The sequence below is a fragment of the Thalassolituus sp. genome, from assembly GCF_034111725.1.
Taxonomy (GTDB): domain Bacteria; phylum Pseudomonadota; class Gammaproteobacteria; order Pseudomonadales; family Oceanobacteraceae; genus Thalassolituus.
In genome coordinates, this window is the sequence record NZ_JAWUWR010000033.1 from 57,672 (window position 1) to 115,342 (window position 57,671).

A 57,671-nucleotide genomic window follows, 5' to 3' on the forward strand; every position below is an offset into this window, starting at 1 on the left:
TGAATTGGGAGTGCATCATGATTTCCTTTTTATATTCTTATTTAATCCTAGAAGGGGATCATAGCAGACGCAATTGCAGACCTAAGGGCAATTCGGGCCCATTACCGATACGATTTCCCAGCTTGCCGTGGCCTCATCGCGTTCACGTCGTTATAATCGCCCGCAGAAACTCATCCTCCTATCCTCACGGACTATCTCATGACCTCTAAAACCGTCGTTTCCGAACGCCTGTATGATGGCTACGCCCAATCCTTCACCGTTAGCGAATTGCTGTTTGAAGTGAAAACGGAACACCAACATCTGGAAATCTTCGAAACGCCGTTTCTAGGCCGCGTCATGCTGCTGGATGGTGTGGTACAAACCACCGAAAGAGACGAATTCATCTACCATGAAAGCATGGTGCATGTACCTTTGTTCGCCCACCCAGCACCCAAGCGCGTACTCATTATTGGCGGTGGCGACGGTGGTATCTTGCGTGAAGTATTGCGCCACAAAAACGTAGAACACGTAACCCAAGTTGAGATCGACGGCAGTGTCATCGACATGTGCAAAGAATACTTCCCGCGCCACTCGAATGGTGCCTTCGATGACCCACGCGCCACTATCGTGATCGCCGATGGCAAAGAATTCGTCGCCAACTGCCAAGACAAATACGACGTTATTATTTCCGACTCCACCGACCCTATCGGCCCGGGCGAAGTACTGTTCACCTCAGACTTCTACGCTGATGAGAAAACCTGCCTAAACGAAGGCGGCATCATGGTGGCACAAAACGGCGTACCTTTTATGCAAGGCCAAGAAATCACCAACACCTTCCAACGCCTAAGCAAACTGTACGTAGACAACAGCTTTTACGTTGCCCCCGTGCCAACCTACACCGGTGGTTTTATGACCTTAGCTTGGGCAACCGACGACGCCTCGTTGCGCAAGCAAAGCGTTGAACAGATTCAAGCGCGTTACGACGCAGCGGGTTTTGCCACGCGTTATTACAACCCAGAGATTCATGTTGCGGCGTTTGCGTTGCCGAATTATGTGAAAGCTTTGATGGTGTGATTTGCTTTTTTTGCCGGCTGCTTGCGGATTTCGCTGTCGCGACTACGAACAAAAAGCATTCGTTGAATTGCTCCTACAGGGTCAGCACTTTGAATTAAAGCCTTTGAACGGTGAGGAACAGGACTGTAGAAAGTACTCAGGGAGTTGTAGGAGGTACTCAGAGAGCGCCAGCGAGCAGTGCCGAAACGATGCCAAACCATCGTCGCGACTACGAACAAAAACATTCGTTGACTCCCTCCTACAACCCCATACGAATATCTCCAGTTTAAAGCATATCGTCTCGTGCCTCAGGGCCTGCCCCGTGCGAAAACCCCGCGGCGTCAGCCACAAAAATAACCCCAACCGCGCCAGCAGCGACAAAACCCACCAATAGCTACAAAATCCCACCGTCACTGTTATAATCTCGCGTCTTTAAATTTTCGAACGTTGCATAACGCACGCAAACAGGAATCCTCGCTGTGAGCCAGAGTCGCCATAACGTCAAAACCTTCCAAGGCTTAATTGCTGCCTTGCAGGAATACTGGTCCGAACAGGGCTGTATTATTAACCAGCCACTCGATATGGAAGTCGGTGCCGGTACTTTCCATACCGCGACGTTTTTGCGTGCTATCGGCCCAGAAAACTGGAGCGCTGCTTACGTGCAACCAAGTCGCCGTCCTACTGATGGCCGTTATGGTGAAAACCCGAACCGCTTACAGCATTACTACCAATTTCAGGTGGTGATGAAGCCAAACCCAGTGGATATTCAAGAAAAGTACCTTGAGTCGCTGCGCGTGATGGGCGTTGATCCTTTGGTTCACGATATTCGTTTCGTTGAAGACAACTGGGAATCACCAACGCTTGGCGCTTGGGGTTTGGGCTGGGAAGTTTGGCTAAACGGTATGGAAGTGACTCAGTTCACTTACTTCCAGCAAGTTGGCGGTTTGGAATGTTTCCCAGTAACCGGCGAGATCACTTATGGTCTTGAGCGTATCGCCATGTACCTGCAAGAAGTGGATTCTGTCTACGACCTAGTTTGGACCTACGGCCCAGACGGCAAAGCCGTGACCTACGGCGACGTGTTTCATCAAAACGAAGTGGAGCAATCGGCCTATAACTTCGAACACGCCGATGTCGATTTTTTATTCAAAGCCTTCGATCAATACGAGAAAGACTGCAAACGTCTGATCGAAGTTGGCTTGCCGCTACCCGCTTACGAGCAGGTATTGAAAGGCTCGCATACCTTCAACTTACTCGATGCTCGCGGCGCAATTTCTGTGACTGAGCGTCAGGGCTATATCTTGCGTGTACGTACATTGGCTCGCTCGGTTGCCGAAGCTTACTTCAACAGCCGCGCGGAAAAAGGCTTCCCGCTGGCGACCGAAGCAAACCGCGCCGAAGTATTAGCTAAGTACGAAGCAGCCAAGGCGAAAAAAGCCGATAAAGACGCTGCCCAGCAGGAGAAAAAATAATGAGCACTCGTGATTTCTTAGTAGAGCTAGGTACTGAAGAGCTACCTCCAAAAGCACTTAAAAATCTGTCCAACGCGTTTGCTCAAGGCATTGAACAAGGCTTGAAAGACGCGGGTTTAACCATGGGTGCGATTGAACAATTCGCCGCACCGCGTCGTTTAGCCGTGCGCATTGCTGCGTTACCCGAGCAACAAGCCGATCAAGAAGAAGTTCTGTACGGTCCGCCAGCAAACATCGCTTTTGACGCCGATGGTAAGCCAACCAAAGCCGCATTAGGCTTTGCGGCCCGCGCCGGTACCGACGCGTCTGAATTAAAAACAGCGCCTGATTCTGACAAAAAGAATGCCGGTAAGCTGATGCTCGAACGTACGATCAAAGGCAAGAACACCACTGAGCTGTTAGCCGCAATTGTGCAAAACAGCTTGGATAAACTGCCGATTCCTAAGCGCATGCGCTGGGGTTCGTCGCGTATTGAATTCGTGCGCCCAGTACAGTGGTTAGTCATGCTATTTGGTAACGACGTAGTCGATGCCGAAGTGCTTGGCTTAAAAGCCGGCAACACCAGCCGTGGTCACCGCTTCCATGCACCGGGCGAGATCGTTATCGAACACCCGTCAGAATACCAAGACAAGTTACGCGCCGCCTATGTGATGGCGAGCTTTAGCGAACGCGGCACTTTGATCAAAGAGCAAGTTACGGCCGAAGGTAAAAAACTGGGCGGCGAAGCCGTCATCAGCGACGACTTGTTAGACGAAGTAACGGCCCTAAACGAATGGCCAGTGGCTTTGGCGGGGTCGTTTGATGAAGACTTCCTGCGCGTGCCACCAGAAGCCTTAGTGTCTTCAATGAAAGAACACCAGAAGTACTTCCACGTAATGAAAGACGGCAAACTGCTGCCAAATTTCATCACCATCGCCAACATAGAAAGCAAAGATCCACAGCAAGTGATCTCGGGTAACGAGAAGGTGATTCGTCCGCGTTTATCCGATGCTGCTTTCTTCTGGGATACCGATCGTAAAAACCCATTGGCTAGCCGTTTCCCGAAATTAGAGAACGTGGTCTGGGTGAATGGTCTTGGTTCTACTGCCGACAAAACTCGTCGTATCAGTGCCTTAGCCAGCAAAATTGCCGAGCACATGGGGGCCGATGTGGCGCTGGTGCAACGCGCTGCACACCTATGCAAAAACGATCTTGTTTCGAACATGGTGACTGAGTTTACCGACCTACAAGGTTTGGCCGGTAAGTACTATGCCGAACACGATGGCGAGCCAGCAGACGTTGCGGCCGCTATGGTCGAGCAATACATGCCTGCGTTCGCTGGAGATGCTTTACCGGCAACACAAACCGGTACGCTGATCGCCTTGGCGGATCGTCTCGACAGCCTTGTCGGCTTGTTTGGTACTGGCCAACTGCCAACGGGTTCGAAAGACCCATTTGCACTGCGCCGCGCTTCATTAGGTGTGTTGCGTTTGCTGGTTGAAAAGCAAATCAACATCGACCTTGGCGACTTAATTGATTGGGCGTTGGCGAATGAATGGGCCACGGAACTGCGCGCCGATACCAAAGCAACGCTCACTGAATACCTGTTAGATCGTTTCAGCGCTTGGTATCAAGACGAAAACATCCCAACCGGCGTGTTCCAGTCTGTTCGCGCACTGGGCGTAACCAATGCGTTGGATATTAACCGTCGCGTACAAGCGGTATTTGCCTTCGGTAAATTAGAAGCCGCCCAAGCACTCGCCGCTGCCAACAAACGTGTCTCCAACATTCTAGCTAAGAATGGCGGTGAGAACGTTGAAGCCACAGTGAATGCTGAACTGCTGCAACAAGCCGAAGAAAAAGCGCTAGCTGAACAAGTTGCCGCGAAAAAAGCCGTGGTTGAGCCACTGCTCGCGAATGGCGATTACAGCGCAGCGTTAACCGAATTGGCTGGCCTACGTGAAGTGGTCGATGCCTTCTTCGACAACGTAATGGTCATTGCCGATGATGAAGCCGTTAAGAACAACCGCCTAGCGCTGCTTAAACAGCTCAGTGGCTTGTTTATGGCAATTGCGGATATTTCAGTGCTTTAAGATAATCTCTTAACTAGGATGAAATATTCATAATAAAAAGGAGCCTCGGCTCCTTTTCTATTTAATAGTTCAGACTCAGTAAGATAAAAGGAATTTACTATGCACTATTCAGGCTCATGTCACTGCGGCGCTATTAAGTATGAATTTGAAAGTAACGTGATTGATAGTGGGCTGCGCTGCAATTGTTCAATGTGTCGGAAAAAAGGGGCATTGATGTCGGTATTAACCGTACCGGTTGATGAGCTAACACTTGATGTAAAAGACGATGCCTTGACCACTTACACCTTTAATAGCCATCATGTGAAACATCATTTTTGTAAAGTCTGCGGCATTTATACCTTCCATAAAAGTAAGGTAACAGGCGGCTATCGGTTGAACTTAGGTTGCATCGACAACCTAGATATCGATAATCTCCCTTTCACTTTCTTTAATGGCGCCAACCTGCCGAGCATTACGGAATCCTAATTTTATGAAGCTGATTATCCTCGACCGCGATGGTGTACTAAATTACGACTCCGACAATTACATTCGTTCGGTGGATGAATGGCAGCCAATACCGGGTAGCGCTGAGGCCGTTGGTCGTTTGTGCAACGCAGGCTATACCGTTGCTGTGGCGACGAACCAGTCGGCGATTGGCCGTGGATTTTTCCCTATTGAAGTATTAAACGGCATGCACAACAAAATGGGTTCGTTAACGGCTGAACACGGCGGTGAATTTGCGCATATCGCTTTTTGCCCGCATGTTCCTGATGACCATTGTGATTGCCGTAAGCCAATGCCAGGCTTAATCCACCAAATTGAACAAGCGTTAGGTATTTCTGCTAACGATGCTTGGATGGTAGGTGATTCACTCACAGACTTAAAAGCTGGGGCCAGTGCCGGCTGTAAAACGGCACTAGTAATGACAGGCAAAGGCGAACGCACGCTACCGAAATTACAGGCTGATGCAGAACTCTGTGATCGCCCTGTATTCGACGACTTGTCGGCCTTTGTGGATTGGTTGCTAGGCCAAGCAGAATAAAGCTCACTTCTTATCATCGCCGCTTTATTACCACTGGGTTTCCTCGTACTCTAATTGCATACAGCCTAACTTGAATGCCCAGCTCCGCACCGCGAGATGGGCGTGAATTGGGCGGATCATAAGCCTGCGAGAAGCGATGAGTAAAAAACCAGTATTAACGAGTATTCAACTTGCCTTTTATGGCGCACGCACACTCTTGCTGTACCTATGGCTAAGTGTGTTCACGCTATTTTGGATGCTACCGAGCCTAATATTCATTCCCCTATTGCCGTTAAAGTTACGTCATCGCTGGGTGGCACGCCCGCTGTGTCGCGTGATTCTATGGTCAGCAGAGGCAATCACCGGCATACACTGGCGTGTTGTCGGTGCAGAACATATCCCAAAGGACGAACAGCGTTGCGTTATATTAGCTAAACACCAAAGCAGCTGGGAAACCTTCATGCTACCCGTGTTGCTGTACCCGCAAGTTCAGGTCGCCAAGCAAGAACTGACCAAAGCGCCCCTCTTTGGTTGGCTATTGAAACACATGCACCCGATATTGATTGATCGCACACAGCGCGCCCAAGCGTTAAAACAATTAGTAAAAGACGGCGCGGAACGCTTACATAGCGGCTTTCATATTTTGATATTCCCAGAAGGTAGCCGCGTGCCGCCCGGAACTCGTAAAGCCTTCTCTAAGGGCGCGGCAATGCTTGCAGTAAAAAACAATGCCCCCGTGCTGGCCGTTGCTCATAATGCCGGAGAATTCTGGCCGCATGATCATTGGATAAAACGCCCAGGAACAATTACTGTCGCCATCAGCCCGGCGATTGATACAACAAATTTAAGCACCCAAGAATTACACGATCAGGTTGAACACTGGATCAATTCCACCGTCGAAGAGATATCATCGACAAAGTTCACTGGCACCATAATTACCGACACGACCAGTGGTAAGCGCTTTTAATTTAGATTAACCAAGGACATTAACATGCAGATTCAAATTACCGGTTTGTTTGGGCTTATTATTCTGATTGCAGATATTTACGCTTTGATTAACGTCGTGCAGTCGCGCCGAACGTCAACTGGCGCTAAGGTAGTATGGATTCTTGCGATTCTATTCTTGCCAGTCGCTGGCTTTGTGGCTTGGTTGCTATTTGGTCCACGCGATAAATAGTTAAAACAAGACACCATCGAATACGCTACAAAAAAGCCCCGCTAAATAGCGGGGCTTTTTATTACTTACTAGTTAACTAAGCCTCTTCAGTACTCGGTTTGATATCGGACTTAGTCTCAGCCTTAACTTCTGGTGTAGCCTCTTGGGGTTTATCCAATTCAATTTTTGCACTTGGCGCTCGACCCGATTTATCTTCACCGAAATAGATGGTTTGATGAGGGAAAGGTATTTCAATATTGCGCTCGTCGAACGCTATTTTCATACGACGATTATATTCACGCATAACACTCCAACGGTCGTGAGATTGGGTTTTAATTCGGGCCTTGATCATTACGGCGCTGCCAGCAAATTGATCGAGACCAAATATCTCCATCGGTTCTAATATCTTCTCTTTATAAACATCATCGTTGCGTAAATCTACATCGATTTCTTTTAAACATACCAGTACATCATCAATGTTCTCGCGATACGCCACGCCAATATTAAATAACGCAAAGCTGAAATCTTTGGTTAGATTTTTAACTACCGAAATATCACCAAATGGCACGGTTATTACAGCGCCATCCAGATCTCGTATCTGAATTTTCCGTAAGGAAATTTTTTCGACTACACCAAAGTGATCACCTAGTTGAATGACATCGCCTATTTGCAACAGGTCTTCGAAAATAACCGTAAGCCCGGTCAGAAAATCTTTCACTAAGGTTTGCGCACCAAAACCTACTGCAATACCTAATACACCCGCACCGGCAAGAAGTGGCATGATGTCGATACCTAACTCCGACAGCACCACCATAGTGGAGAGCAGACTGAGGGTGAACATTAAAATATTACGAATGATAGGAGTGATGGTTTGAAAGCGGCTACTCGATAAATGGCTATTTTTATGAACAATAAGTTCTAGTAAGGCATTTACCCCTTCCCAAATGAGCATAAAAACCAAAGCAACGACAATAAGCATAAAGGCCGATGAGAAAACGGATTCAAATGCTAGAAATTCTGCGGCTTTCGGATAGTAATCGGATAGTACGTTGGTGCAGGCATAAAGGCTGACAATAAAACCGAACAAATACCCAGCCCAACGTTGCAACGAGAATAATACTTGGAAGCGATCTCGACCTAACTCTAAACGCTTAGAAATTGTACGCATGCGCTTTTCTAAGCGGACGGCCAACATGCCATTTAAAAAGACAAAAACGCCAATAACAAATAAGGCCACCAATAAAACCAGCAAATCACCGATTAGAGAGTCACTAAACCCGTATGAATTTAAAACTCGCATGAGTTCATTCGCTAAACCGTTACCGGTGCTGTCTAAATCAATCAAGCCATCAACAAGAGAATCGCTAGGGACAGGCTCATTAACTTCCAACAATAGCTTTAGCTTTTCAACCAGTGCGCCTCGATCGGCTTCGCTCTCTAATGTGGATATTAAGTCTTCTATTTTTTGCACTTCCTGCGGCGGTGCCTCTGAAGATGCTTGAACAGTAGAAGATTGATCAGCAGCCACGGCACTCTCGGAAAAGAAAAGGCTAGATAGCAATACAGCGAACATAATACTTAGATAACGCATACAAGCTCCATGCGGCGAAGGTAATATATCGACTAACATCCTCATAAGAGGTTCCTATTGCTCGCGCTGACACGCTAGCCCAAGCGCGACTCAATATCTTTTACATCTTCCATGACTACAAAAGTACTGGTTTGCGTCACGTAAGGCAGCGCTGAGATTTTTTCACCTAGCACAGCACGATAACTTTCCATGTCGGAGGTTCTAACTTTCAATAAGTAATCAAAATTCGCAGCGATCATATGACATTGCTCTACTTCTGGAATTTGTCGCACAGCTTCATTAAAAGCATTTAATGCTCGCGTTTTAGTATCAGACAACGACACCTGTACAAATGCTACGTGACGAGTACCAATTTTCTTCAAATCCAATAATGCGACGTAACCTAAAATAAAGCCCTGATCTTCCAACCGCTTCATTCGTATTTGGCAGGGTGTTTTTGATAATCCTACGCGCGATGCCAATTCCGTTACCGTAATTCGTCCATCCTTTTGCAATTCATGCAGAATAGACATGTCTAATTTATCAAGATTTTCCAAATTATCACCTCTCCAGCACAGACAGTATGAGTGCCCGCTACCCCGTTAATTGTATGTCGTGCATTTTGGTCATTTTTTGCGCACAGCATAGAAAATTGCACCAATATGATGAATCATTAGCAAAACCAGCAAATCTTACATAATTTGGGATATTGCCCTAATAATCTAATGAATTATATTCATTTTCACTGGATATGTTAGTTATTTAGGTCTTTATCCTGCGCCACCTGCTCTACTCTTTAAATGGACTTAAAAAATAAAATACCTCGTTTCGTAAAAATAAATAGCCGTAATCCATCTTAATCCGTAACCACGACTTAGTTTGCACGCTCATATTGTGCCTTTGAGTCAAATTATGGATAGGCATACGACTAGAAACAACGGTTTTAAAAAACAACGATCCCTTGGAGGCCGCTATGGTTACGTTAACCTTTATTCTCTATCTCGCACTGATGATGGTCATCGGTCTGGTTGCATACCGCAGAACGAAAGATCTTTCCGATTACGTGCTGGGTGGGCGTAATTTAGGGCCAGTTCCAAGTGCGCTAAGTGCCGGCGCATCCGACATGAGCGGCTGGCTGTTACTCGGTTTACCGGGGTTTGCCATGAGCGACGGTTATGGCGCTTTCTGGTTGGCAGGTGGCCTACTTGTGGGCACTTGGCTTAATTGGCTCATTGTCGCACAGCGCTTACGCACCTATTCGCACATGGCCGATGATGCTCTGACCCTTCCCGCCTTCTTCGAAAAACGCTTCGGCGATCACTCCCACACCTTGCGAGTTGTTTCCGCCTTTTTCATCCTCGTTTTCTTCCTCTTTTACACCAGTGCTGGCCTCGTCGCTGGCGGTAAGTTGTTTAACACTGTATTTGGCTTAGATTATGAAATCGCCGTGATCGTTGGGGCTGCGGCCGTCATCTCTTATACCTTATTTGGTGGTTTCTTAGCCGTATCGTGGACGGATGTTGTGCAGGGCTTACTCATGGTCGGCGCGCTTGTACTGGTGCCGGTAATCGCATTGAGCGACCTCGGTGGTTTAACCGCAACCTTCGCCGCCATCGAAGCCAAGAATCCTGAATTACTCGATATGTTCACCAATGTCGATGGCTCCAGCATTACCATTATCGGTACTTTGTCCTTGGTGGGTTGGGGTCTTGGTTATTTTGGTCAGCCGCATATTCTTGCCCGCTTCAAAGGTATTAGAAGTAAAGATGACGTACCCGCAGCACGCCGCATTGCAGTGTTATGGACAGGTGTTTCAATGGCAGGCTCGATCATGATTGGCTTATTCGCCATTGCGTATTTAAAAGCGGGTCTTGGTGATAGCGAGACGGTATTTATGGTCATGGTTGATGCCCTCTTCCATCCGGTCGTTGCCGGTATATTGTTGGCGGCTATTTTAGCGGCGGTGATGAGCACGGCAGATTCGCAATTGCTGGTCTCTTCTTCAGCCTTGGCAGAAGACTTCTATAAAGCGCTCTTCCATAAAAACGCCTCACCACAACAGCTCGTTAACGTTGGCCGCATTGCGGTGGTTGTGATTGCGGTGATCGCTACCTCGTTAGCACTGGATGAGAATTCAGGTGTATTGGCACTCGTGTCTTATGCTTGGGCTGGTTTTGGTGCTGCATTTGGTCCTGCTTTAATCTTCAGCCTGTACTGGAAACGCATGAATCGCTGGGGCGCTTTGGCGGGCATTCTTGCCGGTGGCGTTACTGTGGTGGTTTGGAAACAGCTATCCGGTGGTATTTTCGAGCTGTACGAAATCATTCCGGGCATCATCTTCGCCTGCATCGCCATCGTTGTGGCGACCTTAGCGACGCGCCCACCGGAGCAACGACTGCAAACCCAGTTCGACGACGTCGTTACTGCCGTGCGTAGCTAACTTCGACGCAACCTTCGCTGCCTCTTGATCGCGGCAGCGAAGGAATTCGCGCCATAGATAAAACGTCTTTAAATTATTACTTTTTTAGTTTTTATGATTTGAAAATCAAAATATTAAAAGATTTTTACGCATAGAAACCCACAAATATAGAGAAATAGCTTTTAAAAGCATTTGTACAATGAAAGACAATCGATTCCATGTCCGGATTTTAAGTTAGTACCCGTCTCCTAAAAACGCAGACGGTAGATCCGGCCACCGTTTATAGGAGACATGTATGCCATCTACTTCTCAAGCTCTGCGCAACGACATACGCCAGCACTATCTGGCCGATGAAGTTGCCACGCTAACACGCATTATTGCTGCCTCGAACTTCAGCGCCGACGATCGCGCACAAGCCTCGACCTTAGCCGCCGAGCTGGTACGCCAAGTGCGTGCCGCAAGTCGCCCAAGCATGATGGAAAACTTTCTTGCAGAGTATGGTCTATCCACTCGCGAAGGGGTGGCATTGATGTGCTTGGCCGAAGCCTTACTGCGAGTGCCGGATAGCACCACCATTGATGCGCTGATCGAAGACAAAGTAGCCTACGGCGAATGGCGCGAGCATTTAGGTCACTCCGCTTCATCGCTGGTGAACAGCTCCACTTGGGCTTTAATGCTCACGGGCAAATTGATTGTGCCATCCAGCGACAAAGGCATTACTTCAACGTTAAAGTCTTTAGTAAAGCGCTTGGGTGAGCCGGTTATTCGTGTCGCCGTGGGCCAAGCCATGACCGAACTTGGGCGCCAGTTCGTACTCGGGCGCAACATCAAAGAAGCCACCAAACAAGCCGGTAAACTCGAAAGCCAAGGCTATACCTATTCCTACGATATGCTAGGTGAAGCGGCACGCACGCAAGCCGATGCCGACGATTATTTCAAAGACTACAGCAGCGCCATCAAAACCCTAGCCCCTCTGTGTACTCACGATCTTATCGCCGATAACCCTGGGATTTCCGTTAAGCTCTCCGCACTCCATCCACGCTACGAATTCGCCAAGCGCGAGCGCGTGATGGATGAGTTAGTTGAACAAACACGCAAACTCGCGCACCAAGCCGCAGAAGCGAATATGGGCTTCAATATTGATGCCGAAGAAGCGGATCGCCTTGATCTCTCGCTCGATATCATCGAAGCCGTGCTCAGTGACCCTAAGCTCAAAGACTGGAATGGTTTTGGCGTTGTGGTTCAGGCTTTTGGGCAGCGTGCAGGCTTTGTCATTGAATGGCTCTACAAGCTGGCTAAGCGCCTTGATCGTCGCATCATGGTGCGTTTGGTGAAAGGTGCCTACTGGGATGCCGAGATCAAACGCGCACAAACCCTTGGCCTCGATGGCTTTCCGGTTTACACACGCAAAGTACACTCAGATATTTCCTATCTTGCCTGCGCTGAAAAACTACTCGGCATGACCGACCGTATTTATCCGCAATTTGCTACTCACAATGCACACTCCATGGCCGCCGTATTAACCATGGCGCGTGGCGTTAATCGCGATGCCTTTGAGTTCCAGCGCTTACACGGCATGGGGGAATCGCTGCACGACATGGTTCACGCCATGGAGAAAACCCGCTGCCGCATTTATGCACCCGTCGGCGAACACAAAGATTTGCTCGCCTATTTGGTCCGTCGGTTACTCGAAAACGGTGCCAACAGCTCCTTTGTGAATCAGATTGTCGACACCCGTATCGCGCCTGAAACCATCGCCAAAGATCCATTTGGCTTAGTCGCCGAGTTGGGAATAAGCCCAAGTAGCGTTATTACACTACCCAGTGCGCTTTATGGTGCCGGTCGCCCCAATGCGCGTGGCTTTGATATCACTCACCCCGATGTTGTGGCACAACTCAACAAAGAACGTAATGCTTTCCGAGAGCATCAATGGCGTGCACAACCCATGATCGCCGGAGCGGAGAGCCAAGGTAATGAGCGCACAATCATGCGCAATCCCGCAGCGCCCGATGATGTGGTTGGCTATGTTACCAGCGCTGCCCCTGAAGATATCGAACGTGCGATAGCCAGCGCGCGCAAAGGCTTTAGCGCTTGGGCGGCAAACGCACCAGAGGAGCGTGCTGCAATACTCGATCGCGTCGCCGATCTCTATGAAAAACACACACCTGAACTATTTGCCTTAGCCACCCGTGAAGCCGGTAAAACCCTAGCGGACGCCGTGGGGGAAGTGCGCGAAGCCGTCGATTTTGCTCGCTACTACGCGCAACAATTACGGTTACTACAAACCGATGCCACCGCCGCCGAATTAACGCCGCGTGGAGTTATCACCTGTATCTCGCCGTGGAACTTTCCGCTGGCGATTTTTACCGGCCAAATCCTCGCCACGATTGCCGCCGGTAATGCGGTATTGGCGAAACCGGCAGATCAAACTCCGTTGATTGCTGCCCGTGCGGTAGAACTCATGCACGAAGCGGGTGTGCCGAAAGACATAGTACAACTGCTACCCGGCAGCGGCCCTAAGGTCGGCGGGCCTCTCACCAGCGATGCCCGTATCGACGGTGTTTGCTTTACTGGTTCAACCATCACCGCCACCACCATTAATCGTGCAATGGCGAAAACCATGGCGGCAGATGCTCCCTTAGTAGCCGAAACCGGTGGTCTAAACGCCATGGTGGTCGATTCCACCGCGCTGCCAGAGCAGGTCGTGCGCGATGTTTTAGCCTCATCTTTCCAAAGTGCGGGTCAACGCTGTTCAGCCCTACGTATTTTGTACGTACAAGAAGATATCGCCGATAACCTTCTGCACATGTTGTACGGCGCTATGGACGAACTCGAACTGGGTAACCCTTGGGATTTGACCACGGATGTCGGCCCTGTGATTGATGATATCGCCAAGAATCGCATCGAAGCCTACTGCCAAGAACGCTCTAAGAATGGCCAAATATTGAAGAAATTGCGCGTACCAGCACAAGGACGTTTTGTCGCCCCAACGGTTATTCGCGTTAACGGCATTGAAGATATGGAAGAAGAAATCTTTGGTCCTGTACTGCATATCGCCACCTTTAGCGCTAAGAATATCGACAAGGTTATTGATGCGATTAACGACCGTGGCTACGGCCTAACGTTTGGCCTGCAAACCCGTATGGATACACGTGTTGAAGCCATTACCAAACGTATTCGTGTGGGCAATACCTACGTTAACCGCAATCAAATCGGTGCCATTGTTGGCTCACAACCTTTTGGTGGCGAAGGATTATCGGGTACCGGACCAAAAGCCGGCGGCCCCGAATACCTGCGACGCTTTATGGCGCGCAAGCAAGAAGCGCAGGTTAAAACGCCCAAAGGCGCGAAAGTGACCGCCGCTGCGATTAGCCAAGCAATCACGATGGCCAAACAGCTAGCGCAAGAAATTCCCGATAGCGTCAGCGAAGCCAGGGTTAGTGCGTTGTTTCAGTCACTCGGCATGAGTGCCCCGCGCTTACCAGCAAAAGTGAGCGATATGCCGGGACCAACTGGTGAGATGAACCGACTGTCTGTACATGCACGCGGTGTGATCTTGTGCCTTGGCCCAGACGCCAACACCGCACTACGCCAAGCTTCTTGGGCGCTGGCAACCGGCAATGCCGTCGTCGTTATTGCTCCCGATGTCGAGAAAGAACTGGCCAAGACGGGGCATCAACCTTTACCTATCGTTGCGCTCGACGGCATTGCCGAACCAAAAGCTCTTAGCTCATGCGATGGCTTTGCCGCCGTTGCTTGCAATGCTGAAGCGTCGTTGCAGCAGCAATACCGAATCGCGTTATCCGAACGCCAAGGCATTTTGCTACCGCTGATCAACGAGCTCGATCAGCCCGAGCGTTATCAAATTGAACGTCACCTGTGTATCGACACCACCGCAGCTGGCGGCAACGCCAGCCTCATTGCTGCAGCTGAATAAAAGTAACCAACAGACCAAAAAGAAAGAGGGACTTATGAAATATTCAAAACCAAAAGCACCTAGCGTATTGGCTGGTATTAATCCGGTTAAACCATTATTAATCGCCATGCTGGGCGCAAGCCCTATCGTAGCGATGGCATCACCAGCCGTGAGCGGCGGCATATGGTTTAACTATGCCTACGAAACCGACTCTGATCGCGACGAAGAAAGCTTAGGCACCTTAGGTGATGAAGCGGTCATCTTATATTTTGACGACCAGCGTGAAGGATCACCAATATCCCTATCCGCTGAAGTACGTTATGGGCCGGGGTCGTTTACCCGTTCTAGCAGCAACTCAACAAGCGATAACTTCGGCCTACACAAAGCCTGGATTGGTTATCAGCTCAACGAAGAAAGCAGCTTAAAACTTGGTAAAAGCCAAGTACCTTTCGGTTGGAAGAACTCTAACTTTTGGCCTGGGGATGCCCTCATGGGTGGCTATGGCGACCAGATGGATGTAGGTATCAAATACACCGCCATGCGCGATGGTTTGAACTACAACTTAGCCTACTATCATGCCGATGACTGGGGTAAAACCAGCACAGATACCATGGATGACAACGGCCACTGGGGCTCATCTACCACCTATCGCAAAGTGCAAACCCTCGTTGCCGATGCCGCCTTCAACGTCAGCTCAGGGCAACAAGTCGGCGCCTCGGTGCAAGCCGGTAAACTGCAAGACCTGACCGGTGTCGATGTCACCAATCCAGTGGATGGCAATCACTCCGCATTGGCGGTTTATTACAAGGGCGATTTCGATAAGCTCAGCGTTAAAGGGCAGTATACGGTTACTAAGCGCTCACTACCGAACGACTACGCCGCAGCCATTAGTCTTGATGAAGTTAAAAATGACCGCGCCGCGCTAGAGCTATCGTGGACCCAAGGTAACTACTTTTTTTACCTAGATGCCAACTGGGCAATGCCGAATACCGACGGCAATAATGCCGATACCGTGGCCGCCTATTTACCGGGCGTGAGCTACAACTACGGCCCTGGTTGGGTCTATCTCGAATACCTCACCCAAGACGGTGGTATAGATGCCAACGGCATGGTCACAGAAGGTGATTACGAAGCGATTTACGCAACCATTGATTACTACTTCTAAGCGCTGCGCTAAGCAACATTCAGGCAGCTTCGGCTGCCTTTATTATATGGCTACTGTTATTAAGGCTGGCCTCCACAGACCTTGAGTTAGCCCGCCGTTGTCGGTTACAACTATCTGATGTATTCACTCATCTTCTAGTAGGAGCGCTGCCATGGCGACTATCGCCGAATCGGCACATCAAAATATTGAAGTGCGTAAAATGGACTTCGCTTTCGATGCCATCGACAAAATGGATTGGTATCGTAACAACCCCTTTATGACAGCGTTCATGACGGTGCTATCGGGTACCTTTCCATCGGGCGAGCAAATGTTCATTGAATCGGTTAGAGCCTTCAAAGATAAGGTGACCGATCCCCAATTGCTGCAAGATATCCAAGACTTCACTCGCCAAGAAGCGCACCACACCAATCAGCACAAGCTCGCCAACCTAAAGCTACAATCCTTGGGCTGGAATGCACTAGCCATTGAGAAGCGAGTTGAACGAGCCATCGGGTTTCTAAACAGCAAACGCTCAGCTAGAGAGCGCTTAGCGGCAACAGTATGCCTTGAACATATTACTGCCATCGTAGCGGAGTATGTGCTCACTTACCCCGAACAGCTCGACGACATGCATCCAGCGGTGAAAAACCTACTGATCTGGCACGCCATTGAAGAGATAGAACATAAAGCCGTAGCGTTTGACGTATACATGAGCACCGGCGGTAGCCGTAAGATGCTAACGCGGGTTATGCGCACCGTAGCCATCTTCTTTCCTATGCTCAGCTTCGCTCGTACTTTCTATTTATTGTTTAACGCCCGCCGCATGCCGAGCTGGGCACATATAAAAGATGCCTATGCGGCGCTGTTCAGCGAAACCGGTTTATTTACCTGTATCAAAGGCCCGTTTAAAGACTTCTACTGCGAAGACTTCCATCCTAACGACCACGACAACCGAGCGCTGGTTGAAAAGTGGAAGACCGAAATTGAGGCTTATAAGGCCTAAATGAGCCGAATAACGCATTTAATCGGCTCATCTGGTGAGCCGATTAATGGGTAACAATTGATTTAATTATCGCTGCCTAGTCGAACGAACCGACACCAAAGGCGTGAAATACAAAAGATAAATAGTGGCCAATATAGTTATTGAAGAAACACCAGCCACACTAATCTCGCTCGCTATTAAAATAATTAAATAATAAGGGAATATTAGAAGCCCAATATACCAGGGCACGATAATCATAAATGGAAGTCCATTTCCATGCCGATAATGTAGCTTGCAATAAGGGCAGCATGCGCGCTCTAACGAAATAATCCCTAGACGATTTCGCATACTTTTATGGCATCTAACACATTTATTGAAGGTGATTTCCATATACCTTTCCTTGGATATTCCTAAGCAAAAAGCCCCGATTAACGTGAATTAATCGGGGCTTTTTATTCACCAACTCAGATTAGAAATCTAAGTTCGCTACGTTCAACGCATTCGCTTCAATAAAGGCACGACGCGGTTCTACTTCGTCACCCATAAGCGTGGTAAACATCTTATCGGCACCTACGGCGTCGTCGATGGTTACTTGCAGCATGCGGCGTGTTTCTGGGTCCATGGTGGTTTCCCATAGCTGGCTTGGGTTCATTTCGCCCAGTCCTTTATAACGCTGGATGTTGAAGCCTTTTTTCGCTTCAGACAGTAACCATTGCACGGCATCCCAGAAATCGACGATTGGGTGAACACGTTCGCCACGTTGGATGTAGGCAGTGCTATCCAAGGTGTCGCGCAGCATTTCACTCATAGTCGCGAGTTTGTTGTAACCGCTACCGCCGAAGAAGTCTTTATCCAGCAGGTATTCACGCGCCATACCGTGGGTAATGACTTTAATTTCGACGTTGTAGTTATTGCGTTCGCTGTCTTTTAGTACGGCCACTTCGAAGTGGCTACCGCTGCGACCAGCGTCTGGGAGGACAGCTGAGAGCTTTTCGGTCCAATCCTTAACCATCGCCTCACTTTCAAGGTCGGCAGGGCTTAGGCGCGGAAGAGTGACCATCTGGTGCAGCACTTCGCCTGGCACTAGGTTCGACATACGCTTGACGGTTTCTTGCGCGGCACGATACTGAGCAACGATTTCAGCAAAGGCGATATCGGTAATCGCTGGCGCTTCGGCACTTGGGTGCAGCGCTGCTTTTTCCAATGCGATATGAGTTAGGTAGCTCTCCATCGCTTCTTCGTCTTTGATGTACTGCTCTTGCTTGCCGCGTTTGATTTTGTACAACGGCGGCTGAGCAATGTAGATGTGCCCGCGTTCGATGATCTCTGGCATTTGACGGAAGAAGAAGGTCAACAGCAGCGTACGAATGTGCGCACCGTCGACGTCGGCATCGGTCATGATGATGATGCGGTGATAACGCAGTTTGTCAGGGTTAAATTCTTCGCGGCCAATGCCACAACCCAATGCGGTAATCAGGGTGCCTACTTCAGCGGATGAAATCATCTTGTCGAAGCGTGCTTTTTCAACGTTAAGGATCTTACCTTTTAACGGTAGGATCGCTTGGTTCCGGCGGTCACGGCCCTGCTTCGCAGAACCGCCCGCAGAGTCCCCTTCCACTAGGTACACTTCAGATAGGGCTGGGTCTTTCTCTTGGCAATCGGCGAGTTTACCCGGCAAACCAGCGATATCGAGAGCGCCTTTTCGGCGAGTCATTTCGCGAGCTTTACGGGCTGCTTCACGCGCGCGTGCTGCATCGACCATTTTGCCAACCAATTCTTTGGCTTGTTGCGGGAATTCAAGCAAGTATTCTGAGAACAAACGCCCCATTTCTTGCTCTACCGCTGGCTTCACTTCACTGGAGACCAGTTTGTCTTTGGTTTGCGAGCTGAACTTAGGATCAGGTACTTTTACCGAGATAATTGCGGTCAAACCTTCACGAGCGTCATCACCCGTGGTCGCCACTTTGTGTTTCTTGGCTAGGCCTTCTTTCTCGATGTAGGTATTCAAAGTACGCGTAAGTGCGGCACGGAAACCAGCCAAGTGGCTGCCACCGTCGCGCTGCGGAATGTTGTTGGTATAGCAGTAGATGTTTTCTTGGAAGCCATCGTTCCACTGCATCGCCACTTCTACGCCAATGCCATCGTTGGCTTCGTCGCGCTGAACGTTGAAGTGAAACACGTCGTTCACAACGGTTTTGCCTTCGTTCAGGTAGTTAACAAAGGTCGCCAAACCACCTTGGAATTCGAACAAGTCTTCGCGGTCGCTGCGCTCATCTTTCAGGTGAATACGCACACCTGAGTTCAAGAATGACAATTCGCGCAGACGCTTAGCTAGGTAGTCGTAGCTGAATTCAGTTTTAGTGAAGGTCAGCTTGGACGGCAGAAAGGTCACCATGGTGCCTTTCGTTGTACTAACACCGACTTCTTTCAGTGGGTAATCAGGCACGCCGTGCGTATATTCTTGCTCGTATAACTTACCGCCACGACGAATGGTCAGCTTTAGCTTTTCAGACAGTGCGTTTACAACTGAAACACCCACACCGTGCAGACCGCCGGATACTTTGTAGGAGTTATCATCGAACTTACCGCCCGCGTGCAGTACGGTTAAGATAACTTCTGCAGCCGACACGCCTTCTTCTTCGTGCAGCTCAGTAGGAATACCACGGCCGTTATCGGATACCGATACTGAGTTATCCGGATGAATCACAACATCAACGGAATCACAGTGACCAGCCAAGGCTTCATCAATGGAGTTATCCACGACCTCGAACACCATGTGATGCAGGCCTGTGCCATCGTCTGTATCGCCAATGTACATCCCTGGTCTTTTACGTACGGCATCCAACCCTTTTAGGACTTTAATACTCGACGAGTCGTAAATCTGCTCACTCATTCGTGGTGTTCCTCATAATTAATTCGGTGCTCTAGCGTCTATCGTATTGCGCTAGATATCTGCCCGCTTGCGCGTGTTCCTACAAAATGAGCTTTACGCTTCTTCTGTTAAACGTCCGTGTTCCACGTGGAACACTTTACTGGCAACGGGCTGCCATACATCGGTCAGCTTGTCTTTATCGATGCTGGTAATAAAGACCTGACATTTTAAATCTTCTAGCAGTTTGCATAAAGCAAAACGGTGCTTTTCATCCAATTCTGACGCGAGATCATCCACCAGGTAGATGGTGCGTCGATCACTCTCTTGTTGAAACAATGAACCTTGAGCAATCTTAAGAGCCGCCACCACTGTTTTTTGCTGTCCGCGCGATAAGATCTCGGCGGCTGGTTGCTTGTCGCACTTAATGCGCAGCTCCGCTCTGTGTGGCCCTGACTGAGTGTACCCTAAAGCGAGATCTCGTTCTTGCTGACGTGCTAGTACATCGCCCAGTTCCGAATCTTTGTCCCATCCCGGAAAATACGCCAAGGTGACATCTACATCAGGATCAAGAGCGGTGAGAATACGCTCAAATTCGGGTTTAAAACGCTTAAGGTAGTCTCTTCTATGTTTGTCGATGGTAAGGGCGCTCTCAACAAATCCAGCGTTCCAAACGTTCAACCATTCGCTCTCTTTTTGCTTGAGAACGGCATTGCGTTGTTTCAGCTGTTTGCGGAAGGTCTTCCATTGATCCATGAAGCCGTGTTCCCCGTGGAACACTCCCCAATCAATAAACTGTCGGCGCTCTTCTGGAGAGCCAGCCAGTAACTTGAATGTATTTGGCTCTATGATCTGAACCGGTAACCAATGTGCCGCTTCGGCCTGAGACGTGAGAACAGAACCATTTTGCTTCAACAAATGATCCCCTCCCTTTAAGCGCAAACTATCTAGCTCGCACTCGCCGCGATGCAGGTCTTCAACACTCATGCGCAATTCCATGCGATCAGCATCGTGACTCATAACATGTTTAAGCTGAGAGGTACGAAATGACTTACCAGCGGCCATAACAGCAATGGCTTCGAGTATGCTCGTCTTGCCAGAACCGTTCTCGCCATAAATGAAATTAACCCCGCTATGCGGGGTTATGGTCAGCGGCTGTAAGTTTCGCACGCCGCTGATTTGAAGTTGCCGAATAGGCATATCAGGAAGTAATACTACAGACGCATCGGCATAACCACATACATGGCATCGCCGCCTTCTGGCTCTTCTAAAAGTGCGCTGCTATTGGCATCGGACAAGGTCAGCTTAACTTGCTGAGTATCCAGTACGCCCATAACGTCTTGTAAGTAAGATACGTTGAAGCCCATTTCTAAGGCGTCGCCTTTGTATTCTACGGCTACCGATTCTTCTGCTTCTTCTTGCTCTGGGTTGTTAGCAAAAACCTGCAAAACATCCGTTGCTAGCACTAAACGCACACCACGGTATTTTTCGTTAGAAAGAATCGCAGTACGGTTAAATACTTGGCGCAATTCCAAACGATCAGCCAACATAACGTTGTTGCCGCCTTTAGGAATAACACGACCATAATCTGGGAACTTGCCGTCCACCAACTTAGAGGTGAAGGTGAAATTCTCGGTATGGGTACGCAAGTGGTTAGTGCTTAACGAAACGCTAACAGTGGCTTCTGGATCCGTCAGCAACTTAGCCAACTCCAGCACGCCTTTGCGTGGCAGAATAATTTGCTGGGCGACTTCTGGGCCGCTAACCGCAACATGGCATGTGGCTAGACGGTGACCATCGGTTGCAACTGCGCGCAAACCGTTAGCACTCACTTCTATCAACATGCCATTTAAGTAGTAGCGAACATCTTGCTGTGCCATGGCAAAGCTGGTGCGGTCGATAATACGACGCAGGCTGCCTTGAGCCAGAGTAAACGACTGTTCGCCAGCTATGTTGTCGACATTTGGAAATTCAGTTGCAGGCAAAGTAGACAGCGTAAAACGCGAACGACCAGAGCGTACGTTAACGCGCTGGTCATCTTGTTCCACTTCAATCTGTGCGCCATCTGGCAACGAACGACAAATATCCATCAGCTTTTTAGCAGGCACTGTAATTGCGCCTTCTTGGCCGACTTCATCAAGCGTCACTCGTCCGACCAGTTCAACTTCAAGATCTGTACCCGTCAAAGACAGTTGCTGACCTTCTACTTCCAGCAGTACGTTAGACAGTACTGGTAGCGTCTGACGTTTTTCCACAACGCCTGCCACCAATTGCAAAGGCCGCAGAAGGGCTTCCCTAGAGATAACGAATTTCATGATTCTCCACTCAGATCTAGGTTGTCAGTGATCGCAGTAAGTTCTTATAGTCTTCCCGAACGTCTGCACTGGTTTCCTGTAATTCTTTAATTTTACGGCACGCGTGTAACACTGTGGTGTGATCTCGCCCGCCAAACAGCTCGCCAATTTCTGGCAAGCTGTGGTTGGTAAGTTCTTTACTCAGTGCCATCGCTACTTGTCTAGGACGAGCGATAGAACGGGTGCGGCGCTTAGATAATAAATCAGACATCTTGATTTTGTAATACTCAGCAACCGTTCGCTGGATATTTTCAACGCTGACCTGTTTGTCTTGTAAAGCGAGCAAATCTTTTAACGATTCTTTAATAAACGGCAGCGTAATTTCACTTCCGGTGAAGTGCGAATTCGCAACCACACGTTTTAACGCGCCCTCCAGTTCCCGTACGTTGGAACGGATCTTCTGGGCAATAAAGAATGCCGCATCGTCGGGCAGATTAACACCAGTTTGTTCTGCCTTTTTCATCAAAATGGCCACTCGTGTTTCCAGCTCTGGCGGTTCAACAGCAACTGTTAAGCCCCAACCGAAACGTGACTTTAAGCGTTCTTCTAATCCATTGATCTCTTTAGGGTAGCGATCGCAGGTTAAAATCATTTGCTGTCCACCCTCTAACAAAGCGTTAAAGGTATGGAAAAACTCTTCTTGCGAACGTTCTTTGCCCGCAAAAAATTGAATATCGTCGATTAATAAAGCATCTAAACCACGATAAAAACGCTTAAATTCGTTAATCGCATTTAGCTGTAATGCTTTTACCATGTCTTGCACAAAGCGTTCTGAATGCACATAAAGTACTTTTGCATTCGGATTTTTACTTTGTAGATGATTACCTACCGCATGCATTAAGTGGGTTTTACCTAAACCAACACCACCATATATAAATAGAGGGTTGTAAGAACCACCGGCATTCTCAGCAATCTGTTTGGCTGCGGCATGGGCTAACTGGTTTGATTTACCTTCAACAAACGTTTTAAAGGTAAATGTCGAATTCAAGAAACTCTGATGCTGAATACCACCTTCAACCTGCACATTACGTTTCGGTTTATTAGAAACCGGAGCCGACGGCATAGGATCAGTATTAAAAGAAGCCTGACCAGGCAAAATGAGATTAGAAGAAGACTGACGTCCAAACTCATTGTTGTTGCTAACAGAAGGTGATTCTTTTAACGGTGAAGATGCAATCGGTGAAAAAGTGCTAGTTGGTTCTTCAGCTTCTACTCGAGGCGCGGCAAAAGCAAAACCTTCAACCGATGACGCCGCAGGCCGTGGTTCTGGTCTTGGCGCAGCCTGAGGACTAAACATAGGGCGTGACTCACCCGCAGTCACATCGACATGAGTGATACGACCGCCGTTAAGTTCGGATAAGATTTCTTGAATACGCTGCAGATACTTGTCTTTAACCCAATCTTTGACAAAGCGGTTAGGGGCGCTCAGAACTAACTGACCGTTTTCCGTACTCGCGATCAAAGGTCTGATCCATGTGTTGTATTGCTGCGCAGGCAACTCATGCTGTAAATGCCCAAGGCAGTCTTGCCACAAACCCGTCACGGTTACCCCTGTTACTAGCGTCATCAAAGATTTCAATCGAGCCAGCCATTCTACCCAAGAGGCGACGGGTTATCCACAGCTATTACCGCTATTATTAAGAAAGAAATGGCCCTGTGGATAACAGACCTGACAACTGGGGGACGAACTTGGGTACAGAATCGTGAGAATTTCTAACAAGAATTCACCTTGTGCATAAACTAGCATTCTGTACACCGCTTTTACCCAGCTCGTACATACGTTAAACGCACGTAGTACCGAACTTATCATTGCTGTATCTTATTGATTTATATAGGAAATTATCGGTTATTCACAGAAAAGTAGCTCTATAAGAATAATAAATACAAACTATCTCCTCTTTCTTTAAACATCATTTCATACATATTCTTTAGTAAACAAAATTCAAAATTACGGTCAGCAAAATTGAATAGAAATTAGCCATTGCTATTACCCTTTGATTTTCATACAATTGCCGCCCTTAAAAATTAGACCCTTTTCACTTAACGGGTGACAGTGTTATGAAACGTACTTTCCAACCAAGCGTATTAAAACGTAAGCGTACTCACGGTTTTCGTGCTCGTATGGCTACTAAAAACGGCCGATTAGTTTTGGCTCGTCGTCGTGCAAAAGGCCGTCATAGCCTGACAGCATAATTGTTCGTTGAATCCCATCGAACGTCTGTGCATGCCGGATTTAGCATTTCGCCGTCAATCGCGATTGTTAAAACCTGCTGAGTTTAAGCGAGTCTTCGACAACACAGCGTTGCGTGGGAGTACGGCTGACCTCTTGGTGTTAGCCGCTCCTAATGAGCAAGATCAGCCACGAATCGGATTCGTGCTGGCGAAAAAACAGATTAAGCGAGCTGTAGACCGTAATCGTGTCAAACGGCTTATCCGCGAGTCATTTCGTGCTCACCAGCACGATATTGCGGCGCTTGATCTGGTTATTCTTGCCCGATCTGGTATTACCGGACTGGACAACCAGCAAATTCGTGAGATGATCGACGCCCTCTGGTTCAGACTGAAGCAACCTCATGGCCGACAAGCAAACGGAAACCGCAACAAGCGGCGTCAAACCGGGCGCTAAGGTCTTGCTGTCTTTGATAGCTGTCTATCGCTACGCCATCAGTCCTCTTTTCCCCAGCCGTTGTCGCTATTATCCTACGTGTTCTTCTTACGCTGCCGAAGCAATTCAGCGGTATGGAGCGCTTCGTGGTGGTATGCTTGCCGCGAAACGGATAGGTCGGTGTCATCCATGGGGTTCCCATGGTGTTGATCCCGTCCCCGATTTACCCACCCATTCACCTACTTGTTGTCAACGGAAACCCTGATCATGGATATCCGCAGATTGGCCATATTTATTGGCCTGGCCGTTAGTACTTACTTTCTGATTTATACCTGGAATCAGGATTATGGACAGAAGAACCTGAATAACGCGCCGATTGCTAGCGCAGAAGTTACCCAAGCATCGGATGCTCCACAAACCACGGACGTTAATGAAACACCCGTTGTAGGTACAGGCGATCAACCGATTGTTGATGCACCCGTAACAGATGTTTCTGTATCAGCTGAACCAACCGGTGAGCTGATTACGGTTACTACCGATGTTCTGCAAGTCAAAATTGATCCACGCGGTGGTGAAGTAGCCGAGGTTTTATTACCGGCTTACCCACTTTCGATTGATCAACAAGACGTACCCTTCGTATTGCTAGAAAAAAACCAGCGTCGCACTTATGTTGCGCAGAGCGGTTTAGTCGGCAAAGACGGTATTGATAAGGCAGGTCCTGCGTTATATAGCGCTGCTCAAACTACCTATACTCTGTCTGACGATCAGCAAACGGTTACCGTTGTTCTAACTCACGTTAGTGACAAAGCTAAGATTGAGAAGATCTATACTTTCCGCCGTGGTGATTATCTATTGGATATGAACTACCGCATCACCAACACTTCCAACAGCGAATGGCAGGGTGCGTTTTATGCCCAACTAAAGCGTGATGGCTCGGAAGATCCGTCAACAGCGTCTGGCATGGGTATGAAAGCGTATCTAGGTGCGGCATTAACGACTAAAGAAGATCGCTACAAAAAAGTAAGCTTTGGTGATTTGGAAGATGATTCTTATAAATCGGTAGAAGAAGGTGGTTGGGCAGCAATGCTTCAGCACTATTTCTTATCAGCTTGGGTGCCATCGCAAGAAACTCAACACACCTACAATGGCCGTTTTGTTAAAGGTAACTATGTATTTGGTTTCTATGATGCGCCATTTACTGTAGCGGCTGGTGATACTGCCAATGTTGGTGCTCAGTTGTATGTCGGTCCTAAAGACCAAGAGCGCTTAGAGACCATAGCTCCGAACCTAAATTTAACCGTTGATTACGGTATTTTGTGGTTTATCGCTCAGCCTTTGTTCTGGTTGCTTGAGTTTATTCATGGCTTCGTCGGCAACTGGGGTGTGGCTATTATCTTGCTGACCGTGGTCATTAAAGCGGCCTTCTTTAAGCTGTCAGCGACTAGCTATCGTTCAATGGCGAATATGCGCAAAGTTGCTCCTAAGATGGCCGAAATCAAAGAAAAATTCGGCGATAACCGCGAGAAGCTTGGTCAGGAAATGATGAAGCTTTATAAAGAGGAGAAGATCAATCCACTGGGTGGCTGCTTACCTATTTTGGTACAGATGCCAGTGTTCATCTCTTTGTATTGGGTATTGATGGAATCCGTTGAACTGCGTCAAGCGCCGTTCTTCTTATGGATTCGTGATATGTCAGTGATGGATCCGTATTTCATCCTGCCGTTGATCATGGGTGCTTCTATGTTTATTCAAATGAAGCTTAACCCAACGCCGCCAGATCCGATGCAAGCGCGTGTTATGCAATTTATGCCGGTGATTTTCACAGTGTTCTTCCTCTGGTTCCCTGCTGGTCTAGTACTGTACTGGGTTGTGAACAACGTGCTGTCGATTGCTCAGCAGTATGTGATTACTAAACAGATAGAAAATTCGTAAGCACTGAGTGCTGATGAGAAAATGAGAGGGCGCTTCGGCGCCCTTTTTTATGGCTGTTCGTCGGGCTCATGTACAATGCCGTTTTACGACTTCTGTTTTTAAGGTACCGATATGACCAATGCCGTTCACCAAGATACCATTGCTGCAGTGGCTACGGCTCCCGGTCGTGGTGGCGTCGGTATTATTCGTGTATCAGGCGACAAGGCGCAGGCGGTGGCACTAGCAGTGCTCGGACATCTACCGAAACCGCGCTACGCCCATTACGGGCCGTTTAAAGCGCAAGATGGCAGCGTACTCGACGAAGGCATCGCCCTCTTCTTTCCGAATCCCAATTCCTTTACTGGTGAAGACGTATTAGAGCTGCAAGGCCACGGTGGCCCAGTGGTATTGGATATTTTATTGAAAGAAGTGATAGCCCAAGGTTGTCGCTTGGCGCGTCCAGGCGAATTCTCCGAGCGCGCCGTCTTAAACGACAAAATGGCCTTAGCCCCAGCTGAAGCCCTTGCTGATTTGATCGACTCTGCATCAGAACAAGCAGCACGCTGCGCATTACGCTCACTGCAAGGCGAGTTCTCCCGCCGAGTGCATAGCCTGCTCGATCAACTGATTCAATTGCGCATCTACGTTGAAGCCGCTATCGACTTTCCGGAAGAAGAAATCGACTTCCTTAACGACGGCAAGGTCAGTGCCATGCTGGCCGAAGTCGAAGCCGAGCTGGCCGCCGTTATGCGCGAAGCTAACCAAGGTGCGATTTTACGCGAAGGCATGAACGTGGTGATTGCTGGACGCCCTAACGCGGGTAAGTCTTCACTATTGAACGCCTTGGCTGGCCAAGAGCGCGCCATCGTTACCGACATAGCCGGCACAACCCGCGACGTACTGAAAGAACACATCCACATCGACGGCATGCCGCTGCACATTATCGACACCGCTGGCTTGCGAGATGCGCCCGATGAAGTCGAAAAAATTGGGATTCAGCGCGCTTGGGACGAAATTAGCAAAGCCGATCGCGTGCTTTTGATGGTGGATAGCACCACAACAGAGACAGATCCGGAGAAATTACTGCACGCTTTATACGACGAAAGAGGTTTAAAAGAGCAAGCAGACGATTTTTTGCAGTCAAAACGCATAACCGTGATTCGCAACAAAGCAGACTTATCCACAGAGGTAATCGGTTTAGATATACATAAGCGCTACCCCACCATCACCTTATCGGCTAAACAAAACGCCGGTGTTGATGTATTGCGCGAACATCTAAAAGACATCATGGGCTATAACGCCGCCAACGAAGGTGGCTTCCTCGCTCGCCGCCGTCATATCGACGCACTGAACCGCGCCAACGACGCCGTCGCCTTTGGTCGCCAGCAATTGGATGGTATGGGCGCAGGCGAACTGCTGGCCGAAGACCTACGGATGGCGCAACAAGCATTGAACGAAATTACCGGCGCGTTTACTGCAGATGATTTGCTTGGGGAGATCTTTGGGTCGTTTTGTATTGGGAAGTAGTGGAATAGTTTTAGCTAGTTACTAAATCCTCTTTCTCCGGATTCTTAGCAATTTTCATGTGTGACTCATAGTCCGTAGACTTATAGTCAACTAAACAGTGAAGTTCAAGTTCGACATTATTTGTGGAACTAAGAATGGAACAGCGGTTATTAGAGCAATTTGGGGCTCGGGTTAGAGATGCGCGTTTAGCAAAGGCGTTAAGTCAAGAGCAACTCGGAAGCTTAGCAGATCTCGATCGTACCTACGTTAGTGGTGTGGAGAGAGGTAAGAGAAACGTCTCTCTAGTTAATATCGCGAAATTAGCCAAAGCATTAGATCTACAAATGTCGCTGCTACTCGATTTTGAGGTGGCAGATGACTAGAGCTTATTATTTTTCTGGTGTCAGTACTTTTATTCAAGAGTCTGATGATTCTATTATCGGTAAAATTACGCAAAAACATTCTCAAGATATTGTCAACCAACAAACCTTTGCTTGGACTGAGCAGATCAGAGTTCTTAAACAGCAATTAGTTAATTTTTCTGATGCTTACGTCGCCTTTGAAGTGTTGATTCCACGAATGGGACGAAGAGCAGATGTTGTTGTTTTGTATAAAGGAATAATTTTTGTTCTTGAATTTAAAGTAGGCTCAAGTCTCTTTAATTCTTCTGATCAGGAGCAAACTTATAGTTACTGTTTGGATTTTCAAAGTTTTCATGAAGGTAGTGATAACAAGCTTATTGTTCCAATATTGGTAGCAACCCGGGCAACAGAAATATATGAAAAAGAACTACATTCCGATCGAAATATAGCATCTATTCAAAAAACTAATGGCAGTTCGATAGCAATTATTCTTAAGGATTTTACGGAAAAATATCCTAATTATTCTTCAATTGATTTTAATATATGGATTAATTCAGCCTATAAACCTACGCCTACTATTATCGAAGCTGCTCGGGCGCTTTATGCAAATCACAATGTGGCCGATATAATGCGCCACGATGCTACAGCAAAAAACCTGACAGAAACGACAACAGCAATTAAGGATGTTATCTCGCAATGTCATAGAGATAAAAAGAAAGCAATTTGTTTTATAACAGGCGTTCCAGGTGCTGGAAAAACCTTGGTGGGGTTGAATGTCGCGACTCAGCCTACAACCGACAAGTTGGAATCTGCAGTATATCTATCAGGCAATGGACCCTTGGTTAACGTGTTGAGAGAAGCCTTGATTCAAGATCGGGTAGTTCGAGGTGAGCGACGAGTAACAGTGACTCCTGAAGTCAAAGCTAGTATTCAGAATGTCCATCATTTTAGAGACCAGTATTCCTTAGTCGAAACTGTACCTCATGAGCATGTGGTAATTTTTGATGAGGCTCAACGCGCATGGACGGAAGAGCACCTTGTCAGGAATAAGCCGGAGTATTCAGGTCTGGGATCTGAGCCAGATCTTCTACTAAGTAGTATGGATAGGCATGGAGACTGGTGTGTCGTTGTGGCGCTAGTTGGTACAGGTCAGGAAATTAATACTGGCGAGGCTGGAATTTCTTCATGGACTGATTCAATCAAGACTAATTTTCAGGAGTGGGATGTTTATTATTCAAACGTTCTAGATAAAAATTATTTTAGTACTGAAAATCCTCGATATCATCAAAAGTCAGGTTTTCATTTACCTAGCTCACAGCGATCCTATAGAGCATCCAATCTATCTAATTTCATAGATGCAATTTTGAAAGGGGACGCTCAGCTTGCTAAAGAAGATTACAGAAAAGTTTCTGATAAATACCCTATCCGAATTACTCGATCTTTAGTAGATGCAAAAAATTGGATAAAAAAACAATGCCGTGGATTAGAAAGAATGGGAGTGCTGTCTAGTTCTTCTGCTAGACGACTGCGAGCGGAAGGTATATTTAATAGTAAAGAAACAGATGAAGCTCATTGGTTTTTAAAGCCGAGCCAAGATGTTCGAAGCTCGAACATGTTAGAGGAAGCAATGAGTGAGTTTAAAGTGCAGGGCTTGGAACTCGATTGGTCTTTGATTGGTTGGGATGCCGATTTTCGATACGTTGATGGAAGTTTTGAGCACTATAAATTTTCAGGAACAAAGTGGCAAAATCGAGGGACTAATGATTCGAAGAGGTATCTTGAAAATACCTACCGTGTACTTTTAACAAGAGCGCGTCAAGGTTTCATAATATATATTCCTATTGGTGATAAAGAGGATATGACTCGTTTGCCTGAATACTATGATTCGACGTATGATTTTTTTAAAGATTGCGGTATAGAAGAGTTAAGGTAGTTAATAAAAACTAGCTTAGCGTGATTTTATAATAGCCCTATTTATTACAGTAAATATTTTCTTATATGAGTTTCCTCTGTAACAAGTCCATCTAACGGGATTGATTGGAGTTTGTAATGATCGGAGATAAGCGAGATTAAGCTGTCGCGTGATTGCTAGGACGATGTTGAGAGACGGCGAAAAAAGATACGTAGCCGCTTTTCAGCGGCTTTATTTTTAGTGACGATTCGTAGAATTTTAAACCACTTTATAATTCTCGTGCCCTGCTTGCCATTTACCAAGCTCTTCACGATTGTCATGATCCCATGGATGAAAATCGCGACGATAGTAGTCTTTATAATCATTCCAAACGCTACGGATCAAGCCCGGTTTTTTCCAATAAAAACTAAAGCCTGATTTCCATACTGATGGGCTAAATAATTTCCCATCTTTCCATAAGAAAATGCATTGCACGATGGTCGCACGCAGTAAAAACATCCAAGTGACGTTGAACATAGCGAATACGCGCATAAAGTATTTACCGCCGGTAGCTTCATACGCATCAAAACATACGGCTTTGTGTTCAGTTTCTTCAATTGCGTGCCACGTCCACATTTCTTTAAAACGTGGGTCCATGCCTTCAGTTGCTTCTGGATTGGTAAGCACTTGGTGGGCAAGAATAGCGGTAAAGTGTTCTACCGCGCAGGTAATAGCCAAGCGTCGGCGTGCGGGCATCCACTTTTTCATCCACACTTTTTCTTTGCGCTCGAAGGCTTCTACTTTTGTAGCGGGATATCCCAAGCTATCCAGATACTTACTGAACTGATGATGTTCGTGGCCATGGATAGCTTCTTGTTTAATAAAGCTTTTTATCTGTTCTTGCAGGCGCGGATCGGTAATTAAATGCTGATGATCGCGCACGGCGTCGATGAACATGCGCTCGCCTTCAAGAAATAGGCACGACAAAGCATTCATAAAATGAGTTTTGAAGGGGTCGTTATCATTCCAATAACGCGGAAGATCTTTAAATTCAAAGCCAAAGTCCATTTTACGACCTGGAAAAGTAACTTCAGCGCTGATTTCTCTTGCTGACTTTTTCATAACCTTGCCTACTTCTTATAAGTGTTTAAACAACGATAGAACCGGTAGGTTAAATGTGACAGGTTAACTAAGGACAAAGTGTGGCTTGAAATCACAATATGAGTATCTGGCGGGTGCTTACAGGCCTATACGCGTGAGGAATAGGCCTGATTTGACTCCGTAACAGCTTACAAACTGGATAAGGTGCAGATCCAATCTTTGGTGGCCTGCAAATGTCTTGGCTCGCTATGAAGGCGATCAAATAGTAATGAGCCTTCAAGGCTGCTGACTAAAACACGCGCGAGCTGTTCTCGCGGGATAGGTAATAAGCGTGCATTGGCGAGAGTATCTGTCACCCATTCTTCTAAACGACTTAAAAAGTGATCCACGGCCTCTAAACTGGCGGGACTAAGCTCATGCTGTGAAGCGGCATAAGCCAAACTCATGCATTGCAGTTGATGGGTGTGGCTGTCTTCAAAAATGCTGAACAGGGCAAGTAAACGCTGGCGCGGCTTCGTCATGCCTTCGGTCATAAGATCTAGGCGATCAAAAAAGTCGGTATCGTAATCTTGCAGCAGTTCTGTCAGTAGCTTATCGCGGCTTTGAAAGTGGTAGTGCACTGAGCTGGATTTAATACCCGCGGCCTTTCCAAGTTCACGAAAGCTTGCTGCGGCTAAATTAGCATGGCGTATTTGATCGGTAGCGAGTGCTTTTAGGTGCGTTCGAGTTTCAGACATAACGATTCCTCCCTGTGAGGACTTATCTAAGTCTACCAAGCGTTAGAAGTGCAATGACTTAGTGCTAATTAGTGCAAAACGTCTGAAATGGCAGACTGCTTTTTGCGTCACTGACCTAAGTTGGTCTGATTTTTCACATAAGTGTCATGACTAAAGCCAACGAAAAGCCTGCCGTTAACTAAGCTATAGGTTCATTCGTTTTTATGTTTTGTTGGGAGCTCCACTGTGCGAAGTTTATTTTTAGGGTTAATGGCAGCCTTGTTGGTTGGATGCATCGCCGAAGAAGCGCCGAAGGACATCGTTAACGAGCAAGGTGAGGTTGTGGATGATCCTACCTTGCTGCTCAATGGTTTATGGGATGGTCAATTTGATCAAGCAGGAACGCTTAGAGTATTGATTTATAACGGAAATCTGTTTGCGTTTGATGAAGCAACGGGCTATTACGGTACGGTCGATCTCGATAATAAAACCAATCTCGCGGATATCACGCTTGAGGGTTATGACTTTATAGATGCAGATACCAGTGCAGAACAGTACGTTGCCGGTGGTTTAGCCGACGACTATTTATTAAGCGGCTTGTTGTTTAGTAGCAGCGCTGAAAATGACACTTTAGTAGGAGATTACGAAACATCCGCGGTTGGCGGCAGCTTCTCGTTAACCAACGATGGTACTTGGGAGGATAATTCCGCGCTCAACGCGATTGATGGGCAGTGGTTATCCACAGGCTATGAGCTTTATCTAACCGCGCTTTCGGATCGCGTTACGTTTAAAGGCATTAGCACCGATGCCTCCGGCTGCACATTTAACGGGGCTATTCGACTTTTAGATAAGAACCAAACCTTGTATCAGGTTGAAATGACAGAGCGTAAAAATTGTACTGAATTCAACGTGGTCAACGCCCCGGGCTACGCAGCCGTGAATGTCGATGGTGACTTAGAGTTTTTTATTCGCAAGAGTGATGAGCTGCTGTTCATGAGCTTCACCCCAGCGGCGACGGATACACCGACAGATACGACAACCGACACGACGACGGATACCACCACCGATACAACGACAGACACGGCCATTTAGCTGTGGGTAAGTCTGTTGATTAGTAGGGAAAAACCTAAGATTAAGGTGTGATTAGCGCTCGAATAACTTTTCAGAAGGTTAGCTAAGAAATACTTATCCACATTAGTGAACAGGTTTATCAACAGCCCTAACGCCTTGAAATTTCAGGGTTTCAGTTTGATTACTAACATTGTGGATAACTAGTATTCACATGTCTCATTACCTCAATTGATAGTGTTAATAATTCTTCTGGTTAAAAACTGTTCAAACGCTATGGGGTTTTTCTACAGCGCTGTTATAATACGCGCCCTTTTCTGCACGAACGAATATTGAGGTGGCTTGTGGATTATCCCGTTCGCTATGACGTCATTGTGATTGGTGGTGGTCATGCTGGTACTGAGGCTGCATTAGCAGCGGCTCGCACCGGTTGTAAGACCCTATTGCTCACGCACAACACCGATACGGTCGGTGTGATGTCCTGTAACCCAGCGATTGGTGGTATCGGCAAAAGCCATTTGGTGAAAGAGATCGATGCGCTTGGCGGCGCAATGGCGCGGGCAACTGACTTGGCCGGTATTCAATTCCGTATTTTGAATAGCCGTAAAGGCCCTGCTGTGCGCGCTACTCGTGCCCAAGCCGACCGTGCTTTGTATCGTTCTGCGATCCGCAATATTGTTGAAAACCAGCCTAACCTCGATATTTTCCAAGCCGCTTGCGACGATCTGATTGTGCAAGGCGATGGCGTGGGCAGCACGGTTTGCGGTGTCGTCACCAATACCAATATGCGCATTCACGCGACCAGCGTGGTGTTAACCGCCGGTACGTTCTTGGGCGGACTTATCCACATCGGTATGGAAAACCACAGCGGTGGCCGTGCGGGAGATCCCCCATCGAATGCCTTATCCAAGCGTTTGCGCGAAATGCCTTTTAACGTTGGCCGCTTAAAAACCGGAACGCCTGCACGTATTGACCGTCGCAGCGTCGATTTTTCCGTGATGCTTGAGCAGCCGGGCGATACGCCGCTGCCTGTGATGTCGTTTATGGGCTCGGTCTCTCAGCACCCAGAGCAAGTTAGCTGTTATGTCACGCACACCAACGAGCGTACTCACGAGATTATTCGCAATAACCTCGATCGCTCGCCTATGTATGCTGGGGTAATTGAAGGTATTGGCCCGCGTTATTGCCCGTCGATTGAAGATAAAGTCACGCGCTTTGCCGATAAAACCAGTCATCAAATTTTTGTTGAGCCAGAAGGCTTAAACAGCAACGAGCTGTACCCGAATGGCATCTCAACCAGCTTGCCGTTTGATGTGCAGTTGGATCTTATTCACAGCATGGTCGGCTTCGAGAACGCGCACATTACGCGCCCCGGTTATGCCATCGAATACGATTACTTTGATCCGCAAGATTTGAAGCACAGCCTAGAAACCAAGTTTGTGAATAACTTGTTCTTTGCTGGCCAGATCAACGGTACAACAGGCTATGAAGAAGCTGGCGCGCAAGGCCTTTTGGCGGGTATAAACGCCGCCATGCGTGCGCTAGAAAAAGACGCTTGGGTACCGCGCCGCGATCAATCCTATATTGGTGTGTTGGTCGACGATCTAATCACTATGGGCACTAAAGAACCGTATCGCATGTTCACTAGCCGTGCGGAATACCGTTTGGTATTGCGTGAAGACAACGCTGATTTGCGCTTAACCGAAGTGGGCCGCGATTTAGGCTTAGTCGATGACGAACGCTGGGCGGCATTTACGTCTAAGCGCGAAGCCATTGAGCAAGAAGTGACGCGTCTTAAAACCACTTGGTTGCAACCGAATACCCCAGAAGCCGCAACGCTACTAGAGATGGGTGAAGCCGCAATTAACCACGAATACAGCTTGCACGAATTGCTTAAACGCCCGGGTTTGGACTACGCCAAAGTCGCGCAGTTTAAAGGCGAGCCAGTAGCTGATCCGCAAGTGGCCGAGCAGGTTGAAATTCAAGCCAAGTACGATGGTTACATCGCACGTCAGCTAGAAGAAATCGAACAATCGCGTCGCTATGAAAGCACTAAATTGCCGATTGATTTGGATTACGATGCCATCGGCGGTTTATCGAACGAAGTGAAGCAAAAACTGCGTACTTTACAGCCAGAAACACTGGGCGTTGCTTCACGTTTATCGGGTATTACACCAGCGGCGATTAGCCAGATTTTGATCCACCTGAAAAAACGAAATATGGCGACCAAGATGAGTGCTTAATCGTTTTTGCCGCTAGATAGGCACAAACAACACCCAGCGGGCTTGATGCGAATCAAGCCCGTTTTTTTATTCCTAGCTTATGTGCTCTTGTATTAAGAATGCTGTTACTAAAAGTGCAATAAATTACACTGAAATTCAATATTTTGAGGATTTAGTGCTTTTTATTGCACTTATTTCGACTTGAGAGTAATAATAGTGCATTAAAATGCATTATCGAGTGAGCCGATGGAAACCTTAACACTTCAGACTTATCTCGATGGCCAGTGGCAGGATGCCTGTGAACTTTCGTTCTACGAGCCTGAAAAAGGCCGCCATGGACGTGTGAGGTTGGAATACAGCGCTTCTTACGTGGCAAAAAACCAAAGTCGTTTAGCGGCTCGCGTTAGCATGCGTTACCCCATCGATTTCTTTTCGCATGAATGTGATGTGTGGCCTGCCTTCTTATTCGATGTTATGCCGATGGGCGCAGGTCGACGTTACTGGCTACAGCGAGAAAATCTTACTGATAGCGCTCAGCAGGATCTGCATTTATTGCGGCTGGGATCGCGTTCGCCTATCGGTAATATGCGAGTGAAAGAGAGTTGCTCAGATAGCGATATAATTCCTGTGGGATTTTCGATGGCGGATGTCCTTTCGCGCGATATTCGTTTTCTAGATTACGCCCGTGAAAATGGTGCTGCCGTCGGTGGTGCATCGGGTGCAGGCGGTGACGCGCCTAAGTTTCAGCTTATTCGCGGGCAAGATGGCCTGTTTTATCCTGAAGCATCCCTGTCTGATGGCGATGCATCCGAGTTTTTTCTGGTTAAATTTCCGCGTCAAAGTTCTAGCCAAGGTCGCCCTTTAGCATCGGATATTTTAGTACTAGAAACTGAGGCGGCCTATTATCGAATGGCTAAACGACTTGGGTTAAATGTTGTCGGTCATACTTGTTATTCAACTAATCAAACTGATTCAGAAAAGGTGGATTACTTTGGCGCCAATGAAGAAAAGCGCATCACTACTCCTAGCCTTTGGTTGCCTCGCTTTGACAGGCTGAAAAATTCGGGCGGAATAACTCGTTGTGCCATCGAGTCACTCTACTCGCTGGTTGGTAACTCGGAGCCGGGCGCAACCGTGCCGCATCGCGTTTATTTAAAACAGCTCGCGGATGATTGGCGAGATGCCGGCCAAGAAGATGGCGTCGAAGAAATGGCCATAGAGTATTTACGCCGTGATCTTCTTAACATTGTGTTAGGTAATAGCGATAACCATGGTCGTAATACCTCAATTATTCGCAGGGATGGAGGCTTGGCATTAGCGCCTATTTACGATTTAGCACCGATGGTTTTAGATGATTCTGGCATTACCCGCACCAGTCGTTGGAGTAATGAGAATGAACTGGGGGGTACATATAATTGGCGTGGGATCTGTGCGGAAGCCAGTGCGGCAACCAAAGTTAATAGCGACACTTTATGGGAGGGTCTTTGCGATTTCGCCAAAAAATTGGCCCCATTAAAGCGCCTTGCTGATGAATGTGGCGTTCCAGAAGAAGTGCTTAACAGCAAAGTACACAGCCTAAATTTAGCGGGAACAGAACAGCGTCTTAAAGCATGGGGCTTGTTGCCATGAGCACGCCAGCAGATAAAGACCTAGCGCAAATGTCGCGAGCTGAGTTGTTGGTTTTGGTCGAGCAATCTATCGCGTCGGGCCAGTTAACGTTGGGTGGTGCTACCCGTATTTTACGCAAACATATTGCGCGTTTAAATCAGCATGAATTTGCGGAATTATGTGGCGTATCACGCCGCACTTTGGCAGCCATTGAAATGGACGAAGGCAACCCGACGGTCAATTCTTTAAATCAAGTGTTTAAGTTGTTTGGTTTAGAGCTTGGCCTACAGCGGATTTATCGTAAGGGATGATTTAAGCTCGTTACGCGAGATTTTAATCGTTTTTGCCGCTAGATAGGCACGAACAACACCCAGCGGGCTTGATGCGAATCAAGCCCGTTTTTTTTGTCTGTTGCACAATGGAAGCTAATTCGTTGTGTTAGGGCAATGTCATGAGTGGTGAACAGCAGATTGTGAATAGTCTTCTTCAGCAAATGGATGACGCGGTTGTGGCTGGGGTGAAAACCAACGCGGCTTATGTCGAAGATTTACTTTTCACTGAGTTATTGGCGCGCATGCAGTTACGGCGTTCGAGCGCGGATATTTTGCATCAGGTGAATTATCAGCTGACGTTTACGCAAAAGAACCTAGGTGACGATGAGTTTGTGGTGACGCGCGGCTGTTAATTCCGAGAAAAATCAATTGTTAGCCACTATGCTGCGCGAGTAATTCAGTGACTATTGGCGATATAAATTGGCGCTTAACGGTTACCGCGTAAAAGCTTTCGTACACATTTGGCAGGGTCATAAATTCTTGTAATGTGCCTCGGGCTATTTCATCTTTTACCACCACTGGCGGCAGTACCGTCAATGCGCCAGTGTCTCGTGCCAGCAGACGCAACATTGCCATGTCATCGGCTTCTGCTTGTACATCAGGTTCGTAATTCCAGCGGCTACAGAAGCCATCGAAAGCGGTACGTAATTCCGTTCGCGTGGTCGGTAGTACCCAGCGCTTTCCCGCAAAACCTTCCGGAAAGCTAGTCGTCGGCTTTTGCCCTTTAGGCCCAACCACGGCGAGTGGTTGGCGAGCCAATAATTGGCTTTGCCATAGCGTATCTTGATCATCAGCAGTGACGTTGCTGTTGGTGAGAATCAGATCAAATTGATGATTCGCCAAGCCATTCAATAAATTGGCCATGCCGCGCGCATGCAGACTAAAGCGAACCTTAGGTTGATTGATTAACGGCGCTATAAATCCCTCGATGAAGTTACGCGACATAGTAGATAACACACCAATACGCAGTTGCTGATATTCCGGTTCTACGCCATGGCGCAGTAATGATTCGAGTTCTTCACCGCGGCTAAAAATGTCGTTGGCATAGCCTAGCACTCGCTGGCCTGTGGCCGTCAGAACCAGTCGGCGTCCGCTGCGCTCAAACAATTTCGTCTCCATGCTCTCTTCTAACGCGCGGATTTGTGCCGACAGAGCTGACTGCGACACATGCAGCTGGCGCGCGGCTTCCGTCAGGTTGCCTAGGGTGGCGACGCGCCAGAAGTAATGAAGATGATGATAATTTAGGCGGCTCACTCAATCGTTCTCTAAAAGTGAATGATCTATTAGTTTATATCTATTTTACTTGCAATGACCAGCACGGAGATACTGAACGCACACCTAATCCCATAACCAGAGGTTGCGTACCATGAGTATTTCCTCTCTGCTGATGGCCACGGTGTTGGCGGCGATCCCGCTAACACTGATATTGGCTGCCATGCCTGCCGGTTTGCAGACCCGGCGCTTTGCTTTAAACGATCACCAGCGTTGGCGTTTTGCTTGGCGTGCGGTGCAACTCGTTGCCGTATTCACGCTCACCGCTGTTGCCTCATCCTTTATGCTTCCTGACGCGGATCTGCACTGGTTCAGTGACTCTCCTCTGCGGCTAACCTTGCTGGTGCTGTTAAGTGTAATGGCATTGGTCGTGGTTAAGTTCTCATACCGCTATCTTGCAGCCGAGCCGGGTTTTGGCCGCTATCTGCGCTGGTTGTTGCTCACACTCGCGGCGGTTGCGCTGGTATTTATCAGTAATCATCTTCTACTGTTCGTGCTGGGTTGGATTGCCATTAGCCTAGCCTTACATCAGTTATTGATGTTTTACCCCGACCGCCCGCGAGCAGCGCTGGCGGCGCACAAGAAATTTCTTCTTGCGCGATTGGCTGAAGCTTCGTTATTGACCGCCTTCTACTTGCTCTGGCAACAGCATGGCAGTGCCCATATCGATACGATTTTGGCCGCCTATCAGGCTCCGGCTCAACTCAGTTTGAGCGAACAGATTGCCGCTGTACTGATTGCGCTAACAGCTCTTATTAAGTGTGCCCAATTACCCGTTCACGGCTGGTTGATTCAAGTTGTTGAAGCGCCTACCCCAGTGTCTGCTCTGCTACATGCTGGTGTGATCAACTTGGGTGGTTTCTTATTGATTCTTTTTGCTCCACTGTTTTTACAGGTGGCTGCGGCGCAATGGTTAGTGCTGGTCGTTGCAGGTTTAACCACAGTACTAGCGGCCTTGATCATGACCACCCGTATCAGTGTCAAAGTACGGCTAGCTTGGTCGACGAGTGCGCAAATGGGACTGATGTTACTTGAGTGTGCACTGGGTTTGGTTGAGCTAGCGTTACTGCATCTACTCGCTCATTCGGCCTATAAGGCTTGGGCATTTCTCAGTTCCGGCTCGGCCGTGCAGCAACATATTCAGCAATCGTTACTCACATCACCACCACCAAGCGTGCGCCAGTGGTTTGTGGTGGTGGTACCGGCAATGACCGTCGTCGCTGGCGCTGCTTGGTTTTCGGCCTATTTACATCCTGTCTCGCAGTTACTCAGCAGCTGGTTACTCTTGGCACTGGCGTTGACGGCATTTCTGGCACAGAGCGGTCAGGGATCGATCTTTTCCGCTGTTTGGTTGCGGTCGCTCATTCTGGCCGTTTTATTAGCACTGGCTTATAGCCTGCTTAAAGTCTTCATGCAGCCGTTGGCGGGCAATTTAACGGCTGTTTTGCGACCCGAACTTTTCAGTGCTGCAGATTGGTGGGCGTCTGGGTTGTTCTTAGCCTTATTTGTACTTTGGTGGCTGCTGCGTTGGCGTTCGCATTGGTTACCGATGCAGCGGCTATCGGTCGCCTTGTTCGCTGGCTTCTATTTGGATGAATGGTTTACCCGCATCACCTTGCGCTTGTGGCCTACACGTTTACCTGTGCGTGCCAATCCTAAAATGGCGCCAACGCAAAATTCCGAACAATTAGCACAACCACTACTGGCGGCTAAGGGTCGCACGGAGCAATTGTTATGAAAGCACAGACGGTTTCTACAGAATATACAGCGCGTTTGGCAGCGGTAAGCGCAGCGGGACAGCGTATAGCGCCAACATGGCCGCTGGATCAGTTGATTGCAGTGAATCCTCTTTGGGAGATGCGCGATCAGCCATTCCCTGCCGTAGCCGCTCGGCTTGAAGCGCTGGGCCGTATCCGTTGTCTGATGCCAGCAGAGTACTATGCGCGTTTATGGCAGCGCAGCCAGATTCGTGAGGTAGATTTGTTGTGTGCTGCGGCTGAGGCTAACGCGCCTGAAGATATCAATGCTTTATTGCGGGCGTTGAATCACTCGAATAAGCAAGCGCATTGGCACAACGTATCCGACTGGCTCGATAGTACCCGCGATAGCCAGCACAAGATGGCTTGGCGTGATGAAATTACTCATCAAATTAGCCAGTTCTGTGCGGCCTTTTGTCAGCAGCCAGGTCATCAATTACAGGACTCTTTATACCTAAGCTGGGTAAGGCAGATCCGCGTGGATCAAGGTATTGCCATTCTGATGGGGGAGCCGGGTTTGACGAAGGCATTTCGCGAGTTGCCAGATGACCCTCAAGCGTTGATTTTGATTGCTTTGGAGGAACTCGGTTTTTCAACACCCGCGCAGATCGAAGCCTATACCCATGCGTTGCTACTCGACATCAATGGTTGGGCGTCTTGGTTAGCTTATGAGCGTTGGCAAGCTCGTTTGGATGGAGGTAGCGACGATGCGTTGCCGCAGCTCATTGCTATCCGGTTGGGCTGGGAATTAGCGCTTTGGCGTCACTGGCAATGGCGGCATCACCAGGCAGCGCAACTATTGCAACAGCAGTGGTATGGCCAGCTTCCACAAATTGATTCGCTGATCGAATCACAGCAGCAGTTACAGAAACCCTTGTGGATATGGCAGCGGGCGGCAGAACTGGCGCGCCAGCGCGAGGAACAGCAGATACTCCTGCAAAAACCGCTGATGGCATCGCCACAACCTAAATTGCAGGCGGTGTTTTGTATCGATGTGCGCTCCGAGGTCATGCGTCGAGCATTCGAAGCGCAGAGTAGCAAGATTCAGACATTCGGTTTTGCCGGTTTTTTTGGCATCCCATTAGCCTATACCCCCGTAGGGACTGATCTGAAACGACCTCAGCTACCGGGATTACTAGCGCCCGGTTTACGGGTAAGCGAGGGAGGATCCACAGCGCAAGCCTTGGAGTTAAGCCGTCGAGCGCAGCAAGAGAGCAATGCGGCGTGGTCTGACTTTAGCCGTGGGGCAGTGACGTCATTTAGCATGGTTGAAGCCGCGGGCTTGAGTTATGTCGCGAAATTGCTGCGTAAAACCTTTGGTCTGAGTGCGGAGGCGCATCCGGTGAATGATATGCCGGTGACTGGAGAGTGGACTTTGTGGAAGGGCGAGCCCAGCTTAACTCTGGTGGAAAAAACGGATTTGGTCGAAGGCATTCTGAAAGCCATGAGCATCAAACGGTTCGCTTCCGAGGTGTTGCTCGTTGGTCATGGGAGTCACACCACCAACAATCCTCATGCCGCAGGGTTGGATTGCGGTGCTTGTGGGGGCCAGACCGGAGCGGTGAATGTTCAGGTTCTAGCACAGCTGTTGAACAACCAAGGTGTGCGCGCCGCATTGGCTGACCGTGGCTGGGTTATTCCGACAAGTACTCGTTTTATCGCTGCGTTGCACAATACTACAACGGATCATATCCAATGTTTTGGCGAAGTATCCGAGTTGGCTACGCAATGGTTCAAGGATTCGACTGTGTTAGCGCAGCGCGAGCGTGCTGTTGGTTTAGGTTTGGCCGATGAAGCCTTCTTTAATCAACCAGAAAAACTGGATGCGGCCATCCAACGTCGCGCGCTCGATTGGTCGGAAGTTCGGCCTGAATGGGGGCTCGCCGGCAACAGTGCCTTTGTTGTGGCGCCGCGCCAGCGCACGCGTGGTTTGAACTTTAATGGCCGTGCATTTTTGCATGACTATGACAGTAACGACGATGAAGGCTTCGGTGTACTGGAACAGATTATGACCGCGCCTATGATCGTTACCCATTGGATCAATATGCAATACAACGCATCGGTTACCGATCCACTGAAATTCGGTAGTGGCAACAAGGTGTTGCACAACGTCGTGGGTGGCAATCTTGGAGTGTTCGAAGGTAACGGTGGTGACTTGCGCATTGGCCTTTCTCAACAGTCACTGCACGATGGGCAGCAGTGGGTGCACGACCCCTTGCGCTTGAGTGTTTATATTCAGGCCCCGCAAGACGCCATCGCTAGCATTATTAGTAAGCATGACAACGTCCGGCAGTTGGTCGATAACCAGTGGCTTTATATTTTCCATCTGACCGATGAGGGTGTCAGCAAACAATACACAGCCAGCGGCTGGCAGGAGGTTCGGAATGCTTGATGTTATTGAGAGACGCATGACGCATTTGCAGTGGCTTGAAGCAGAAGCCATTCACATTATTCGTGAGGTCGCAGCCGCGTTTGATAACCCCTGTATGTTCTACTCCATCGGTAAAGATTCTACCGTGATGCTGCATCTGGCGCGTAAGGCATTTTATCCCGGTCGAGTGCCGTTTCCTTTACTGCATATTGATACCACTTGGGAGTTTGCTGAAATGGCACGCTTCCGTGATCGACTAGCGGCAGAGCAAGATTTGCAGGTGCATGTTCATATAAATGAGGCGGCGTTAGCGGAGGGCGTTCATCCGATTGAATCTGGGTCGGTTAAGTACAACGATCAAATGAAAACGATGGCATTAAAGCAGGCGGTGGACCATTACGGTTTTGATGCGGCGTTGGGCGGCGCACGGCGCGATGAAGAAAAGTCTCGCGCCAAAGAGCGGGTATTTTCTGTACGCAGTGAAAACCATATTTGGGACCCTAAAGCACAGCGCCCGGAGCTTTGGTCGATCTACAACAGTAAGATCAAAAAAGGCGAGTCGGTGCGCGTATTCCCGCTGTCGAACTGGACTGAGCTGGATATCTGGTTGTATATCCTCAAGGAGAAGATCGACATTGTACCGCTCTATTTTGCCGCTGAGCGCCTCAGTTGGGTGGACGACGGTAGCGGCCAAATTCTAGCCCTTGATGATGAACGCATGCGTCCATATTTATCGGCTAAGGAGCTGGAATCTTTGCAGATGCGCTGGATTCGCTTCCGCACCTTGGGTTGTTATCCACAAACCGGCGCAGTGGAAAGTCGTGCGACAACGCTTGAAGGCATTGTCGCTGAAATGCTGACCGCGCGCACCAGTGAGCGTCAGGGGCGGCTATTAGATGCTGACCAAGCGGGCTCTATGGAAAAGAAAAAGCGTGAGGGGTATTTTTAACCGACAGCGATCAGCGACCGGTTGCGGTGGGTAATGTCACAACAACGCTAAGCCCATGCGGCCGGTTTGCAGCAAGCTCAAGGTTGCCGTGATAACTGTCGACGATATCGCTGACGATGGCTAAACCAAGCCCATCGCCTTGAGCGCTGTGCTCGTCCAGACGGATTCCGCGCTGTAGTAAGTGCTTACATTGATTCGGTTCAATGCCCGGCCCTTGGTCGCGTACCTGTATTCGCCAACCTGCTTGGTCGTCCTGGTCTTGGTGTTGATACGCTTCGATACTGAGCTGAATCTCTCCACCGGCGTATTTGCAGGCGTTGTCGAGTAAATTGCCGAGTAGTTCGAGTAGGTCGTCATGATCTTGCGGTAGCACGGCATCTTGGTCGTAGGCCGCATGTATACGCGCCTGTGGATACAGTTGCCCAAGTATTTGCAGCAGTGGTGGTAGATCTTCGGCCAGTTTGAGCTGGCGTCCGGGGGATGACATACCAACAATACGCGCACGTTTTAGCTCGCGCTCTACTAATCGACTTAGGCGTGATAGTGCGTCGCGTTGCTCGATTTGATGTGAAGAATCCAGTTGTTCGGCCAGCAGTTGCAGTTGTTGCAGTGGTCGCTTCATTTCGTGGGCGAGATTACCCAAGGCATTACGCGAACGACCCACGCGTTGCTGCAGCAAGCTGAGCAAACGGTCGATTTCTTCGGCCAGTGGTTGTACCTCCTGTGGGTACAATCCAGAAGCGGCGTTTAAGTCATCTCTTTCACCAAAGCGCAGCTCGCGTAGTTGCTGTTTCAATGGCTCCAGACGCGCAAAGGCTCGGCTTAACTGATAACGTTGAATCAGCATTAAAGTCACTAAGGCAATTGCCAGTAGAGCGATGGCGGTAAGGCGATAGCGGTTAAGCTCGCTTTTGAGCGGGGTGATATCTTCGGCTACCCAGACAGTGAAATCGTGATTTTGTACCCTCACACCTTTGGCCCAGTTGAGCCATTGTTCGGCGAGCTGATCGCCTTGAATACCAAGTTGTTGCCACTTTTGTTGCTCACCAAAAGTGAGGGGAATAACGGGCGCTTGTTTGTCCCAGAGCGAGCGGCTACGCAAATCCGTGCCGTGCTCATCGCGAATGGCAAAATAGTGGCCGGAATACACGCGTTGATACAAGGTACCGAGATGGCTGTCGTCGAGTTGCCATTGTCCATTCTCATTTTGGCTTAATGCCGCGATAAGACTGTCGGCATCATGCTGTAAGCGGCTCATGACGGTATCGGTGACGAGCTGACGCACGCCGAAATCGGCTAGCAAGAGCAGCGGCAGCATGATGAGCAAAATAGTGATCAACCATTGGCGTCTTAGCTGCTGCTGTAACGAAATCATGGCGTTAACTCAGGTGCTAGCTGATAGCCTTGGCCGCGTCGGGTTTCGATAAAATCTTTTCCAAAGTACTGGCGCAACCGATTAATGTAGACCTCCATCACGTTGCTGTCTTTTAACTGGTCTTCTTCGTAAACATGTTCGCTTAGGCGGGTTTTCGAGTGCACGTCATTGGGATGCTGCATCAGGTAGCGCAGCAAGCGAAATTCAATCCCCGTGAGTTCGATAACGCGGCCGTCGGTGGTGGTTGCGTGCTGGCGTTCGGAATCTAAACTGACTCCGCGCCAGCTGATTTGATTGCTGGCTTGCCCCACTTGGCGACGACTAATGGCCTCTAAGCGTGCCAGTAATTCTTGGCTGTGAAAGGGTTTGCCGAGGTAATCATCGGCACCGGCTTTTAGCCCTTGCACTCGTTCATGCCAAGAGTCGCGGGCGGTTAAAATTAGCACCGGCGTTTTATTTCCTGACGCTCGCCAGTTAGCGAGTACTTCTAAACCACCTCGATTTGGCAAGCCTAGGTCCAACACGATGAGATCAGGCTGTAGCTCATTACCAAGAAATTCACCTTCGATGCCGTCGTGAGCAATCTCGACGGCATAGCCGGCTTGGCGCAGTATGGGCTGCAAGGAATCGGTCAGTTGTGTGTCATCTTCAATTAGCAGGAGCTTCACGTTTTGCCGACCTCAATTTTGCTAACCTCAATGGTGCTCGGACTCATCTTTAATAACTTCTCCGGTACGCGCATCGACATAAGCTTCGTGCCTTTGTCCTTGTGCATCCAGCCACTTTAACTCGTACGTTAGCATGCCTTCTTCCCATTCGACTTCGGCATCCAGCAGTTCGCCACCGAGCGGGGTAAGTTGCAGAATAGATTCAAGTGATAGTATCTCACCCTGCTCTACCCATGCCCTGACCTGTGCCGCGTTCGGGTGCTTTTCTGCAAATGCGGGATTAATCGTCCCAACGGCCATAGCCAGGAATAACCACGTTATCTTCATCGAATTTTCCTTTTGCGGCGTTTTTGTGGCAGCTATCACACTGACTGAACGATCTGACTTCTGGGTTACCTTGTACTAAACGCTCTGGCACTTCGCGGTGTTTGCGCTTGTAGTATGGCAGTTCTGTAATGCGCATGGGAGTTACACTGTCGCGAATACTGGCCATCATACGGCTATGGTTACTCGCGCTGTGAGCGCTGAGATACGCCAAAATATTTGCCTGAGCTGTATCACTAACCGTGGCATCGTCGCCATAGTGATCATCCAGTGTTGTCATAATGGCGTGCCAACTACGAGCTGGGAGGAAGTGTGCTGGATAGGCAATGTGGCAGCTGCCGCATTCCGCTTTATAAGCCGCAGCATCAGCAGTCGTCGTGCCTGGCGTTGGCGTCGGTTCTATATTTTTACTGCTTCCCTCCTTTTTGTAACTGCCCTCTTGGTTATAACGTTTCTCGCTTGTTTCGCTGTAGCGATTACTGCGCTCGTGGTCATCATCGTCTTCATCCGCAAACGACAGATTATTGATGGAACTGAGTCCATACAGCCCTAGGGTTAAAGCACCGCCGAGCATCAAGATGCCAGTGGTATAGCGCAGTGTGTTGAGTATTGGTTTCATGATTCTCTCTCGATTAATACTGATTTAGCCAAGTGATGACATCGCCTTTTTCTTGGGCCGTGCATTCTCGCCCTAGCGTCCATTTGCAGTTGCGTAAGAACCACTTTTCGGTTTTGGCGCGATCGGTGAAGCGTTCTGGGTTCGCACTCACCGCCATAGGAGCAATGCTTCGGCCTGTTTTTTGGTGCTTGCCCGATTGCGCAGGGTCTTTGCCGTGGCAGGTGGTACAACTGCGCTGTTCGCCACCATTGGAGAAGGATTGATTCCAAAACGCTTCTCCGGCAATGGCGCTGAAGGGGCCTGCACCCGTTGCCGCGAGTGTTTGCAATTGCGTTGTCGCATCCGCTAGTACGTGATGACTTGCTAGTGGGCTAATCATTAGCCCGACGAGTGCTGCGATGTGAATTAACGGTTTCATCATGTTTCCCTTATGAGTCATGGGCTTAGTGCGAAGTATCAACATCATCGGAGCGAGACTCTTTGCGGCCCGTAACCATAGAGCGGGGCAAGTTTTCGCGATGATGAAAGCTACTGAAAATCACACCGGCAACGTGTAAGCCGACCAAGGCTAGGGTGAAGTTGGCGAAGAATTCATGGATTTCTTTTAGCGTGTGTTCGTCGAACGTTGCGATCCAAGTGCCTGCTAATGGCCCTGCTTGTTCATCGGCTCCGTATAGCGCCATGCCAAAGATGGTTGTGCCTGCTAAGGACAGAATCAGGGCGATGACCATAGCGCCACCGGCAGGGTTATGACCGATGTAGCGTTTTGCTTTGCCTGCGGGGATGGCAACGACATAGCGCCAAATGGTACTTGGCGACGCAACGAAATCGCTGAACCGCGCATGATGAGTGCCGATTAGCCCCCAAACAATGCGGAAGCCGATCAGAGCTGCCACGGTATAGCCAGACCAGGTGTGAATGGTTTCTAAATCGTCTTCGGTGAAATACGCGAGAAAGAAAAAGAAAACCAGCGACCAGTGAAAGATACGGACCAAAGGGTCCCAAACTTTAACGGTTGGATTGTTTGCTATGGGATTGTTCACAATGTGCGCTCCAGTAATTCTGCTGTAGGTTTGCAGAATAACGGGCGCTTACTTAAACGAAGCTTAAAGGCTGATTTATATAAGGATACCGTTTAAGAAATAGAGTGCGGACTAGTGTGTCCGCTTGGTTGGCACCCAAAACATTAACACCATTCCCCAGATACAGGCGCCTAAGCCCCAAATAAAGGTTGCCGCCAGTGTCGCGCCCATATTAATGCCCACTTCGGCCAAAATTGGTCCGACTAATTGCGCGACACCATAGAGTGCGATCAAGGCTGCGCTTAATCGCGGTCCTTGATGCGGGTGCAGTGTTCTTGCGAGGCGTTGGGTCAGGAATACTGCACCAAGGAAGCTACCGCCCATGAATATGGCGCATATCCATAAACCCAGTACTGCTTCAGGTATGACGAGAATCGCAGCGACGGCGACGGCTTGCACGGCATAATTGATGATTAACGCATTACGATCGCCAAGGCGAGTGCCGAGTGAATTCCAAATAATGGTGGATGGTATTGAGGCGATGGCAACAAGGAGCCAAGCACTTGGGTTGAGCTGTAAATTCCAATCATGGGCGACAGCGGGTAAAAACGTCATGGGCAAAATATAGCCGAGGCCTGCCCCCGTATAGGCGAGAAATAGCGGCGTGCTGGCCCGATCCCAAAGTGGGGTATTGTCGTCGCGGCTTTGCGCCGGCGTACCTTTTGATAAATGTGATAAATACCACGCACTCCACAATGCCAATGGCATTGAAATAAGCGCCGCAGGGAACCAGCGTTGATTACCCGTAAGCCAAATTTCGGTGGCATCGACAATAGCATTGCTGCTGAGCAAACCAACGCCAACGCCTAAATACATTAAGCCGCTAAGGTGTGCCTTATTGTTGGCGACGAGCCACTCCAGCACTAACGCGGGTGCTAATACGAACACCACGCCATTGGAGATGCCATTGAGCAAGCGCAGCAGGGCTAGTGATTCATATTGAGCGGAAAATATTTGGCCAAAGGTAATAACGGCATTGCCAATAAGCGCCAGAGTCAGCGCCATCTTGCCTAGCCCGCGTTGATAGCAGAATAAGGCCAGCATGGCGCCAGTTAAATAGCCGACGTAATTCCAAGTGGCAAGCTGCGCGGCTTGGGCCAAGGTCAGAATGCCATCCTGCACAAACAGTGGAATCAGCGGTGTATAAATAAAGCGCCCAAAGCCGTGCACCACGACTAAGGCAATAGCAGCTGCGAGTAATGGAACTAGGGCAGATTTGGGCGCAGTCATTAGATTCATAATGGTGTCTTAGTAAAAAGTGCGTGCAGTATAGAGGGTGACGTTTGCTAGATCACGATATGGCTTTGGTTAAGACTGTTCTGTGCAGCGAACCGAGGAGCGGTGCTAGTGGCGATTTGTGATAAACTGCGCCGCTCGACAACCAAACGATAGATCCCATGAGCACATCGACTAAATCCTATGCCACGAATATCACCCAAGGCGCTGACGCTATGGGTATCGCTCTCAGTGAAGAGCAATTGTACGCACTGCAAGAATATTTAGCGCTGCTACAAAAGTGGAACAAGGCTTATAACCTGACGGCGATTCGCGATCCCAAGGATATGGTGAACTTACATTTACTCGATAGTCTTGCGGTCAACCCTTATGTGTTGGGCGCTAAGCGCGTTATTGATGTGGGCACTGGTCCTGGTTTGCCGGGCATTATTTTGGCCATCATGAATCCCGATATCGCCTTTACCTTGCTAGACAGTAACGGCAAAAAGACGCGATTTTTGTTTCAAGCGGTGACACATTTAGATTTAAAGAATGTCACCATAGTGAACGATCGAGTAGAGGCATATCATCCCTCGGAGCCTTTCGATATTATTGTCAGCCGCGCATTTGCATCACTAGCGGATATGACCTTTTGGTGTAAGCATTTACGGGCCGAGCATGGGCACTTTCTGGCGATGAAAGGCCAATATCCACAGCAAGAAATCGACGATTTGCGCAGTGAATTTGCAGTAACCGAGAGTTTTGAATTACAAGTTCCCGGAGTAGAGGGCGAGCGCCATATTTTGCGTTTGATTCCTGACTCCAGTGTTTAACGGTCCACTTAACAATGTCCAGCCAAGTAAAAGGAAAGCTGATCTGTGAGTAAAATTATTGCTATCGCGAATCAGAAAGGCGGAGTGGGTAAAACCACCACGGCTGTAAACTTGGCTGCGTCTTTGGTTGCGACCAAGCGCCGAGTGCTGTTGATCGATCTTGATCCTCAAGGTAACGCCACTATGGGGAGCGGCGTCGATAAGCATGACTTAGAGCGTTCGTTATATGACGTTTTAACAGGTCGCTGTCGCACCGCTGAAGCTATGCAACACAGCGAAGAAGGTGGCTTTGATGTTTTACCTTCTAATGGCGACCTTACCGCAGCTGAAGTCGAACTGATGGAGTTGCCGCGTCGAGAGCAGCGCTTACGCGAAGCTTTGGCTGAAGTTCGTCCTGATTACGATTACATCCTGATCGACTGTCCGCCGTCACTCAACATGTTAACCGTAAACGCGCTTGTTGCTGCGCATAGCGTGTTAATTCCAATGCAGTGTGAATATTACGCATTGGAAGGTTTGAGCGCCTTGATGCAAACGATTGAGTCAATTCAATCTGGGCCGAATACCGCTCTGCAAATTGAAGGCTTAGTGCGCACTATGTATGACCCGCGTAATAGCCTTACGGTTGATGTATCGAACCAATTGACCGAGCATTTTGGCGATCGAGTTTACAGTACAGTCATACCGCGTAATGTCCGTTTGGCTGAAGCGCCAAGCTTTGGTTTGCCAGCATTGAAATACGATAAAACCTCTCGTGGCGCGATGGCATATTTGGCCTTGGCCGGAGAAATGAATCGCCGCACTAATGCGGCACAGAAGACAGCTGCCGCCTCCGTTTGAGCGGCAAAGAAAGGATTAGGTAATACGCATGACGACGACAAAACGTAAACGCGGCTTAGGGCGCGGCCTCGATGCCCTTTTGGCCAGTTCGCGCGCTGCAGCGGTTCCGACTGAGCCGTTGGCCGAAGGCGAAGAAAGCCAGCCGGTAAAGCTACCAGAAGGTGAGTTGCGTCATTTACCCATCGAATTTGTGCAGCCCGGCCGTTATCAGCCACGTCACGATATTCAGCCAGAAGCGCTAGAAGAATTGGCCGCTTCTATCCGCGCCCAGGGGTTGATGCAACCGATTGTTGTACGTCCATTACCCGGCCAAGATGATCGTTTTGAGATCATTGCGGGTGAGCGTCGCTGGCGTGCTTGCCAGTTAGCCGGTATGGATCGTGTGCCGGCATTGGTTCGTGACGTGCCTGATTCTGCCGCCATTGCGATGGCTCTCATTGAGAACATTCAGCGCGAAAACCTCAATCCGATGGAAGAGGCTATGGCGCTGCATCGGTTGCAGCACGAATTTGAGCTGACGCAAATGGAAGTAGCGGAAGCCGTAGGTAAAAACCGTGCGACCGTGGCGAACCTATTGCGTTTGATGAATCTGAATGAAGACGTTAAACGTTTACTTGAACATGGCGATATCGAAATGGGTCATGCCCGTGCGTTACTTGGTCTTGATGGTCAAGCGCAAAGCGATGCCGGTATTCAAGTCGTTAGTCGTGCTTTAACGGTGCGCCAGACTGAAGCTTTGGTTCGTCACATTCAATCAGGTGCCGGCAGTGAGAACAAATCAATTGAAAAACCAAACCCTGATGTGCAGCGTTTAGAACGTATGTTAGGGGATCGATTGGGGGCAAAGGTCGCCATTCAGCATACCGCTAAGGGCAAAGGTAAGTTGGTGATTAGCTATACCAATTTGGATGAACTCGACGGCATTCTTGAGCACATTAAGTAAGCCTTTCTTTTTTCGCCCGCTCGATAGTTTCATGCCTTTGCATGAAGCTGTTGCCCTCTTTTTTCATATTTGACTCGTTTAGCCTCCATCTTACGCATTCCTGACTATCATTAAGGTTATTAAGTCGCGCATTGCGCTACCGAATGATCCAAACTTATAGCTCAGTAATTTACGAGGCAGAAGTTATGCGTTCTTTACTCTTCCTGTTTATAGCCTCAGCGCTAAGCGCTACCGTTTTCGCTGATAAACGTTTCATGCCGTTAGTGCCTGACGACGAGCTGACTGAAATACGCTTGGATAGCCATACCGAAGTAGTGATTGATGACAACAAAGAGCCGACAACCGCTGCCACGATGGAGCGTAATCAATTAGATCAGGCGTCGACACCGCGAGAGCTGAATAATACCCCTGCTCCGGCAGTAGCCCCAACCCCTCCTGTCGCTCCTCCAATGGTTACGATTAGTCCGCGTCCTTAAAGAACACTTCATTACTTTGCCGAAACATCCAAAAATTCTTCTCTAAGCATCGGAAATACCGAGCGAATGCGCGGTATTCAGGCTTTATTCCTGCCTTTTTTCCACAAATACGCATTTATTGCATGATAAAGCTCCACAGCGGTTGAAGCCGACAGGCCTTGCCAATATAATCACCGCGCCTTGAACTTGGGTGTTGCAGAAATCTGACTAAAAGGTGGAGCACAGGTTGTCATCGATACCGCGTCCACCGGTTTATAGAATTGTGTTGTTACAACTGATTCTGACCGTTCTTTCTGCTTCGTTGGCTTGGTTGTATAGCGATGTCGCTGCCTACTCGGCGCTATTAGGAGGGTTAACATGTGCCCTGCCCAATGCGTACTTCGTATGGCGAGCATTCCGCTACAGCGGAGCAAGATCCACTGTGCAAGTTGTACAGTCGTTTTACCAGGGTGAATCCTGGAAGTTTGTGCTGACAGCGTTGAGTTTTGCGGTAATTTTTCAACGGGTCGAGCCTTTGAATGTTCTGGCACTGTTTGCAGGCTTCATAACAGTGCAGCTGGGGCACGTAGCTTCAGCAAAGATCGCCAATTTATAAACCTTTGAATTGAGAGTGAACAATGGCTGGTAACTCCCAAGAGTATATCTCGCACCATTTGACTAACTTAACCTACGGCAAATTGCCAGCAGGCTACGTTCGTCATAACGAAGATGGCACGACCACTGAACTAACCAGTTCAACTTGGACTATGGCTCATGGCGGCGAAGAAGCTGCTGCAATGGGTTTCAATGCGGTTCACGTTGATTCACTGGGCTGGTCTTTTGGTTTGGGCGCTCTGATTATGTTTTTGTTCTGGCGCGCAGCGCGTAACGCCACCTCTGGTGTTCCGACTGGTTTTCAGAACTTTATCGAAATGGTTGTTGAGTTTATCGACAACACTGTTAAAGAGGGCTTTCACGGCGCAAACAAAGTCGTAGCTCCTCTTTCTCTGACCGTATTTACCTGGGTTTTCATGATGAACTTCATGGATTTGATCCCAGTTGACATATTGCCTTCTATTTTCGGTGCCTTCGGTGTGCATTATATGAAGGTTGTGCCTTCTACTGACGTGAACGTGACGTTGGGGATGTCGCTGTTTGTATTCGCTTTGATGATTTTTTATTCGATCAAGATCAAAGGTATTGGTGGTTTCGTGGGTGAGTTGACCCTGCATCCATTCAATGCGAAAAACCCTATCGTTCAAGCGCTATTCATTCCTGTGAACTTCTTCTTGGAATCAATTGCGTTGCTGGCCAAGCCTATCTCTTTAGCGCTTCGTCTATTCGGTAACATGTATGCAGGTGAGATGATCTTCATCTTGATCGCATTGATGTTCTCCGCTGGCGTTGGCATGGCATTACTTGGTGGTGTCCTGCAATGGGCTTGGGCGGTATTCCATATTCTAGTGATCACACTGCAAGCGTTCATTTTCATGATGTTAACCATCGTGTATTTGAGCATGGCGCACGAAGATCACTAATTTTTAACCCTTAACTTTAACTAACTTAACTTCTATTTGGAGATAATTATGGAACAAGGTCTGGTATTCCTGGCTGCAGCTCTGATGATCGGTCTTGGTGCCCTAGGTACTGCAATCGGTTTTGGTCTGTTGGGTGGTCGTCTGCTTGAAGGCACTGCTCGTCAACCTGAACTAGGTCCAATGTTACAAGGTAAAATGTTCTTGATCGCAGGTCTATTGGACGCAGTTCCAATGATCGGTGTTGGTCTGGGCTTGTACCTGATGTTTGCTGCCTAAGGGTTCTTTGGTAACAACGAACTTCCTTAATCAACGAACATGAGGGCTCTGGCGTGAACATAAACGCGACTCTGATCGGCCAGATCATTACTTTCGCGATCTTCGTGCTTTTTTGCATGAAGTTTGTGTGGCCTCACCTGCTCAATGCGATGCAGGAACGCGAAAAGAAAATTGCCGATGGTCTAGACGCAGCAAACCGCGCTGCACGCGACTTGGAACTGGCTCAAGAAAACGCCGTTGCCCAAATCCGAGAAAGCAAACAAAAAGCAGCTGAAATCATCGAATTAGCTAACAAACGTGCTAGCCAAATCGTCGACGAAGCCAAAGAAGCGGCTCGTAGCGAAGGCGATCGTTTGGTAGCTGCTGCTCAAGCTGAAGTTGAGCAAGAAGTGAATCGCGCTAAAGAAGTTCTGCGCAAGCAGGTCTCTGAGCTAGCAGTAGCTGGCGCAGCGAAAATTCTTGGCAAGTCAGTCGACGCTTCAGCTCAAAATGAGCTGTTGAATAAATTAGCTGACGAGCTTTAAGCGAGGTTTACATGGCTGAATTAACAACTCTCGCTCGGCCATACGCCAAAGCGGTGTTTGCTGAAGCAAGTGAGAAGAAAGCTCTAGATGTATGGTCTGAGGACCTTGCATTGTTGTCTGCGGTATCTGCTGATGCAGGTATGCTGAAGGTAACTGGGCACCCTTCTCTATCGTCAAAACAGCAAGCACAAGCGCTTATTGACGTATGTGGCGACAAGCTGAATGAAGCAGCCAAAAACCTGGTAGCAGTCCTTTCTGAGAACAAGCGTTTGGCTTTATTGCCTGAAATCGCCGCTCTTTATGAAGAGATGAAAGCTCAGTTACAGAACACCGTAGACGTAGTCGTCACATCGGCGTTCGAACTGACGAGCGAGCAGGCGGAAAAGCTGACGCAGTCGCTTAAGGCGAGACTGCAGTGTGATGTACGTATGACAAGTGAAATCGACGAGACTCTCGTTGGTGGCGCCATAATACGTGCCGGGGACTTGGTAATTGATGGCTCCGTAAAGGGCAAGCTGTCCAAATTAGCCGAAGCGATGAAATCCTAGTTTGAGGGACGATGCATGCAGCAACTGAATCCATCCGAGATCAGTGAAGTCATCAAAAAACGCATCGAAAATCTCGATGTGACTTCACAGGCCCAGAATGAGGGCACCGTCGTATCAGTATCCGACGGTATCGTTCGTATCCATGGTCTTGCCGACGCTATGTACGGTGAGATGATTGAATTTGAAGGCGGCGTATACGGCCTAGCAATGAACCTTGAGCGTGACTCAGTAGGTTCAGTGATTTTAGGTGATTACAAAGGTTTGGCCGAAGGTCAAACTGCCAAATGTACTGGCCGCATTCTTGAAGTGCCGGTTGGCGAAGCTCTATTGGGTCGCGTTGTCGACACTCTGGGTAACCCAATCGACGGTAAAGGTCCGATTGAAACGACATTGACTGCACCTGTTGAGCGCGTAGCGCCCGGCGTAATTGCACGTCAATCCGTTGATCAACCATTACCAACTGGTTATAAAGCAGTGGATTCCATGGTGCCGGTAGGCCGTGGTCAGCGCGAGTTGATCATTGGTGACCGTCAGACTGGTAAAACTGCGATGGCGATCGATGCCATCATCAACCAGAAAGGCACTGGTATTAAATGTATTTACGTAGCCATTGGCCAGAAGCAATCTTCTATCGCCAACGTGGTACGTAAGCTTGAAGAACACGGCGCGATGGATCACACCATCATCGTCGCAGCTGGCGCGGCCGATCCTGCAGCAATGCAGTTCTTGGCTCCGTATTCTGGTTGTGCGATGGGTGAATACTTCCTAGACCGCGGTGAAGACGCTCTGATCATCTATGATGATTTGACTAAACAAGCATGGGCATATCGTCAGATTTCCCTATTGTTGAAGCGTCCTCCAGGTCGTGAAGCATACCCAGGTGACGTATTCTATTTGCACTCACGTTTGTTAGAGCGCGCATGTCGCGTAAACCCTAACTACGTAGAGCAAATGACTAATGGTGAAGTGAAAGGTAAAACCGGTTCTTTGACCGCTCTACCTATCATTGAAACCCAAGGTGGTGACGTATCGGCTTTCGTACCGACTAACGTGATCTCCATTACTGACGGTCAGATCTTCTTAGAAACCAACCTATTCAACGCGGGTATTCGCCCAGCAATGAACGCGGGTATTTCGGTATCTCGTGTAGGTGGTGCTGCTCAGACTAAGATCATCAAGAAGCTTGGCGGTGGTATCCGTATGGCTCTAGCTCAGTATCGTGAATTGGCGGCTTTCGCTCAGTTCGCATCTGACTTAGACGAAGCTACCCGTAAGCAGTTAGAACATGGTCGCGCTGTTACCGAGCTGATGAAGCAAGGTCAATACGCACCAATGTCAGCTGCTGAAATGGGCTTGGTGATTTTTGCTGTCAACGAAGGCTACCTGAACGACGTTGAAGTGGCTAAGATTCTTGCATTTGAAGCTGCCCTGCTGAGCTTTGCTAACAGTGAATACGCTTCACTGATGGCGAGCATTGGCGAAAAAGGCAATTACAATGACGAGATCGCGGCTGGTCTAAAAGAGTGTATTGAAGCATTCAAGAACACTCAGACCTGGTAAGTCCAACGCTGGCGGTGATAAGCCGTCAGCAGGATTCACTCAATGAGAAGGCAGCTTAAGTATGGCAGTCGGTAAAGAAATTAAAGGTCAGATTTCGAGTGTGAAGAGCACGCAGAAAATTACCTCAGCAATGGAAAAAGTTGCTGTAAGTAAGATGCGTCGTGCTCAGATGCGCATGGAACAAAGCCGTCCATATGCGGATAAAATCCGTAACGTGGTTGGCCATTTGGCGAATGCGACGTCTGAATATCGTCACCGTTATCTGCAAGACCGCGAAATCAAGCGAGTTGGTTATATCGTGGTGTCTTCCGACCGTGGCCTGTGTGGTGGCTTAAACAACAACTTGTTTAAGCAATTGGCACAGAATGCTAAAGATTGGAAAAGCAAAGGCGTAGAAGTCGATTATTGTTCAATCGGTTCTAAGGCTAATTTGTTCTTCGCTAACTTTGGTGGCAACGTGGTCGCTTCTAAGTCTCACCTTGGTGATGCTCCAGAACTGGCCAGCCTGATCGGAGCGGTTAAAGTGATGTTGGAGGCATTCGACAGTGGTCGAATCGATCGCCTGTACATCATGCATAACCGTTTTGTGAATACGATGACCCAATCGCCTCAAGCGGTGCAGTTATTGCCCCTTAAGGCAGAAAAAGATGACGCACTGAAGCATCATTGGGATTACATCTACGAGCCAGATGCTAAGGAGATCTTAGAAGGTCTGTTAGTACGCTACGTAGAATCTCAGGTGTACCAGGGTGTAGTTGAGAATAATGCCTGTGAGCAGGCTGCACGTATGTTGGCAATGAAGAATGCCACCGATAACGCCGGTGACATGATCAAAGAGCTGCAGTTGTTGTATAACAAAGCTCGCCAGGCAGCTATTACCCAGGAAATTTCAGAAATCGTCAGCGGTGCTGCGGCTGTATAAGCCCAGTAACGAAGGTTTTTAGATTAAGAGGAACCGAATATGAGCGGATGTATCGTACAGATCATCGGTGCCGTAATCGACGTGGAATTTCCGCGTGATGTGGTACCTAAGGTCTACGACGCCCTTACTGTTGATGGTACAGAAACCACCCTCGAAGTTCAGCAACAGCTGGGCGATGGCGTAGTTCGTACTATTGCGATGGGCTCGACAGAAGGTCTGAAGCGTGGGCTTCAAGTAACAAACACGAACGGTCCTATTTCTGTACCTGTGGGTATCGAAACTTTAGGTCGTA

General features: G+C 48.6%; 54 protein-coding genes and 1 pseudogene (2 of these 55 cut by a window edge). 38 read left to right on the forward strand and 17 right to left on the reverse strand.

Features of this window, described 5'->3' with window-relative positions; genetic code table 11:
• Window positions 1-19: the 5' portion of a hypothetical protein gene (locus UXZ23_RS04765; protein ID WP_320819495.1), read on the reverse strand. It extends 998 nt beyond the left edge of the window; only the first 19 of its 1,017 coding nucleotides appear in the window; the start codon lies at window positions 17-19; its stop codon lies off the left edge, out of view.
• A 179-nt stretch (window positions 20-198) separates the two neighbouring features.
• On the opposite strand from UXZ23_RS04765, the gene speE reads away from it, so the two are divergent.
• The 7 genes from speE (at window position 199) to UXZ23_RS04800 (ending at window position 6,753) form a co-directional block, all read left to right on the forward strand.
• On the forward strand, window positions 199-1,053 hold the full coding sequence (gene speE / locus UXZ23_RS04770; protein WP_320819496.1) for a polyamine aminopropyltransferase: 855 nt from the start codon (window positions 199-201) through the stop codon (window positions 1,051-1,053).
• Window positions 1,054-1,511: 458 nt separating this feature from the next.
• Entirely contained in the window at window positions 1,512-2,504 is a 993-nt protein-coding gene (glyQ, locus tag UXZ23_RS04775) for a glycine--tRNA ligase subunit alpha (protein WP_320819497.1), read from the forward strand.
• Entirely contained in the window at window positions 2,504-4,576 is a 2,073-nt protein-coding gene (gene glyS / locus UXZ23_RS04780) for a glycine--tRNA ligase subunit beta (RefSeq protein WP_320819498.1), read from the forward strand. The genes glyQ and glyS overlap by 1 nt, the downstream gene beginning before the upstream one ends.
• 99 nt (window positions 4,577-4,675) lie before the next feature.
• Complete coding sequence (locus UXZ23_RS04785; RefSeq protein WP_320819499.1) at window positions 4,676-5,041, forward strand: GFA family protein; 366 nt, start codon at window positions 4,676-4,678, stop codon at window positions 5,039-5,041.
• A gap of 4 nt (window positions 5,042-5,045) precedes the next feature.
• The gene (gene gmhB / locus UXZ23_RS04790) at window positions 5,046-5,597 is read left to right on the forward strand and encodes a D-glycero-beta-D-manno-heptose 1,7-bisphosphate 7-phosphatase (RefSeq protein ID WP_320819500.1); all 552 of its coding nucleotides are present in this window, start codon (window positions 5,046-5,048) and stop codon (window positions 5,595-5,597) included.
• A 136-nt stretch (window positions 5,598-5,733) separates the two neighbouring features.
• Window positions 5,734-6,543, forward strand: coding sequence for a lysophospholipid acyltransferase family protein (locus UXZ23_RS04795; protein WP_320819501.1), 810 nt, complete (start codon window positions 5,734-5,736; stop codon window positions 6,541-6,543).
• Window positions 6,544-6,567: 24 nt separating this feature from the next.
• Window positions 6,568-6,753 carry a PLDc N-terminal domain-containing protein gene (locus UXZ23_RS04800; protein WP_015485210.1) on the forward strand — a complete coding sequence of 62 codons (186 nt, stop codon included), beginning with the start codon at window positions 6,568-6,570 and terminating at the stop codon, window positions 6,751-6,753.
• Window positions 6,754-6,829: 76 nt separating this feature from the next.
• On the opposite strand, the gene UXZ23_RS04805 is transcribed toward UXZ23_RS04800, so the two are convergent.
• Both UXZ23_RS04805 and UXZ23_RS04810 read right to left on the reverse strand, forming a co-directional pair.
• Window positions 6,830-8,323 (reverse strand): mechanosensitive ion channel family protein, encoded by a 1,494-nt coding sequence (locus UXZ23_RS04805; protein ID WP_320819502.1) that lies wholly within the window; start codon window positions 8,321-8,323, stop codon window positions 6,830-6,832.
• 74 nt (window positions 8,324-8,397) lie between these two features.
• Window positions 8,398-8,859, reverse strand: a complete 462-nt coding sequence (locus UXZ23_RS04810; RefSeq protein WP_277288733.1) for an Lrp/AsnC family transcriptional regulator — start codon at window positions 8,857-8,859, stop codon at window positions 8,398-8,400.
• A 416-nt stretch (window positions 8,860-9,275) separates the two neighbouring features.
• On the opposite strand from UXZ23_RS04810, the gene putP reads away from it, so the two are divergent.
• The 4 genes from putP (at window position 9,276) to UXZ23_RS04830 (ending at window position 16,784) form a co-directional block, all read left to right on the forward strand.
• Window positions 9,276-10,742, forward strand: coding sequence for a sodium/proline symporter PutP (gene putP / locus UXZ23_RS04815; RefSeq protein ID WP_320819503.1), 1,467 nt, complete (start codon window positions 9,276-9,278; stop codon window positions 10,740-10,742).
• Between the two features lie 274 nt (window positions 10,743-11,016).
• On the forward strand, window positions 11,017-14,658 hold the full coding sequence (gene putA / locus UXZ23_RS04820) for a bifunctional proline dehydrogenase/L-glutamate gamma-semialdehyde dehydrogenase PutA (protein ID WP_320819504.1): 3,642 nt from the start codon (window positions 11,017-11,019) through the stop codon (window positions 14,656-14,658).
• A 34-nt stretch (window positions 14,659-14,692) separates the two neighbouring features.
• Entirely contained in the window at window positions 14,693-15,802 is a 1,110-nt protein-coding gene (locus tag UXZ23_RS04825; protein ID WP_320819505.1) for a hypothetical protein, read from the forward strand.
• A 151-nt stretch (window positions 15,803-15,953) separates the two neighbouring features.
• Entirely contained in the window at window positions 15,954-16,784 is an 831-nt protein-coding gene (locus tag UXZ23_RS04830) for a metal-dependent hydrolase (RefSeq protein ID WP_320819506.1), read from the forward strand.
• Window positions 16,785-17,232: 448 nt separating this feature from the next.
• On the opposite strand, the gene gyrB is transcribed toward UXZ23_RS04830, so the two are convergent.
• The 4 genes from gyrB to dnaA all read right to left on the reverse strand — a co-directional run bounded on the left by gyrB (window position 17,233) and on the right by dnaA (window position 23,553).
• Window positions 17,233-19,656 (reverse strand): DNA topoisomerase (ATP-hydrolyzing) subunit B, encoded by a 2,424-nt coding sequence (gene gyrB / locus UXZ23_RS04835; protein ID WP_320819507.1) that lies wholly within the window; start codon window positions 19,654-19,656, stop codon window positions 17,233-17,235.
• A 93-nt stretch (window positions 19,657-19,749) separates the two neighbouring features.
• The gene (gene recF, locus UXZ23_RS04840; RefSeq protein WP_320819508.1) at window positions 19,750-20,832 is read right to left on the reverse strand and encodes a DNA replication/repair protein RecF; all 1,083 of its coding nucleotides are present in this window, start codon (window positions 20,830-20,832) and stop codon (window positions 19,750-19,752) included.
• Window positions 20,833-20,846: 14 nt separating this feature from the next.
• Window positions 20,847-21,947, reverse strand: coding sequence for a DNA polymerase III subunit beta (gene dnaN, locus UXZ23_RS04845; protein WP_320819509.1), 1,101 nt, complete (start codon window positions 21,945-21,947; stop codon window positions 20,847-20,849).
• Window positions 21,948-21,963: 16 nt separating this feature from the next.
• The gene (gene dnaA / locus UXZ23_RS04850; RefSeq protein WP_320819510.1) at window positions 21,964-23,553 is read right to left on the reverse strand and encodes a chromosomal replication initiator protein DnaA; all 1,590 of its coding nucleotides are present in this window, start codon (window positions 23,551-23,553) and stop codon (window positions 21,964-21,966) included.
• Between the two features lie 491 nt (window positions 23,554-24,044).
• Here dnaA and rpmH point away from each other — a divergent pair, with 491 nt between their 5' ends.
• From rpmH to UXZ23_RS04885, 7 genes are all read left to right on the forward strand, one after another.
• On the forward strand, window positions 24,045-24,179 hold the full coding sequence (gene rpmH / locus UXZ23_RS04855; RefSeq protein WP_015488814.1) for a 50S ribosomal protein L34: 135 nt from the start codon (window positions 24,045-24,047) through the stop codon (window positions 24,177-24,179).
• A gap of 31 nt (window positions 24,180-24,210) precedes the next feature.
• A complete protein-coding gene (gene rnpA, locus UXZ23_RS04860) occupies window positions 24,211-24,612 on the forward strand; it encodes a ribonuclease P protein component (RefSeq protein WP_015488813.1) in 402 nt (133 codons plus the stop codon).
• Complete coding sequence (yidD, locus tag UXZ23_RS04865; RefSeq protein WP_075272566.1) at window positions 24,560-24,856, forward strand: membrane protein insertion efficiency factor YidD; 297 nt, start codon at window positions 24,560-24,562, stop codon at window positions 24,854-24,856. The genes rnpA and yidD overlap by 53 nt, the downstream gene beginning before the upstream one ends.
• A gap of 2 nt (window positions 24,857-24,858) precedes the next feature.
• Window positions 24,859-26,523, forward strand: coding sequence for a membrane protein insertase YidC (gene yidC, locus UXZ23_RS04870; protein WP_320819511.1), 1,665 nt, complete (start codon window positions 24,859-24,861; stop codon window positions 26,521-26,523).
• A 111-nt stretch (window positions 26,524-26,634) separates the two neighbouring features.
• Window positions 26,635-28,029 (forward strand): tRNA uridine-5-carboxymethylaminomethyl(34) synthesis GTPase MnmE, encoded by a 1,395-nt coding sequence (mnmE, locus tag UXZ23_RS04875; RefSeq protein ID WP_320819512.1) that lies wholly within the window; start codon window positions 26,635-26,637, stop codon window positions 28,027-28,029.
• A 134-nt stretch (window positions 28,030-28,163) separates the two neighbouring features.
• Complete coding sequence (locus UXZ23_RS04880) at window positions 28,164-28,391, forward strand: helix-turn-helix transcriptional regulator (RefSeq protein WP_320819513.1); 228 nt, start codon at window positions 28,164-28,166, stop codon at window positions 28,389-28,391.
• Window positions 28,384-30,303 (forward strand): DUF2075 domain-containing protein, encoded by a 1,920-nt coding sequence (locus UXZ23_RS04885; protein WP_320819514.1) that lies wholly within the window; start codon window positions 28,384-28,386, stop codon window positions 30,301-30,303. The genes UXZ23_RS04880 and UXZ23_RS04885 overlap by 8 nt, the downstream gene beginning before the upstream one ends.
• A 237-nt stretch (window positions 30,304-30,540) precedes the next feature.
• Here UXZ23_RS04885 and UXZ23_RS04890 read toward each other — a convergent pair whose 3' ends face one another.
• Window positions 30,541-31,383: a metal-dependent hydrolase gene (locus UXZ23_RS04890; protein WP_320819515.1), complete on the reverse strand. Its 843-nt coding sequence runs from the start codon at window positions 31,381-31,383 to the stop codon at window positions 30,541-30,543.
• Window positions 31,384-31,550: 167 nt separating this feature from the next.
• The gene (locus UXZ23_RS04895) at window positions 31,551-32,099 is read right to left on the reverse strand and encodes a TetR/AcrR family transcriptional regulator (RefSeq protein ID WP_320819516.1); all 549 of its coding nucleotides are present in this window, start codon (window positions 32,097-32,099) and stop codon (window positions 31,551-31,553) included.
• A gap of 225 nt (window positions 32,100-32,324) precedes the next feature.
• On the opposite strand from UXZ23_RS04895, the gene UXZ23_RS04900 reads away from it, so the two are divergent.
• The 5 genes from UXZ23_RS04900 to UXZ23_RS04920 all read left to right on the forward strand — a co-directional run bounded on the left by UXZ23_RS04900 (window position 32,325) and on the right by UXZ23_RS04920 (window position 37,661).
• A complete protein-coding gene (locus tag UXZ23_RS04900; RefSeq protein WP_320819517.1) occupies window positions 32,325-33,170 on the forward strand; it encodes a hypothetical protein in 846 nt (281 codons plus the stop codon).
• Between the two features lie 320 nt (window positions 33,171-33,490).
• Window positions 33,491-35,389, forward strand: a complete 1,899-nt coding sequence (gene mnmG, locus UXZ23_RS04905; protein ID WP_320819518.1) for a tRNA uridine-5-carboxymethylaminomethyl(34) synthesis enzyme MnmG — start codon at window positions 33,491-33,493, stop codon at window positions 35,387-35,389.
• A gap of 225 nt (window positions 35,390-35,614) precedes the next feature.
• The gene (locus UXZ23_RS04910) at window positions 35,615-36,997 is read left to right on the forward strand and encodes a type II toxin-antitoxin system HipA family toxin (RefSeq protein WP_320819519.1); all 1,383 of its coding nucleotides are present in this window, start codon (window positions 35,615-35,617) and stop codon (window positions 36,995-36,997) included.
• Window positions 36,994-37,287 (forward strand): helix-turn-helix domain-containing protein, encoded by a 294-nt coding sequence (locus tag UXZ23_RS04915; protein ID WP_320819520.1) that lies wholly within the window; start codon window positions 36,994-36,996, stop codon window positions 37,285-37,287. Before UXZ23_RS04910 ends, UXZ23_RS04915 begins: the two co-directional genes overlap by 4 nt.
• Before the next feature lie 140 nt (window positions 37,288-37,427).
• A complete protein-coding gene (locus tag UXZ23_RS04920; RefSeq protein ID WP_320819521.1) occupies window positions 37,428-37,661 on the forward strand; it encodes a hypothetical protein in 234 nt (77 codons plus the stop codon).
• Window positions 37,662-37,680: 19 nt separating this feature from the next.
• On the opposite strand, the gene UXZ23_RS04925 is transcribed toward UXZ23_RS04920, so the two are convergent.
• Complete coding sequence (locus tag UXZ23_RS04925; protein WP_320819522.1) at window positions 37,681-38,562, reverse strand: LysR family transcriptional regulator; 882 nt, start codon at window positions 38,560-38,562, stop codon at window positions 37,681-37,683.
• A 112-nt stretch (window positions 38,563-38,674) separates the two neighbouring features.
• Here UXZ23_RS04925 and UXZ23_RS04930 point away from each other — a divergent pair, with 112 nt between their 5' ends.
• From UXZ23_RS04930 to cysD, 3 genes are read left to right on the forward strand one after another with little or no spacing between them, the layout of a single operon-like run.
• Window positions 38,675-40,318: an NADH-quinone oxidoreductase subunit L gene (locus tag UXZ23_RS04930; protein ID WP_320819523.1), complete on the forward strand. Its 1,644-nt coding sequence runs from the start codon at window positions 38,675-38,677 to the stop codon at window positions 40,316-40,318.
• Window positions 40,315-42,729: a DUF2309 domain-containing protein gene (locus UXZ23_RS04935; RefSeq protein ID WP_320819524.1), complete on the forward strand. Its 2,415-nt coding sequence runs from the start codon at window positions 40,315-40,317 to the stop codon at window positions 42,727-42,729. Before UXZ23_RS04930 ends, UXZ23_RS04935 begins: the two co-directional genes overlap by 4 nt.
• 4 nt (window positions 42,730-42,733) lie before the next feature.
• Window positions 42,734-43,657 carry a sulfate adenylyltransferase subunit CysD gene (gene cysD, locus UXZ23_RS04940; RefSeq protein ID WP_414491458.1) on the forward strand — a complete coding sequence of 308 codons (924 nt, stop codon included), beginning with the start codon at window positions 42,734-42,736 and terminating at the stop codon, window positions 43,655-43,657.
• Between the two features lie 10 nt (window positions 43,658-43,667).
• Here the strand turns inward: cysD and UXZ23_RS04945 are convergent, their stop codons facing one another.
• From UXZ23_RS04945 to UXZ23_RS04975, 7 genes are all read right to left on the reverse strand, one after another.
• Window positions 43,668-45,032, reverse strand: coding sequence for a HAMP domain-containing sensor histidine kinase (locus tag UXZ23_RS04945; protein ID WP_320819526.1), 1,365 nt, complete (start codon window positions 45,030-45,032; stop codon window positions 43,668-43,670).
• A complete protein-coding gene (locus tag UXZ23_RS04950; RefSeq protein ID WP_320819527.1) occupies window positions 45,029-45,700 on the reverse strand; it encodes a response regulator transcription factor in 672 nt (223 codons plus the stop codon). Before UXZ23_RS04950 ends, UXZ23_RS04945 begins: the two co-directional genes overlap by 4 nt.
• A gap of 27 nt (window positions 45,701-45,727) precedes the next feature.
• Window positions 45,728-46,027 carry a PepSY domain-containing protein gene (locus UXZ23_RS04955; protein ID WP_320819528.1) on the reverse strand — a complete coding sequence of 100 codons (300 nt, stop codon included), beginning with the start codon at window positions 46,025-46,027 and terminating at the stop codon, window positions 45,728-45,730.
• A complete protein-coding gene (locus UXZ23_RS04960) occupies window positions 45,981-46,643 on the reverse strand; it encodes a diheme cytochrome c (protein WP_015488793.1) in 663 nt (220 codons plus the stop codon). Before UXZ23_RS04960 ends, UXZ23_RS04955 begins: the two co-directional genes overlap by 47 nt.
• Window positions 46,644-46,656: 13 nt before the next feature.
• Window positions 46,657-47,064 (reverse strand): DUF1924 domain-containing protein, encoded by a 408-nt coding sequence (locus UXZ23_RS04965; protein ID WP_320819529.1) that lies wholly within the window; start codon window positions 47,062-47,064, stop codon window positions 46,657-46,659.
• Between the two features lie 22 nt (window positions 47,065-47,086).
• Window positions 47,087-47,686, reverse strand: coding sequence for a cytochrome b/b6 domain-containing protein (locus tag UXZ23_RS04970; protein ID WP_320819530.1), 600 nt, complete (start codon window positions 47,684-47,686; stop codon window positions 47,087-47,089).
• 111 nt (window positions 47,687-47,797) lie between these two features.
• Complete coding sequence (locus tag UXZ23_RS04975) at window positions 47,798-48,964, reverse strand: YbfB/YjiJ family MFS transporter (protein WP_320819531.1); 1,167 nt, start codon at window positions 48,962-48,964, stop codon at window positions 47,798-47,800.
• 158 nt (window positions 48,965-49,122) lie between these two features.
• Between UXZ23_RS04975 and rsmG the strand changes: the two genes are divergently transcribed.
• The 12 genes and pseudogenes from rsmG to UXZ23_RS05035 form a co-directional block, all read left to right on the forward strand.
• On the forward strand, window positions 49,123-49,773 hold the full coding sequence (rsmG, locus tag UXZ23_RS04980; RefSeq protein ID WP_320819532.1) for a 16S rRNA (guanine(527)-N(7))-methyltransferase RsmG: 651 nt from the start codon (window positions 49,123-49,125) through the stop codon (window positions 49,771-49,773).
• Window positions 49,774-49,818: 45 nt separating this feature from the next.
• Window positions 49,819-50,613 carry a ParA family protein gene (locus UXZ23_RS04985; protein ID WP_320819533.1) on the forward strand — a complete coding sequence of 265 codons (795 nt, stop codon included), beginning with the start codon at window positions 49,819-49,821 and terminating at the stop codon, window positions 50,611-50,613.
• A gap of 28 nt (window positions 50,614-50,641) precedes the next feature.
• Window positions 50,642-51,556: a ParB/RepB/Spo0J family partition protein gene (locus UXZ23_RS04990; protein WP_320819534.1), complete on the forward strand. Its 915-nt coding sequence runs from the start codon at window positions 50,642-50,644 to the stop codon at window positions 51,554-51,556.
• Between the two features lie 185 nt (window positions 51,557-51,741).
• Entirely contained in the window at window positions 51,742-52,032 is a 291-nt protein-coding gene (locus UXZ23_RS04995; RefSeq protein ID WP_320819535.1) for a hypothetical protein, read from the forward strand.
• Between the two features lie 262 nt (window positions 52,033-52,294).
• The gene (locus tag UXZ23_RS05000) at window positions 52,295-52,627 is read left to right on the forward strand and encodes an ATP synthase subunit I (RefSeq protein WP_025266607.1); all 333 of its coding nucleotides are present in this window, start codon (window positions 52,295-52,297) and stop codon (window positions 52,625-52,627) included.
• 22 nt (window positions 52,628-52,649) lie between these two features.
• On the forward strand, window positions 52,650-53,549 hold the full coding sequence (atpB, locus tag UXZ23_RS05005) for a F0F1 ATP synthase subunit A (protein WP_320819536.1): 900 nt from the start codon (window positions 52,650-52,652) through the stop codon (window positions 53,547-53,549).
• Window positions 53,550-53,597: 48 nt separating this feature from the next.
• Entirely contained in the window at window positions 53,598-53,825 is a 228-nt protein-coding gene (gene atpE, locus UXZ23_RS05010; RefSeq protein ID WP_015488783.1) for a F0F1 ATP synthase subunit C, read from the forward strand.
• 53 nt (window positions 53,826-53,878) lie between these two features.
• Window positions 53,879-54,349, forward strand: coding sequence for a F0F1 ATP synthase subunit B (locus tag UXZ23_RS05015; RefSeq protein ID WP_320819537.1), 471 nt, complete (start codon window positions 53,879-53,881; stop codon window positions 54,347-54,349).
• 11 nt (window positions 54,350-54,360) lie between these two features.
• The gene (locus tag UXZ23_RS05020) at window positions 54,361-54,897 is read left to right on the forward strand and encodes a F0F1 ATP synthase subunit delta (RefSeq protein WP_320819538.1); all 537 of its coding nucleotides are present in this window, start codon (window positions 54,361-54,363) and stop codon (window positions 54,895-54,897) included.
• A gap of 15 nt (window positions 54,898-54,912) precedes the next feature.
• Window positions 54,913-56,457: a F0F1 ATP synthase subunit alpha gene (gene atpA / locus UXZ23_RS05025; RefSeq protein WP_320819539.1), complete on the forward strand. Its 1,545-nt coding sequence runs from the start codon at window positions 54,913-54,915 to the stop codon at window positions 56,455-56,457.
• A gap of 61 nt (window positions 56,458-56,518) precedes the next feature.
• Window positions 56,519-57,379: a F0F1 ATP synthase subunit gamma gene (gene atpG, locus UXZ23_RS05030; RefSeq protein WP_320819540.1), complete on the forward strand. Its 861-nt coding sequence runs from the start codon at window positions 56,519-56,521 to the stop codon at window positions 57,377-57,379.
• Between the two features lie 39 nt (window positions 57,380-57,418).
• Window positions 57,419-57,671 (forward strand): annotated as a pseudogene (locus UXZ23_RS05035) (F0F1 ATP synthase subunit beta); its annotated part runs 291 nt beyond the window's last position; the annotation flags it as partial.

Excerpts from the sequence above, each read along its gene's own strand:
- UXZ23_RS04910 (WP_320819519.1), top strand. The coding sequence starts at position 35,615 with ATGGAAACCTTAACACTTCAGACTTATCTCGATGGCCAGTGGCAGGAT.
- UXZ23_RS04995 (WP_320819535.1), top strand. The coding sequence starts at position 51,742 with ATGCGTTCTTTACTCTTCCTGTTTATAGCCTCAGCGCTAAGCGCTACC.
- yidC (WP_320819511.1), top strand. The coding sequence starts at position 24,859 with ATGGATATCCGCAGATTGGCCATATTTATTGGCCTGGCCGTTAGTACT.
- UXZ23_RS04795 (WP_320819501.1), top strand. The coding sequence starts at position 5,734 with ATGAGTAAAAAACCAGTATTAACGAGTATTCAACTTGCCTTTTATGGC.
- rsmG (WP_320819532.1), top strand. The coding sequence starts at position 49,123 with ATGAGCACATCGACTAAATCCTATGCCACGAATATCACCCAAGGCGCT.
- putP (WP_320819503.1), top strand. The coding sequence starts at position 9,276 with ATGGTTACGTTAACCTTTATTCTCTATCTCGCACTGATGATGGTCATC.
- UXZ23_RS04830 (WP_320819506.1), top strand. The coding sequence starts at position 15,954 with ATGGCGACTATCGCCGAATCGGCACATCAAAATATTGAAGTGCGTAAA.
- dnaA (WP_320819510.1), bottom strand. The coding sequence starts at position 23,553 with ATGACGCTAGTAACAGGGGTAACCGTGACGGGTTTGTGGCAAGACTGC.
- rnpA (WP_015488813.1), top strand. The coding sequence starts at position 24,211 with ATGCCGGATTTAGCATTTCGCCGTCAATCGCGATTGTTAAAACCTGCT.
- UXZ23_RS04890 (WP_320819515.1), bottom strand. The coding sequence starts at position 31,383 with ATGAAAAAGTCAGCAAGAGAAATCAGCGCTGAAGTTACTTTTCCAGGT.
- atpG (WP_320819540.1), top strand. The coding sequence starts at position 56,519 with ATGGCAGTCGGTAAAGAAATTAAAGGTCAGATTTCGAGTGTGAAGAGC.
- UXZ23_RS04945 (WP_320819526.1), bottom strand. The coding sequence starts at position 45,032 with ATGATTTCGTTACAGCAGCAGCTAAGACGCCAATGGTTGATCACTATT.
- glyS (WP_320819498.1), top strand. The coding sequence starts at position 2,504 with ATGAGCACTCGTGATTTCTTAGTAGAGCTAGGTACTGAAGAGCTACCT.
- atpB (WP_320819536.1), top strand. The coding sequence starts at position 52,650 with ATGGCTGGTAACTCCCAAGAGTATATCTCGCACCATTTGACTAACTTA.
- UXZ23_RS04785 (WP_320819499.1), top strand. The coding sequence starts at position 4,676 with ATGCACTATTCAGGCTCATGTCACTGCGGCGCTATTAAGTATGAATTT.
- UXZ23_RS04825 (WP_320819505.1), top strand. The coding sequence starts at position 14,693 with ATGAAATATTCAAAACCAAAAGCACCTAGCGTATTGGCTGGTATTAAT.
- UXZ23_RS04965 (WP_320819529.1), bottom strand. The coding sequence starts at position 47,064 with ATGATGAAACCGTTAATTCACATCGCAGCACTCGTCGGGCTAATGATT.
- recF (WP_320819508.1), bottom strand. The coding sequence starts at position 20,832 with ATGCCTATTCGGCAACTTCAAATCAGCGGCGTGCGAAACTTACAGCCG.
- UXZ23_RS04960 (WP_015488793.1), bottom strand. The coding sequence starts at position 46,643 with ATGAAACCAATACTCAACACACTGCGCTATACCACTGGCATCTTGATG.
- UXZ23_RS04885 (WP_320819514.1), top strand. The coding sequence starts at position 28,384 with ATGACTAGAGCTTATTATTTTTCTGGTGTCAGTACTTTTATTCAAGAG.
- UXZ23_RS05020 (WP_320819538.1), top strand. The coding sequence starts at position 54,361 with ATGGCTGAATTAACAACTCTCGCTCGGCCATACGCCAAAGCGGTGTTT.
- atpA (WP_320819539.1), top strand. The coding sequence starts at position 54,913 with ATGCAGCAACTGAATCCATCCGAGATCAGTGAAGTCATCAAAAAACGC.
- yidD (WP_075272566.1), top strand. The coding sequence starts at position 24,560 with ATGGCCGACAAGCAAACGGAAACCGCAACAAGCGGCGTCAAACCGGGC.
- UXZ23_RS04895 (WP_320819516.1), bottom strand. The coding sequence starts at position 32,099 with ATGTCTGAAACTCGAACGCACCTAAAAGCACTCGCTACCGATCAAATA.
- putA (WP_320819504.1), top strand. The coding sequence starts at position 11,017 with ATGCCATCTACTTCTCAAGCTCTGCGCAACGACATACGCCAGCACTAT.
- mnmE (WP_320819512.1), top strand. The coding sequence starts at position 26,635 with ATGACCAATGCCGTTCACCAAGATACCATTGCTGCAGTGGCTACGGCT.
- UXZ23_RS04975 (WP_320819531.1), bottom strand. The coding sequence starts at position 48,964 with ATGAATCTAATGACTGCGCCCAAATCTGCCCTAGTTCCATTACTCGCA.
- UXZ23_RS04955 (WP_320819528.1), bottom strand. The coding sequence starts at position 46,027 with ATGAAGATAACGTGGTTATTCCTGGCTATGGCCGTTGGGACGATTAAT.
- gmhB (WP_320819500.1), top strand. The coding sequence starts at position 5,046 with ATGAAGCTGATTATCCTCGACCGCGATGGTGTACTAAATTACGACTCC.
- speE (WP_320819496.1), top strand. The coding sequence starts at position 199 with ATGACCTCTAAAACCGTCGTTTCCGAACGCCTGTATGATGGCTACGCC.
- UXZ23_RS04805 (WP_320819502.1), bottom strand. The coding sequence starts at position 8,323 with ATGCGTTATCTAAGTATTATGTTCGCTGTATTGCTATCTAGCCTTTTC.
- atpE (WP_015488783.1), top strand. The coding sequence starts at position 53,598 with ATGGAACAAGGTCTGGTATTCCTGGCTGCAGCTCTGATGATCGGTCTT.
- UXZ23_RS04930 (WP_320819523.1), top strand. The coding sequence starts at position 38,675 with ATGAGTATTTCCTCTCTGCTGATGGCCACGGTGTTGGCGGCGATCCCG.
- gyrB (WP_320819507.1), bottom strand. The coding sequence starts at position 19,656 with ATGAGTGAGCAGATTTACGACTCGTCGAGTATTAAAGTCCTAAAAGGG.
- rpmH (WP_015488814.1), top strand. The coding sequence starts at position 24,045 with ATGAAACGTACTTTCCAACCAAGCGTATTAAAACGTAAGCGTACTCAC.
- UXZ23_RS04880 (WP_320819513.1), top strand. The coding sequence starts at position 28,164 with ATGGAACAGCGGTTATTAGAGCAATTTGGGGCTCGGGTTAGAGATGCG.
- dnaN (WP_320819509.1), bottom strand. The coding sequence starts at position 21,947 with ATGAAATTCGTTATCTCTAGGGAAGCCCTTCTGCGGCCTTTGCAATTG.
- UXZ23_RS04920 (WP_320819521.1), top strand. The coding sequence starts at position 37,428 with ATGAGTGGTGAACAGCAGATTGTGAATAGTCTTCTTCAGCAAATGGAT.
- UXZ23_RS04800 (WP_015485210.1), top strand. The coding sequence starts at position 6,568 with ATGCAGATTCAAATTACCGGTTTGTTTGGGCTTATTATTCTGATTGCA.
- UXZ23_RS04935 (WP_320819524.1), top strand. The coding sequence starts at position 40,315 with ATGAAAGCACAGACGGTTTCTACAGAATATACAGCGCGTTTGGCAGCG.
- UXZ23_RS04990 (WP_320819534.1), top strand. The coding sequence starts at position 50,642 with ATGACGACGACAAAACGTAAACGCGGCTTAGGGCGCGGCCTCGATGCC.
- UXZ23_RS04915 (WP_320819520.1), top strand. The coding sequence starts at position 36,994 with ATGAGCACGCCAGCAGATAAAGACCTAGCGCAAATGTCGCGAGCTGAG.